Origin of the sequence: Erythrobacter oryzae (genome assembly GCF_030271515.1) — a bacterium.
Lineage (GTDB): Bacteria > Pseudomonadota > Alphaproteobacteria > Sphingomonadales > Sphingomonadaceae > Erythrobacter > Erythrobacter oryzae.
In genome coordinates, this window is record NZ_JASCXI010000003.1 from 436,694 (window position 1) to 493,083 (window position 56,390).

Here is a 56,390-nt window from a genome sequence, read left to right on the forward strand (position 1 = left end):
GGGCCGTGCGGCCATGCTGACGGTGACCGAGGATTCGCCCTTCACTCGGAGAACTGGTAGCCCCGCTTGGACGGACTTTCCGCGCTATGGGGTGCCCAATGCGGACGTGGTGGAGATTGCGGCCCCGGTCGAAGCTGGCGCAGCGACACGGCTGACCCTGCAGACGCTGGGCAGCGCCTTCATCGGCTCGGCCCGGTGCCGGGCGTGGGTCTATGAGCCCATCGACTTCGCGGCGCTTCCCGGTCTTGCCGAAGGCGTTGACGCTTATGTCGCGCGGGTGCGCCGATGAACGAGCTTGTGCGCTTCTTCGCGGTGACGGTGCTGGGGGTGATCCTCGACCTCGCCATCGCCTTTGCTCTGCATCAGTGGGCAGGCGTGCCGCTGTGGCTCGCGGCGGCGACGGGTTTCGCCATCGCGGCGGGGACGAATTATGTCATCCACCAGACCTGGAGTTTTCGCTCCGGGCCACTCTCGCTCAGGCGCGCGGGGCTCTATGCCGGGGTTGCGCTGGTGACGCTGGCGGTGCGCGTCGGGATCGTCGCGCTGCTTGACCGGGCGCTGCCCGGTGCGTGGCCGCTGGCGATCCTTGTCGCGGGCGCAGGGGGATCGTTCTGCGTCAACTTCGTCCTCTCCAAATGGATCGTCTTCGCGCCCGAGGGGGAGCGGGCATGACCGTGCAGCCGCCCCCGATCCTCGACGATGCCGCATGGGAGGTGCCCGCGCACGAAGTGGCGCTCCACGCCCCGCGCCAGCACCGCCATGCGCTCGTCATCCCCGTCATCAACGAGGGCGAGCGGATTCGCGGCCAGCTCCGCCGCATCGCCGCCGCGGGCCTGCCGGTCGACGTCGTGATCGCCGACGGGGGATCGACCGACGGCTCGCTCGATGCAGGCTTCATGGGCGAGGTCGGGGTGAGGGCGGTGCTGACCAAGACCGGCCCCGGCAAGCTCTCGGCCCAGCTGCGCATGGCCTATGCGTGGTGCCTGCGGCAGGGATACGCGGGCATCGTCACCATCGACGGCAACGGCAAGGACGGGGTCGAGGCGGTGGCAGCGATGGTCGCCAAGCTGGAGGACGGCTGCGACTATGTCCAGGGCTCGCGCTACCTCCCCGGCGGGGCGGCGGAGAACACGCCGCTGGAGCGCACCATCGCCAACCGGGCGATCCACGCGCCGATGCTGAGCGTGGCGGGGCGGCACTGGTTCACCGACACCACCAACGGCTTTCGCGCCTATTCCGCGCGCTATCTGCTGCACCCCGATGTGCAGCCGTTCCGCGAGGTGTTCTCGGTCTACAACCTGCTGTTCTACCTCACGGTGCGCGCTGGCCAGCTGGGCCTCAAGGTCGCCCATGTGCCGGTCGAGCGGCGTTATCCGGACGATGGCAAGGTGCCGACCAAGATCGGCGGTTTTGCGTCGAAGCTGGCGCTGCTCAAGGAGACTTTCGTCGCGGCGACGGGCGGCTATACCCCCGATGCCGCCGTGGCGCGGGCAGGGTGGCTGTGGCCGGTGGCAGTGCTCGGCGCGCTGCTGGCGGCGCTGCTGTTGCAGGTGGTCGCCACGCCGCCCTACTCGCCGGATTCCTGGGCGCTGTGGGAGCTCTCGCAGACCGTCGGCGGCGACTTCTACCGCTTCACCCACTGGCGCTCCTATACGAGCGACCTGCCCTATTCCGCCAGCTTCCCGCCGCTAACACCGGTGCTGATCGCGGGGCTGGACGCCGTGTTCGGCACCGGTCCGCGCTCCGGGCTTCTCCTCGCTTTCGCGGCTTTCGCGGGCTTCGCGCTGGTCTCGGAGAGTATCGGGCGGCGGGTCACGGGGGCGGGGTGGCTGGGGCTGGGGGCGGCGCTGGTGCTGCTGCTGGGCCCCAACATGCTGCTGATCGAGATGCAGGCTGGCCGCACGATCCCGCTGCAATTGCTGCTCTATGCGCTGGTGCTGCGCGGGCTGGTGCGGGGCCGGGAGATTACCCTCGCGCAAGGAGCGCTGATCGGGTTCGTCGCGGGGCTGGCGGTGCTGAACCGCTTCGACGCCGTGCTGCTGCCGCTGCCAGTGGCGCTCGCCATCGGCTGGCTGACCCGCTCGCCCGCCAAGGCCCTTGCGGCGCTGGCTGCGGCATTGGTCGCGGTCTCGCCCTGGGTTGCCTATTCGCTCACCCATTTCGGCACGCTGTTCGCGACCGACAATGCCGGGACTGCCTTCGCGCTCGACCCCCGCGCCTATGTGACCGACTGGTGGCCGACCCCGCAGCCGACCCTTGCCGACAAGCCGGCGGCGTGGGCGGGCAAGGTGGCCGCGAACCTCGGGCGGCTGGCCTATGTGGCGGCAGGGCTGGCCCTGAGCCCGCTAGGACTCGTGGCGGCGGCGTTCCTCGCCTTCCCTGCGGCACTGGCGTGGCTTTGCCGCGAGGAGCCTCGCCCGAGCGCCCCGTTCGGCGTGCTGGCGGGGTTTGCGGTGCTGATGGCGCTGATGCTCGCACCGCAGCTGCTCACCGGTTACATCGAGCAGCGCTACCTCAGCGCCGCGATCTGGGCCGCGCTGCTGGCGGCGGGGTGCTGGGGAATCGCCCGCAGCGGCGCGCTCGCCCAGCGGGCGGTCTTCGCCAGAGGCTCCGCTGCTGTGGCCGTGCTGGCGGTCGCGATGCTCGCCCTCGTCAGCCCCAAAGCCACAGATGCCGCCGCCTTCGACAACCCCGAAGATGTGCGCGTGCTGAAAGCCTGCCTCGCCGATGCGCCCGCCGCGCGGGTGCTGGTGATCGGCGACGACAGGCTCGCCGCCCGCGCCGGAGCGCTCGGGGGGATCGTCACCATGATGGCCCCGCGCAACATGGCCGAGGGGCGGCTCGATCCGCAAGCGACCCGCGCGTTTGCCGCGCGCTTCGGCGTCACCCATACGCTGGCCGCTGCGCGCGAGCGTGAGGGCTGGGCGCGCGAGACCTTCCCCTCCGCCCCCGTCCCGGGCTGCCCGCTCGCACTCCGCCGTCTGGCGCGCTGAACGAAAGAGGGGCCGGCAAGCTCGCGCCCACCGGCCCCCAGTCGGGGAGGGGATGTAAGGCCCCCGTCAGAAATCCTTGCGCAGCGTCACGAAGAACTGCTGCGGCGCGCCCGCCAGCAGGGTCTGGTTGTCCCCCGCAAAGCCGAAGCCGTTCGAGCCGATCGTGCCGACATATTCCTCGTCGAACAGGTTGGTCACCGTGCCCTCGATGGCGAGGCCGTCGAGGAAGCGGTTGTCGCTGTTAAGACGCACCCCGATCAGCGCGTCGACCAGCACGCGCCCCTCGACCGAGCGGTCGTTCGAGTAGGTGAAGAACCGCTCCGAGGTGTAGTTGGCATTGGCGCGGGCGTAGAACATGCCGTCGTCATAGGCGAGTTCGAGGTTGGCGATGCTCTCGGGGCTGTCGACAACGGTCTTGCCCCGGATCGCCTGCACCACCGTGCCCGACTGGTTGATGACGTCGTCGCGGTAGGTGTTCTCGTTGTAGGCGTAGGAGCCGGTGACGGTGAAGCTTTCGACCGGCTGCCACTGGAGGCCGATCTCCGCACCGATAGAGCGCACGTCGCCCACGTTCGAGAGCAGCGCGGCGTTGCCGACGATGCCCGGGCCCTGCGGGATGGCGAGCAGGCGGTTCTTGAAGTTGACGAGATAGGCCGCGATCACGCCCGACAGCTGGCCTTCGCCGAAGCGGAAGCCGACTTCGTAGGTGTCGGTCTTTTCCGGCTCGATCCGGTCACGCAGCGCGGCAAAACCGGCGGCCGAGGTCGCGAAGGGGCCGGTGGTCGCCGCCGCGGTGAAGGCGCGCTGGTTCTGGGTGAAGCTGGCGAAGACCTCGTTGCCGCCGCCGAAGGTATAGAGCACGCCGACCTGCGGCAGGAAGAAGTCCTCCGACTTGATCTCGCCCAGCGCCAGCGGGCCCGGGACGGGGTTGATCGCGGAGGCCTCGAGCTTCACCGACTGGCCCTTGAACCCGGCGGTGACGGTGAAGGCCTCGGTCACGTCCCAGGTGTCCTGCACCGCATACTGGAAGGTCTTGGTGTTGTAGTCGTTGTTCCACTGGGTGAAGAACGGGTTCGACTGGTAGTCGAGCGCGCTGGCGCCCGGCACGGTCTGGCTGGTGCCCATGGTGTAGAAGCGGCGGGCCTGTTCGAAGTCGTTGTTCTCGTACCACAGGTTCACCTTGACGGTGTGCGCGCCGAGCTCCGCCGCGAGGTCACCGAGGACGCCGATGCGCTCGATCTCGTATTCGGTGGTGCGGAAGCTCAGCGGCAGGCCACCGCTCGGGCTGGCGCGGTAGGGCGTGATCCACGAACCCTGGCCCTTGTTGGTGTGGTAGTAGGCCTGCAGGCCGCCGCTCGCCGCATCGCCGAACTGCTGCTCGATCCGCCCGCTGGCAAGCCAGTCGCGGCGCAGACCGGCGGCATCGTAATAGGCGTCGTCGATGGTGCGGATCGGGGCGGGGTAGGTGGTGCCGAAGGTGTTCGGGCCGACCACCACGCCGGTATCGCCGCGGTTGGCGCCGATGAAGGCGAGGCGCACCGCGAGCGGCCAGTCGTTCGAGATGTTGTCCCAGTCATAGCCGAGACGATTGATCATCTCGAGGCTGAGATCCTGATAGTCGTTTTCCTTGCGGTCCGAGTAGTTCACGAAAGCCGTGAAGGTGGTGCTCGGCGACAGGTCGGCGACCAGCTTGGCGTTGATCTGGGTCGAACGCTGGGTGCCGAAGCCCTTCCACTTGTCGGCATCGATATAGGCGCCGCTGACATAGGCCTTGAAGCCCCCGAGGTCGCCGGTGTCGAGCGTGGCGTAGCCGCGGAAGGTGTTGCTGTCGCCATAGGTGAGGTTGCCGGCGATGTTCAGCTCGTCCTGCGGATCGCGGCTGAAGAATTCGATCGTGCCGCCCAGGTTCGAGGTCGAGGCGGTGCCGAGCGCGCCCGCGCCCTGGCTGACGCGGGTCTGGCCGATATTGTCGGCGATGATCGCGCGGCTGATGTGCAGGCCGTTGGTGTTGCCGTAGCTCATGTCGCCCAGCGGCACGCCGTCGAGGGTGAAGCCGAGCTGGTTCTGGTTGAAGCCGCGCAGGGTGATGCGGGTCGACCATTCATAGGTGCCGAAGGGATCGGCCGACTGGAAGTTGACGCCCGGCAGCTTGCGCAGCGCGATGAAGGGACTGGAGCCGGCGGTGGTGAGCTGGATGTCGGCGGCACCGATCTCGGTCACCTGCCGCACTTCGCCCTTGCCGTAGACGACGATCTCGTCGCCTTCTGTGGCGGCAGCGGTGTCTTCGGCGGTCTCGGCAGCGAGCGTTTCGGCCTCGCCCCCGGCGGCGAAGGCCTGCGTCGGGAGAGCGAGGACGAGCAGCGCGGTGCCCGAAAGGAACGCGTAGCGCAGTGCGGAGGATGTCATGGCGTGTGCCCCTTTTCTTGTGGTTGCGGGGCCGCGCCTAGGCGCGCGATGTTGCGGATCGCGGGCGGATCAATGGCAAGATAACGAAAGTTGGGTGACGGTTCGGGGACGTTGCCCGCCGGTCACACTGCGCGCCTGCTTCAGGACTCGATCGCTGCGGTCGGCTCCGGCCTGTCCTTGCGCTCGCAGCTCGGCACTTCCTTGGGAATGTCGGCTTCGAGGTTCGATTGCCAGCACTGGTCGAACACCGAGCAGTAGCAGGCTCGCACCGGGGTCTTGAACCGCTCGCGGTCGATCGTCGCCCACCGCTCGCGCCCCGCCGCGTCTTCGGGGCGCTTCCAGGTGACCATCCTGCGCTCGACGCCCGGCGCGAGCACCATCCTGTTGATCGAGGCCGAGGTGAAGGCGATAGAGCTGTCACCGGTAGCGATGATCCAGCTGCCGACATTGCTGTAGCGCTCGCCTCCGGGCGCGATCTCGAACCACACGATTCGCGCCGGACCGGTGCCGACATTGGTGATCGAGAATTCGAGCTGCGGGACCCCCTCGTCGCTAATGTTGCCGTGGTCGTATTGCAGCACCGGCGTCGATTGCGCGCGCACCAGCCGCTCGTTGGCGTGGACCAGCGCTTCCATCGTGTGCCCGGTGTGAAGCGCGACATAGAGCGACCCGGCCGAAACCAGCAGCACCGCCACCGCCATCGCGATGTCGAACCACCGGCCGGAACCGCTCCCCCCGTGCCCGTGGCTGTGGTGGGTGTGCGGGGTTTCGGGCGCTTCGATCATGGCGGATTGGGGCTCTTCGCTTTGATTCGTCATGCGCTGGCTTTACACCATAATTGTCCAATCTGGATGACAGTTTGACCGTCCAGCCGCTGCGTCTTGGCGCTCTGCGCATAATGGCGTATTCTCGCGGGCGGGGACGCGGCCATAGAGCCTTCGGAATCGAACAGGGAACGATCCGGTGAAACAGTCGCTCATCAACCTTCTGCCGCCCGCGACGCTCGCGGCGGTGATTGCCTTCTGGGGCCTCGCGCCGGCCGCGTGGGTCGAGGCGCCGTGGTCGCTGCTGGCGATCGGGCTCGGCACGGTGTTTTTCGTGCAGGCCCTCGAGCTGGTGTTCGAGCGCCACGAGGGCTGGCGCATCAATGGCCGCGAGCTGGCGACCGACTATTTCTACGTGGCCTTGAGCTATACCGCGATCGGCTATGCCACCGATGCGCTGATCCACTCGCCGCTGAGCGCGCTGAAGGAGAGCTGGGGCATCGCCACCCCGTGGCTCGCCGAGCTGCCCTTCCTGGTGCAGGCGATGATCGTCCTGTTCCTGTTCGAGTTCGGCCAGTACTGGATGCACCGGGCGATGCACAACTGGTACCCCCTGTGGCTGACCCACGCGCCGCATCATCACATCACCCAGCTCAACGCCGCCAAGGGCTTCGTCGGCAATCCGGTGGAGCTGTTCCTCATCAGCATCGGCATCACAGCGCTGCTCGATGTAGACCAGAACGCCCTCTTCGCCAGCATCACCGCGGGCGGGGTAATCGCGACCTATGCCCACGCCAATGTCAGCGCCAATCCGCCGATCTGGTACGGTTTTTTCTTCACCACGATCCGGAACCACTCATTGCACCACACCGCGACCAGCTACGAGGACACGCGCTGCAACTATGGCAACAGCGTGATCTTCTGGGACCGCGTGTTCGGCACCTACAAGGACGGCGAGAGCGCCATCGTCGGGCAGGACGACCGCAAGCGCCTGTCGATCAAGGAGCAATGGCTCTTCCCGCTGCGCCCGTTTCTGGAAAAGAAGCAGGCGACGGAGGGCTAGGGTCGCGCGGTCAGACCCTGCCGCGCCAAGCCGTTGGTAAGGTCCGCGCCGCAAGTGGCGCAAAGCGGCACGCCCTCGCAAAAGGACGCCGCCCCCGCAGGATCATGACGTTCCCGCGCCCGGCAGGGGTGCTATGGTTTGCTCCGTCGAAACAGCGCCATGCGCGCCTCGGGGTAAACACGCGATGATGTCTCGCCGATTGATGATGGCCGGTGGCGCGGCGGCCCTGATCGCGCCGGGCCCCGCCTCCACCCTGCTGCGCGCGCAGGTGAGCGCCCGGGGGAGCGCCATCGCGCGCGACCCTGCCATGGCGGCGGCCGCGCCGCCCGTGCGGCTTGGCGACACGGTCTTTACCCCTGCCGACCCCGATGCCGTGTGGTACAAGGCGGGGCACCACACCGTGCGGGTGTTCCTGCGCAAGGGGCCCTGGGCGCTGATCTGGTATCTGCAACCCGCCTCCCCGGTCGACGGCAAGCCCTTCGACGTGGTGGTGGTGGAGCGGCAGCGCTGGACCAATCTGGCGGCGGAGACCCCGGCGGTCAGCTACAGGGCGAGCGTCTTCGGCCGCAATTTCGCGCTCTATGGCCATGGCGATTTCCAGCGCTGGGTGGCCACATCGCGCACCTGGCCGGTGTCCGATCGCGAGCTCAATCGCTGGCAGTCCTACGGGATGCTGCTGCCCTGGGGTATCGGGCCCAAGCTTCAGGCGCCATCCGAATGGTCCTACATGGACCCCGTCCCCGACTACACGCCATTGGACAAGGGCGGGTTCACGCCGGGGATGGGCACCACGGGCCTGCGCGACGAGGTGGGGCCGATCGTCCACCGGCAGGCGCGCTACATCATCGAACGCAGCGCCGAGATGCGCAGCGTCACGATGAATTACGGGCTGACCGCGGCCTCGATCCCTTGGCATGTGCGCGGGGCCGACGGCGCGCCGCTGTTGCTCGATACGCCCGGCGTCCCGCTGAAAGTGCAGCAATATTACCAGAACTATCCCGAGGAGCGGATCATCTCGGTCAGTCCGGGGATGCAGTTCGATTGGGACATCGACAATGCGCACCGCCCGTGCCCCTCGCTGATCCCGGCGCTGCTCTCCGAACTGCATCCGTTCTTCGTCGAGGAGCAGGTCTTCTCCGCCTGCACCGTGCTCAACACCGTCACCCCCGACTATCGCGGGGCGAGCGGCAAGCTGGTCGATCAGGGGCAGGGCCGCGACTGGGCGTGGTCGATGCGCGATCTGCTGCTCGCCTATGCGCTGCTGCGCTCGATGCCGCCGGTGGACTGGCTGCCGGAGGCGGACCGGTTCGATGCGATCCTCTCCGCCAACCTTGATCGCGCGGTGAAGGCGCTGGCGGTGCCGGGGATGGGGCAATTGGGGATGTTCTGGGAGGAAGATGCCTATGACAGCCAGCCCAATCCGACCTTCTGGCCCTCGATCCGCACCGGCCAGCGGCCCGGCGTCTATACCGGCATGATCGTCAACTACATTGCCTTTACGCTCGATTGGGGGCGGCGCCTGCATGGCGATCCGCGCTGGTCGCAATTGCAGACCGCCTTTGCCGAGCGGTTCCAGGCGCGGCGCTTCCTTGCGAGCGGGCCGTTCTGCTTCCTCAATCTGCCCGCGCGGCTGGAGGGGCGCTGGTTCAGCGACTGGCGGCAGATGGCGCAGGCGGTGGGCCTGCCGGCCGATATCGCCCGCCAGCCGTGGCACGCTTTCGACAAGCCGGTGGATGATCCGCGCATCTACGAATACACCACCGAGTACCCCTCGACCTTCTACCACGGGCTGAAGCTGGCGCAGGAAGCCGGCGCGAATAGTGCCGATGTCGACGCGGCGGTCGCGCTGCTCGAAGCGCAGATCCGCCGGGGCGATGTCGAAACCTACCCCGCCTTCGCCATGCGCCACGCGCGCTGAGGGGCGAAGGCGGAGCGGGGCTGATCGCTACTTCAGCTTGCGGCTCGCCGCCGCGGCCTTGATCGCCTTCTCGTCCCACGTGACGCGGGTCTGGGTCTGGGGGTTGAAGCGGTTGTCCTCGTACTTCGCGGCTTCCGCGGCGGCGATTTCGGCCTTGGTGATGAACTCGCTCGGCTTGAGGCTGAAGACGTCGATCCCGCGGGTGATCTCGGTGCCGTAGATGTGGCCCTTGTACCAGTAGACCGACCAGTAGCCGCCCAGCACCATCTGCTTGGCGTCGATCGGCCCGCGGTCGAAATAGGCGATCTCCTTGGGGTTGGCGCTGTCGGTGAAGTCCATCACGGAAAGGCCGCCCTGATACCACGCCTGCGCGAACAGATCGCGGCCCGGGACCGGGATGATCGAGCCGTTGTGGGCGACGCAGTTTTCCGTGTCGGACTGGGGAGCGGGCATCTTGTAGTGCGCGCGGAAGACCAGCTTGCCGTTCACGATGTCGTAGATCGCGTTGGCGCCCCAGGTCTTGGGGTCGGACGCCTTGCAGCGCGGCCGCCCGCCGCCGCCCCATTCGTCGGTGAAGATCACCTTGGTGCCGTCATTGTTGAAGGTCGCCGAGTGCCAGTAGGCAAAGCCGGTGTCGGTGACGACATCGAGGCGCTTGGGGTTCAGGGGATCGGCGATGTCGAAGATGATGCCGTTGCCCGAGCACGCGCCTGCCGCGATCTTCAGCGCGGGGAAGACGGTGATGTCGTGGCATTGGTCGGTGCGCTCGGTGTCCTGCGTGCCCTCGCCATGGTCGCCGCCCTTCCACAGGCCGGCGATTTCGCCGGTGGTCTCGTCGGCGAAGACGCGGGGGGATCTGACGATGCGCGCCTTGGAGGGGTCGGCGAGCGGCACCTCGATCACGTCGATCGAGAACAGCGCGGTGCGCGTGTCGCCCGGGGTGCCGCCGATGCAGCCCGCCAGCTCCTTCTCGTCGCGGATGCCCGCCGTGCCCGAGTTGTAGATGATGAGGCGCTTGTCGTCGGCGCTGACGATCGAGTGCGTATGGCTCCCCCGGCAGGTCTGCACCGCGCCGACCTGACGCGGGGCGGCAAGGTCGGAGATGTCGAAGATGCGCAGGCCGCGGAAGCGCTCGTCATTGATCTTGCCCGGCGCGCCCTCGAGCCCGCAGTCGATCCGGCCGCGGGTCTGCTCGACGCTCATCACGAGGAGGTTGCCGGCCACCGAGACGTCGCCCTGCCCGCCGGGGCAGACGACCGAGCTCTTGAGCACGGGCACGCCGTCGGCGCCCAGCTTGTAGATGTTGAACCCGTGATAGCTCCCCGCCACCATCACGTCGCCGAAGAAGGCCATGTCGGTATTGGCGAAATCGAGCAGCGGGGTGCGTTCGGCGAATTCGGTGAGGTCTTCCTCTTCCTCGCGCGCGGGCGGCGTGGCGGCGGCGGTGGTCGTGGCAGCAGGCGCGGGCTCGGCGGGCTTGGCCTCTTCCTTCTTCTCCTCGCCCTTCTTGGGCGGCACGGGCGGGCGCAGGTCGGCGGGGTTCTCGGGGTTGAAGAAGCCCGCGGGCTTGGTGAGCGTCGCGACCTTGATGAGGCCCTTGATCGCCTCGCCCGCATTGTCGAAGCCCGCGGCAAGCCCCGTGCGCGGGTCGCCCGAGAGGCCCGCGAGCAGCTTGTCCATCTTGCCGATCTCGGCCTTCTGCTCGCTCTCGATGTCGCCGACGAATTGGAACAGCACCGGATCGGCGGCGGTGCCGTCCTCGTCGAGCAGCTTCTCGACCATGTCGAGCGCACCTTCGTGATGCGCGATCATCAGGGTCAGGAAGCGCTTGTCGAAATCGGTGCCCTTGGCCGCGGCCAGCGCCTTCAAGTCTTCGGGGCTCGCCATGCCCTTCATCATGTGGTGCATGTGCTCGGCGTGACCCTTCATCGCGGGGTCTTCCACCGGCTCGCCGCGCTCCTTGAGCCAGGTCTGCATGAAGGCGATCTCGTCGGCCTGGCTCGATTCGATCCGGCCCGCGATGGTCTGGAGCTCCGCGGTGTTGGTCCGCTCCTTGACCAGCTTGGCCATGTCGACCGCCTGCTGGTGGTGGACGATCATGGCCTGCATGAAGGCCACGTCCTCGGCGGTGTAGCTCGCCTGCGCGAGCTTGGTCGCCTCGGCGGCCGAGAGCGTTTTCGAGGCTTGCCCGGGCGCGCCGGGTTTCACGATCGGCACGGCTTGGGCAAAGGCGAGGCCCGAGGCGGAAAGCAGCAGGGCGGCAAGGCCCGCGCGCGCGGCGCAGGCAGTGGCGGTGTCGGTCATCGCGAAAAAGTCCCCTTGGATCAGATTGACCGCCAGACTGCCGCGCCCGCGCGTCCAGTCAAGTGCGCCAAATGCCCCGCAAGATGGCAATCGACGAACCACCGATGCGCACCGAGCAGCGGCGCGGGGCCCCCATCGCGGCCTGCATCGCTTGAGGCGCACGGTTCGCCGCACGCGGCAGAACGGGGCCTTGCCGCGCCGAATCGCACATGGTTCAGTGCATCGTTAAGCCCGTCTAAACCCTGTCGGAGTCATCTTGCCCACATGGCACGCCCCCGTTTTCTCGCCGCTCTGACCGGCCTTCTGGCCTCCTTCGCGGCGCTCGCCAGCCCGGTTGCGGCGAACACGCAGGACGAGCTGCAGGCCACTTTCGACAGCACCTTCGGCACCCAGGCCCGCAATCCCCAGAGCTTCGATGCGGTCTACGCCTCGACCTTCGAGCAGCGCATCGCCGAGCTCGCCAACCCGGCGCTGGGCCGCATCGGCGTCGCGGCGGTCGACCTTGCCACGGGCGAGGAAGTGATGGTGCTGGGCGACCAGCTGTTCCCGATGGCCTCGACCAGCAAGGTCGCGATCGCGGCGACCTATCTCGAGATGGTCGAGCAGGGGCGCTATACCCTCACCAGCGAATTCCCGCTGATGCTGCCGGTGCGCTCGGCCAAGTTCTCCTCGGCCAAGGCGCCGGTGCGCGCAGGCCAGTACATGCCCGCGATCGACCTGATCGAGATCATGATCACCCGCTCGTCCAACCCGGCGACCGACGCGCTGCTTGCGGCTGTCGGGGGCCCGCAGGCGGTCAACGCCTTCATGGCGAGGAAGGGCATCGCCCCCTTCTCGATCAACCGCGACATCGCCACACTGGTGCGCGACGACGGCGAGTACAATCCCGCCAACTATATCGACAGCCGCGATGCCGCCACGCCGCGCGCGATGGTGCGCCTGCTCGCCGGGCTCTATCGGGGCGAATATCTCTCCGACCAGAGCCGCCAGGTGATCCTCGGCGCGATGAGCCGCACCGTCACCGGCAAGCGCCGCATCCCCGCCGCCATGCCATTGGAAGCGCGGGTGAGCCACAAGACCGGTTCGCTCAGCAACACCTCAAGCGATATCGGCCTGATCGAATGCCCCGATGGCCGCGTGATCGCGGTCGCCATCTACGTCACCGGTCAGGGCACCAAGCTCGCCCGCGAGGAGCGCATCGCCGCGATCGCCCGCGCTCTTTATGACGGCTTCGCGGTGAAGGCGCAGGCCAACCCCACCCGCAACTGGGCAAGCGCGCCTTACGCGACCGGCGGCTGAGGCCCCTCCCGAGACCCGGACAGCAAAAAGGGCGGCGCCTTGCGGCAGCCGCCCTTCCTGTTTCTGCCCCCCGAGAGGGGAAGCGCTTACTCGGCGCCGGCTTCCTCGGCCTGGTCGACCACGCTCAGCGCGTCATCGCCCACTTCGTCGGTGGTCTTTTCGGCCTGGTCGGCAGCCTCGGCGGCGGCTTCCTTGACCTCCTGGGTGGTTTCGACCGCCGCGCCCTCGATCGCCTGACCGGCATCGTCGGCGGCGGCATCGGCGTCGGCCGCCATCGAATCGACCGCTTCTTCGGTCTCGGTCTCGGTCTTGTTGCTGCACGCCGAAAGGCCGAGCGCGGCGGTGGCGACGGCGGCGGCGAGGATGATCTTGCGCATGGCGAGTGGTCCTTTGTCCTGCAAATGGCACGCGCCCCCTCCCGGGACGCGCCGACCGGTTATCCGGTTCGCGGAAGAATCTAGGCCGCGCGCCGCCGCTGCACAAGTCGCTTTCGCCGCAATCCTGCCACATTCTCGCCCGCGTTTCACCGCAAGCCCGCCGGCGCGAGCCCCCTACCTTCGCGCGGCGGGGCCTGCTAGCAAGCTGGCATGGCCGAAAAGCAGCATCTCTATCTCGTCGACGGGTCGTCCTACATCTTCCGGGCCTATCACCGCCTGCCCCCGCTGACGAACCCCGAGGGCACGCCCGTGGGCGCGGTCTATGGCTACACCACGATGCTGTGGAAGCTCGCCGCCGATCTCGACGCGGCCGACGGGCCGACGCATCTTGCGGTGATCCTCGATGCCAGCGGGGAGAGCTTCCGCAACGACATCTACGAGCATTACAAGGCCAACCGCCCCGAACCGCCCGAGGACTTGAAGCCCCAGTTCCCGCTGATCCGCGACGCCACCCGCGCCTTCAGCCTGCCCTGCATCGAGGTCGAGGGGCTGGAGGCCGACGACCTCATCGCCACCTATGCCCGCCGCGCGCAGGAGCGCGGGTGGGACGTCACAATCGTCTCGTCCGACAAGGACCTGATGCAGCTGATCGGCGAGGCGAATGGCGCCCGCATCGACATGCTCGACACGATGAAGAACCATCGCATCTGGCTTGGCGAGGTCGAGGAGAAATTCGGCGTCGGCCCCGAACTGGTGGGCGATGTGCTCGCGCTGATGGGCGACTCGGTCGACAACGTGCCGGGGATTTTCGGCATCGGCCCCAAGACCGCGAGCAAGCTGATCGCCGAGCACGGCTCGCTGACCGCGGCGCTCGATGCGGCCGAGGGGATGAAGCCCTCCAAGCTGCGCGACCGGCTGATCGAGGGGCGCGGCGATGCCGAACTGTCGAAGATCCTCGTGACGCTGAAGGAGGATTGCGACCTTCCCCAGCCGCTCGAGGAGATGGTGCTCGGCCCGATCCCGCCCGCGCCGCTGGCGCTGTTCCTCGAGACCCACGGCTTCACCTCGCTGCTGCGGCGATTGGATGCGGGGTCGGGGAGCCCCTCGCGCCCGACCGACCTCAACCCGCCCAAGCCCAGCACCGCGAGCGCCGCCGCCCCCGCGCCGGGCGAGGGCAACCGCCAGCCGCTCCCCGATTTTCCCGCCGTCGATCACACCGCTTACGAGACGGTGCAGACAGCGGAGCGCCTCGCCGCATGGGTCGAGCGCGCCCGCGCCGCGCAGGCCGTGGCGGTGGACACCGAGACGACCTCGCTCGACGCGATCCGCGCCGATCTGGTCGGGGTCAGCCTCGCGCTCGGCCCGAACGACGCCTGCTACATCCCGCTGGGCCACGGCGGCACCGATATGTTCGCGCAGAAGCCCGAGCAAGTCCCGCTCGCCGAGGCCATCGCCCTCTTGAAGCCCCTGCTGGAGGACGAGGCCGTCCTGAAAATCTTCCAGAACGGCAAGTATGACCTCAACGTGCTGGCGCGGCAGGGGATCATGGTTGCGCCCATCGACGACACCATGGTGATCAGCTTCGATCTCGACGCCGGCCGCGGCGAGGATGGGATGGGGGGCGGCCACGGGATGGACGAGCTCTCGCAGCGCCACCTCGGCCACACCCCGATCCCGTTCAAGGAGCTGTGCGGCACCGGCAAGAAGGCGATCAGCTTTGCCGAAGTGCCGCTCGACCGCGCCACCGCCTACGCCGCCGAGGATGCCGACATCACCTGGCGGCTCCACGCGCACCTCAAGCCGCGCCTCGCCATCGAGGGCGGGAGCAAGGTCTACGAACGCGTCGACCGCCCGCTGATCGCGGTGGTCGCGGGGATGGAGCGCGAGGGGATCAGGGTCGACCGTGCGCGGCTCGCCAAGCTGTCGGAGGAATTCTCGCACGAAATCGCCCGGCTGGAGGGCGAGATCCACGCCGTTGCCGGGCAGGAATTCACCGTCGGCAGCCCCAAGCAGCTGGGCGAAATCCTGTTCGACAAATTGGGCTACAAGGGCGGGAAGAAGGGCAAGACCGGGCAATATTCGACCGACGTCTCGGTGCTGGAGAAGCTCGCCGCCGAGGGCGCGCCGATTGCGCGGCTGGTGCTGGAGTGGCGGCAGCTCGCCAAATTGAAGTCGACCTATACCGACGCGCTTCAGGCGGCGATCAACCCGGATACGGGGCGGGTGCACACGTCCTATTCACTGGTCGGCGCGCAGACTGGGCGACTGTCCTCCACCGACCCGAACTTGCAGAACATCCCGATCCGCACGGCAATAGGCAGGCAAATCCGCGAGGCTTTCGTGCCCGAGCCCGGCAATGTGCTACTCGCGGCGGACTATTCGCAGATCGAACTCCGGCTTGCGGCCCACATGGCCGATGTCGCCAGCCTCAAGGAGGCTTTCGCCAACGGCGAGGACATCCACGCCCGCACCGCGCAGGAAATGTTCGGCGAGGTCACCCGCGACAGCCGCGGCAGGGCAAAAACCATCAATTTCGCAATACTTTACGGAATTTCACGCTGGGGCTTGGCGGCGCGTCTGGAGGTGCCGCCCGAGGAGGCCCAGGCGATGATCGACACCTATTTCCAGCGCTTCCCCGGCATCAAGCGCTATATCTACGAAACGCTCGAGAGCGTCCGCGCGCGCGGCTATTCGGAGACGCTGTTCGGCCGCAAGACGTGGTTCCCGCGGATCAATTCCAAGAACCAGGCCGAGCGGCAGGGCAGCGAGCGCGCGGCAATCAACGCCCCGATCCAGGGCACCAGCGCGGACATCATCAAGCGCGCGATGGCGCGGATGCTCCCCGCGCTGGCCGAGGCGGGGCTGCACGATGTGCGGATGCTGCTGCAGGTGCACGACGAGTTGGTGTTCGAACTGCCCGAGGAGCGGGTGGAGGCCGCCACCCCGATCATCCGGCAGGTGATGGCCGAAGCGGCGCTGCCTGCGGTGGAGCTGACGGTGCCGCTCGGAGTCGAAATCGGCACCGGGCTCAGCTGGGACGCGGCGCACTGACGCAGGAGGGGGCGCCGCAAATGTTTCACGTGGAAGCGAAGCTGTGCCGCAGGCACAAACATTTGCGGAACATCGGGCGTCAGTCGTGCTTCTTCTCCCGCGTGGGCTTGAGCATCTCGGGCGAGAAGAAGCCGATCGGTTGCACCGCCGCCGCGCGCTTCTTCAATTCGCCGCGCATCTTGAGGTATTCGTCCTCCATCTCGGGCGTCACCGTCGCGCGCGAATCCTTGAGCGCAGCGGCGAAGTCCTGCGCGCCCACCGCGCTGACTTCGCCGCCGACGCGGCGCAGCGCGGCAAGGCCGGCGCGGCGCACTAGGTCTTCGAGGTCGGCCCCGGTAAAGCGCTCGGTCTCGGCCGCGAGGCTCGCCAGATCGACGTCGTCGGCGAGGGGCATCTTCCCCGTGTGGATGCCGAGGATGTGTTCACGCCCCGCCTTGTCGGGGGTGCCGACATAGACCAGCTCGTCGAACCTGCCGGGCCGCAGCAGCGCGGGGTCGACCAGCGTCGGGCGGTTGGTGGCGCCGATCACGACCACCGATTGCAGCTCCTCCAGCCCGTCCATCTCGGCGAGGATGGTGTTGACCACCCGGCCCGTCACCTGCGGCTCACCCTGGCCGGTGCCGCGCGCGGGGACCAGCGAATCGATCTCGTCGATGAAGACCACGCAAGGAGCCACCGCGCGGGCGCGGGCGAAGAGCTTGGCGATCTGCTGCTCGCTCTCGCCGTACCACTTGGAGAGCAAGTCGCTGGATTTCATCGAGATGAAGTTGGCCTCGGCCTCCTTGGCGACGGCCTTGGCGAGCAGGGTCTTGCCCGTGCCCGGCGGGCCGTAGAGCAGAAAACCCTTGGCCGGACGGATCCCCAAGCGGCGGAAAGCATCAGGGTTTTTGAGGGGAAGCTCGATGCCTTCCTTCAGCTTGTCGACCGATTCCCCGGCGCCGCCAATGTCGTCCCAGCCGACATTCGGCACCTGCACCATCACCTCGCGCATCGCCGAGGGCTGGACGCGCTTGAGCGCCGCGAGGAAATCGTCGCGGCAGACATAGAGGTCGTCGAGCACGTCCTGCGGGATCGTGCGTTCATCAAGGTCGAGGCGCGGCATGATCCGGCGCACCGCCTCGATCGCGGCCTCGCGGGCGAGCGCGGCGATATCCGCGCCGACGAAGCCGTGGGTGACGCGCGCGAGCTCGTCGAGGTCGAGCCCCTCGCCCATCGGCATGCCGCGGGTGTGGATGCCGAGAATCTCGCGCCGCCCGCGCTGGTCGGGAACGCCGATCACGATCTCGCGGTCGAAACGGCCCGGGCGGCGCAGCGCCTCGTCGATGGCGTCGGGCCGGTTGGTGGCGGCGATCACCACGAGATTGGCGCGCTTCTCCAGCCCGTCCATCAGGGTGAGCAGCTGGGCGACGAGGCGCTTTTCCGCCTCGCCCGGCACCTGCGTGCGCTTGGGCGCGATCGAATCGATCTCGTCGATGAAGATGATCGCAGGGGAGGCGCGGGTCGCCTCCTCGAACACTTCGCGCAGGCGCTTTTCGGATTCGCCGTAGCCCGAGCCCATGATTTCCGGGCCGTTGATGATGAAGAATTCGGCGTCGGATTCGTTGGCGACCGCCTGCGCAAGGCGGGTCTTGCCGGTGCCCGGCGGGCCGTGGAGCAGCACGCCCTTGGGCGGCTCGACCCCGAGGCGGATGAACAGCTCTGGGTAGCGCAGCGGGAGTTCCACCATTTCGCGCAGCGCGCGGATGGTCTCCTCCATCCCGCCGACATCGTCGTAGTTGACCACCGCGCGGCCATCGCGCGGGTCTTCGAATTCGGCGCGCAGTTCGACCTCGGTGTTCTCGTCGATATGGACGATCCCCTTGGGGCTGGTCGAGGCAACGGTGAGGCGGATTTGCGTCAGCGCATAGGCGGGCGCGCGCAGCAGCTGGCGCACGTCGGCGGGCATGTTCTGGACGGGCTGCTGACCGGTGGTGGCGACGAGGTCTCCGGCTACCAGCGGACGGCGGAAGAAGTTGCGCTTCAGCGCTTGCGTGGGCCCCTGAAGCCGCATCTCGCGCTGGGCGGGGGCGAAGACGACGCGGGTGGCGGGGCGCGATTCGCCGTGGGCGATCTCGACATGCTCGCCCGATCCGCCTTGCGCATTGGCGCGCTGGAGGCCGTCGAGGCGGACCACATCGAGCGCGTCATCCTCGGGATAGGCGGCCATGGCGATGGCGGCGGTGACGCGCTTGCCGCGGACTTCGACCACGTCGCCCTCGGTGATCCCGAGCTTCTGGAAGGCCGAGCGCGGCATGCGGGCGATGCCCGCCCCCGATTCCTCCTGGCGGGCAGGCGCGACCTGGAGCCGGACGGTGCGGGCGGGGGTGGCGGTTTCGGCGTCGGCCATGGGCATTCCTGTTCAAGCGGGTTGACCGCCAAGCTAGGAACGGGTGCCAGCGAATGCAATCGGCGAGGGCCGTGCCGGGCTGCGCGGTCGGTAGCGCTAACCCGGACAAGAAAAAAGCCCGGCTACAAGAGCCGGGCTTGGAAAGTTTGGGAGAGGATGCCTGAAAGGCACCTTCCAAATGCCGCAGATGGCCCGGTTGTGCAAGTGCGAAAGATGCGTAGCAGATTGCAAAGAACGCAACTTATCGCCACTTTGGTGCAGATTTGTGCGCAAACTTGCAAATTTCTGCCCAAAATCGCGGCAGCCGCTCAAAACGTGGGCAGAAAATCGCTTCATGACCATATTGCGACGCAACATGAAAGGTGATTCGACTTCGACTCGCGCAAGGCGTGACAGCGCCCGCCGAAGGCTCTAATCACTGCCCCGATTCCGCCCGCGGCGATCATCCTTGCGCAAGACCACGAGAGGCAGCCTGTCCCGATGACCAAGCTCTACCCCGACGCCGCCAGCGCGCTCGCCGGCGTGCTGCGCGATGACATGCTGATCGCCGCCGGGGGCTTCGGCCTGTGCGGCCTGCCCGAGCGGCTGCTGGACGCGATTCGTGACAGCGGTGTGAAAGGCCTCACCTTTGCCAGCAACAATGCCGGGATCGACAACGAGGGCATCGGCAAGCTGCTGCGCACGCGGCAGGTGAAGAAGATGATCAGCTCCTACGTGGGCGAGAACAAGGAGTTCGAACGGCAATATCTCGCCGGCGAGCTCGAGGTCGAGTTCTGCCCGCAAGGCACGCTCGCCGAGCGGATGCGGGCGGGCGGCGCGGGCATCCCCGGCTTCTACACCCGCACCGGCGTCGGCACCGAAGTCGCCAAGGGCAAGGAGCACAAGGACTTCCCCGACCGCGACGGGGTGATGCAGACCTATATCCTCGAACACGGGATCTTCGCCGACCTCGCGATCGTCAAGGCGTGGAAGGCCGACGAGACCGGCAACCTCGTGTTCCGCAAGACCGCGCGCAATTTCAACCTGCCCGCCGCGACCTGCGGCAAGGTCTGCGTCGCCGAGGTCGAGGAAGTGGTGCCCGCAGGCAGCCTCGATCCCGACCAGATCCATCTCGCGGGCGTGTTCGTTAACCGCATCGTGCTCGGCGCGCCCTATGACAAGAAGATCGAGTTCCGGACCGTGCGGGAGAGGGAGACGGCGTAATGGACAAGCGGGTTGCAGCGCTGCTGGCGCTGGCGGCGGGGACGAGCCTTTCGGGCTGCGTGGCGGCGGTGATCCCGGCGATCGCGGGCTCGACGATGATCGGCTCGCGGGTGGCGAAAGAGGGTGAGACGCCCGATCCGGCTGCGACGCCGACGCCTGCGCCGACACCGGTTGCGGCCGCGGAGCCTGCCCCCGCCCCGGAACCGGCGCCGCGCGTGACGGTCGTCAAGATCACCCCCGAGCCGACGCCCTCGCCTGCACCGGTGCCAGCGCCCACTCCTGCGCCGACCCCGGCCCCGACGCCCACGCCCACGCCCGCTCCGGTGGTGGCCGTCGCACCCGCGCCTGTTCCGGCGCCTGCGCCCGCGCCCGCTCCGGCGACCCCGGCCGCGCAGACATCGGCGCTCGAGCCGCTCGCCACCTATCCCGATCCCGCGCGCCCGATCCCCGAGGGGCAAGCCAATTTCGCGCGCTTCGTGCGCTACGGCCAGGCCTCGGCCCGCCAGGCCGCGCAGGGGGCCGAGCTGCCCTCGGCGATCCTCAGCGACCCCGTGGCGCTCGACGGCAAGCGCCGCCGCTGTTCGGCCGGCGAGCAGCTGGTGGCGGTGATCGATCTCGATCCGGTGGGCGGCACCTTCGCGCCCCCGGCCAGTCCGCCCAAGCTCCCCGGCCTCGCGCTGGGCCTCGCGGTGCTGCGCGATGCGGGGGTGGAGATCGCCTGGCTCTCGGACCTCTCGACCACCCAGTCGGGCGCGCTTCGCACCGCGCTCGAGCAGTCGGGGCTCGACCCGCGCGGGCAGGACATCATCTCGCTGCGCCGCGACGAGGGCGACGCCAAGGACCAGCGCCGGGCCAATCTCGCCGGGATCGCCTGCATCGTCGCCATCGCCGGCGACGAGCGCACCGATTTCGACACCCGCTTCAAATACCTGCGCAACGCCGAGGCGGGCGCAGGGATCGAACCGCTGATCGGCGACGGCTGGTTCCTGATCGAACCGCTGCTGGGCCAGTAAGGACACCTCTTTTCATGACGACGCTTCCCACCGGCTGGACCCGCGACCAGATGGCCGCCCGCGCCGCGCGCGAATTGCAGGACGGCTATTACGTCAACCTCGGCATCGGCATCCCGACGCTGGTGGCGAACCATATCCCCGAAGGCATGCTGGTGACGCTCCAGAGCGAGAACGGGATGCTCGGCATCGGGCCGTTTCCCTATGACGACGATGTCGATCCAGATCTCATCAACGCGGGCAAGCAGACGATCTCGGAGCTGCCGCACTCGGCCTATTTCGATTCCGCGACCAGCTTCGCCATGATCCGCGGCGGTCATATCGACCTCACCGTGCTGGGCGCGATGGAGGTCTCCGAGAAGGGCGACATCGCCAACTGGATGATCCCGGGCAAGATGATCAAGGGCATGGGCGGGGCGATGGACCTTGTCGCAGGCGTCAAGAAGATCATCGTGGTGATGGACCACACCGCGAAGGACGGGACGCCCAAGTTCATCCCCGAATGCACCCTGCCGCTGACGGGCGCGGGCGTGGTCGACATGATCATCACCAACCTCGCCGTGTTCCAGCGCCCCTCCAAGGCCGAGCCCTTCCGCCTCATCGAGATGGCGCCGGGCGTGACCGAGGCCGACATCGCGGCGAGCACCACCGCGCACTACGTCCGCTGATGAAGCGCAAGCTGGCGATCGGCGGACTCGCGCTGGCGGCTGCGGTCGGCGGCGTGCTCGCCTTCACCTCGCCCCCGCGGCTGCTGTCGTATTACGACCGCGTCACCGGAGGCGCGGGCGGCGCGGCGCTGGTGGCCGAGGGCGTCGCTTTCGGCTCGCACGACCAGACCCTCGACATCTGGAAGCCCGAAGGCGCAGGTGCTGCGGCTTCTGGGGGCCCCCTCCCGGTCGTCATCTTCTGGTACGGCGGCGGCTGGGCCAAGGGCGACCGCACCTCCTATGCCTTTGCGGGTCGGGCGCTGGCGCGGGAGGGCTTCCTCGTCGTCATCCCCGACTACCGCAAGGTGCCCGCCGTCCACTTCCCCGCCTTCCTCGACGACGGGGCCGAGGCGGTCGCATGGACCCAGGCCAACATCGCCAAGCACGGCGGCGACCCCGCGCGGATCGCCTTCATGGGCCACTCGGCGGGGGCCTATCAGGCGGTGATGCTGGCGCTCGATGCCAAGCGGCTGACCGCAGCGGGGGCGGACCCGGCGGGGGTCAAGGCCGCGGTCGGCCTGTCGGGGCCCTACGACTTCCACCCCTTCACCTCCGACCGCGCCATCGCTGCCTTCTCCCAGTGGCCGGACCCTGCGGAGACCCAGCCGATCACCTTCGCCCGCGCCGACGCCCCGCCGCTGCTGCTCGTCACCTCGGATGGCGACGAGACCGTGCGGCCCAAGAACGCCATCAACCTCGCCGCCAGACTGCGCGAGGCGGGGGCCTATGCCGACCTCGTCAACTACGGCCCGCTCGACCACGAGGAGATTGTGATGGCGCTCTCGGTCCCGTTCCGCGACAAGGGCCCGGTGCTGGCCGACAGCGCGCGCTTCCTCCACCGCCAGCTGGGCCGCTAGGCCATGTGGCTCGCCGAACCCCGCAACCCCGCCGCCCCGCTTGCGGGCCTCAAGGTGGTCGAGCTCGCCCGCGTGCTCGCCGGGCCCTTCTGCGGCCAGATCCTCGCGGACCTCGGTGCCGACGTCATCAAGGTCGAGAGCCCCGAGGGTGACGGCACTCGCCTCTGGGGCCCGCCCTGGGTCGAGCGCACCGACGCCACCGGCACCGTCCACCGCGAGGCGGCCTATTACCACGCCTGCAACCGCGGGAAGCGCTCGATCATCGCCGACTTCGCCAACCCTGATGACCTCGCCCGCGTGAAGGCCCTCGCCGCCGAGGCCGATGTCCTGATCGAGAACTTCAAGACCGGCGCACTCGCCAGGTTCGGCCTCGACTACACCTCGCTTTCCGCCGCCAACCCGGCACTTGTGTATTGCTCGATCACCGGCTTCGGCCAGACCGGCCCGCGCGCCCACGAGGCGGGATACGACTTCGTCGCGCAGGGGATGAGCGGGCTGATGTCACTGACCGGCGAGCCTGCCGGGCACCCGGTCAAGATGGGCATCTCGATCAGCGACCTTGCCACCGGCGTCTGGGCCGCGAACGGCGTGCAGGCGGCGCTGCTGATGCGCGCGCGGACGGGGCGCGGCCAGCAGGTCGACATGAGCCTGCTCGATTGCTCGGTGGGCCTGCTCGCCAACCAGGCGACATACCTCTTCACCACCGGCCACAACCCGCCGCGGATGGGCAATGCCCACGCGCAGGTCGCGCCATACGGGGTGTTTGCGGTGAACGACGGCCACGTCATCCTCGCGCCCGCCAATGACGGGCTGTTCCACAAGCTGATGGCGGTGCTGGGGCTCGAGCATCTCGCGACCGACCCGCGCTTTGCCGCCAACGGCGACCGCACCGCCAACGCCGCCGCCCTCGACGCCGAGATCGCCGCCGCCACCGCCGGGTGGAGCAAGCAGGGCCTGCTCGACGCCTGCCATGCGGCGGGCGTCCCCGCTGGCCCGATCAACCGCTTGGACGAGGTCTTCGCCGATCCGCAGGTGGTTGCCCGCGGCATGCGCATCGAGCTGGGCGGGATGGCAGGGGTGAGGAGCCCCTTCACCTTCTCCGATGCCGAACTGGCCCTCGACCGCCCCTCGCCGATCCACGGGGAGCACGGCTGAGCGCCCCCGGCTGTTGGAGACACATGAGACACTGTCCTGGGGCGAAAAAGTGGCCCCCTGCGCGGCCCCCGAAAGACTGACATGAAAGGGGCGCAAAGCAGGTCATCCCCGCAAAGCTGTCACTTTTCAGGCGTGTAGGAAAGCCCCCGCGAGAGCCGCCGCCACAGCCGCTCGAACGGCCCCTGTCCTACTTTCGCGACCCACAAGGGCGACCACGCCAGCATCGCCGCGACCGGCACCAGCCCCAGCACGATAGCCTGCCAGCGCGTCACCTCGCCGAACAGGCCGAGGCCCCAAGACGCGAAGATCGCCGACAGGATCACGCTCGTCATCAGGTAGTTGGTCAGCGACAGGCGCCCGGCGCTCGCCAGCCGCGCCGTTGCCGCGCCGCTCCCGCCGAGGAAGGCCATCGCCAGCGCGGCGTAACTCACCGCCAGCGTCATGTCGAAGGGGGCCGAGAGCAGCAGCGCCACCGGGCCGACGAGGGCGGCGGGAAAGCCCGTGCTCACCAGCACGCCCGCCAGCGCCAGCAGCCCCGGCAGCGCCACCAGCGCCGCGAGCCCCGCGATGCGCTGCAGGCGGAAGGTGCGCCACTCGCCCTTCAGCATCCCGCCGCGCCACAGCCCCATGCCCAGCGCGATCGCCGAGAGGTTGAGCGGCAGCGCGGCGACAAGCGTCGTCATCTGCGCCGGGATGCCGAGCGTGCGGCGCAGCACCCGCTCGGAGAAGGCCTCGCGCCCCTGTTCAAGCAGCGCGGCCATCACCGCCGGATCGCGCCCGAACTGGCGCTCGGCCCAGAGCAGCATCTCCGATCCGTGGCGCTCCTGCGCCCAGGCGGCGACGGCTGGCCCGAACATCGCCATGCCGAGGAAGACGTGCACGCCCAGCAGCCCCAGCGACACGGTCACCAGCGCGCGCGCCGAAAGCCCCGCGAGCAGCGGCAGGAACAGCCCCGCCAGCGCATAGGCGCGCAGCACGTCGTTGCTGGCGAGGAGGGTCGCATGGACGAGGCCGATCGCGAAAAGCCCGATCATGCGGGCATAATGCGCGCGCCACGGGGCGGCGCCCGCCCGCTCGATCAGGATTAGGCACCCCGCGCCGAACAGCATCGCGAAGAGCGTGCGGAACTTGTCCTCGACGAAGACGAAACTCGCCAGCCACACCCAGTAATCGGGCGGACTGGTGCTGCCGAAGCTCAGGGGGTTGTAGTAGGCCGGCCCCGGCATGGCGAAGGCCATGGCGTTCATGCCGACGATGCCGATGACGGCAATGCCCCTGAGCGCGTCGAGCGCGAGGATGCGGTCGGGGGCGGGGGGCGCGGTCACGGGGCGATAGGTAGCCTATCTGCCGCTTTATCGTAGAGGATTTCTTGAGGTTGGCGCGGGCCCACCCCTAACCCCTCCCGCAAGCGGGAGGGGGACTGGTTGGCGCTGTTTCTCCCCTCCCGCTTGCGGGAGGGGCAGGGGGTGGGCACGAGCCGGGCGCTTAGCCCAGCGCAGCCTTCAGATCATCGACCAGGTCGAGGCGCTCCCACGGGAAGAAGTCGCCTTCCGCGGTGCGGCCGAAGTGGCCGTAGGCGGCGGTCGGCTGGTAGATCGGCTTGTTGAGGCCAAGGTGCGTGCGGATCGCGCGCGGGGTCAGGCCGCCGAGCTTGGCGATGCCGAGGATCGCCTGTTCGATCTTGTCGTCGCCGACGGTGCCGGTCTCATGCGTGTCGACGTAGAGCGACAGCGGCTTCGACACGCCGATCGCATAGGCGATCTGGATCGTGCAGCGCGTGGCGAGGCCTGCGGCGACCACGTTCTTGGCGAGGTAGCGGGTGATGTAGGCGGCCGAGCGGTCGACCTTGGTCGGGTCCTTGCCGCTGAACGCGCCGCCGCCATGCGGGGCCGCGCCGCCATAGGTGTCGACGATGATCTTGCGCCCCGTAAGGCCCGCGTCGCCATCCGGGCCGCCGATTTCGAAGCTGCCGGTGGGGTTGATGAAGTACTCGGTCTCGCGGAGGAGAACCGGCGGGATCACGTCGGCGATCACGCCCTTCACATAGGCTTCGAGCTCGGCCTGCTTGGCCGGATCGTTCTCGTCATAGCCCGGCGCGTGCTGGGTCGAGACCACCACCGCGGTCGCGGCCACCGGGAGCGAGCCTTCGTAGCGCAGGGTCACCTGGCTCTTGGCATCGGGCTCGAGGAAGGGGGCGACGCCCGAGTGACGGTCGGCGGCCATGCGCTCGAGGATCTTGTGGCTGTAGTAGAGCGTCGCGGGCATCAGGCCCGGGGTCTCGTCGGTCGCGTAGCCGAACATGATGCCCTGGTCGCCCGCGCCTTCATCCTTGTTCTCGCCCGCGTCCACGCCTTGCGCGATGTGCGCCGACTGGCCGTGCAGACGGTTGATGAATTCGAGCTTCTCCCAGTGGAAGCCGTCCTGTTCGTAGCCGATGCGCTTCACGGTCGCGCGGACAGTCTTTTCGATCTCTTCCTGCGCGCCCGGGGCCCATTCGCCGTTTTCGAAAACGCCCTTGCAGCGGATTTCCCCCGCCAGCACGACCAGCTGGGTGGTGGTCAGGGTTTCGCAGGCGATGCGCGCTTCGGGGTCCTTCGAGAGGAAAAGGTCGACGATCGCGTCCGAAATCTGGTCGGCGACCTTGTCGGGGTGGCCTTCGGAAACGCTTTCGGAGGTGAACAGGTAGTTGGTGCGCATGGGTTCCCCCGGGGGCTGGAATGGGCGTGTCGGGAGCGGGAGTAGGGCACCTTATAGAGATATAAGGAAACCTTTATGTCTCGCCTTGTTGCAGACCGCCCTAGCCGCGCGCGCGGACTTGCGCAAGCACTCTCGGAAGCGCGAGGCCGAGCGCGAGGAAGACCGCCGCCCATGCCAGCGTCAGGGCATGGCCCCACTGCGCAAACAGCGTCGGCGGCTTGGCCTTGGGGACGAAGCCGTCGAGCTTGTCGGCCTTGCCCATGCCGATGTGCTCGCGCACCACGCCGTTCGCGTCGATCACCGCGCTGATCCCCGTGGTGGTGGAGCGCAGCACCGGCAGCCCCTCCTCGATCGCCCGCATCCGCGCCTGCGCGAGGTGCTGCGGCGGGCCCCAGGTGCCGAACCAGCCGTCGTTCGAGGGGTTGAAGATGTAGTCGGGGCGATTCGCGCGGGACGCGACGTGGCCGGAGAAGACGATCTCGTAGCAGATCATCACCCCCGCCTTGCCGTATGGGCCGAGGTCCAATGTGCGCGGGCCGGGGCCGGGGAGGTAGTCGATGCTCCCCGCCACCAGCCGCGACAGGCCGAGCGGTTCGAGGATCGGGCGCATCGGCAGATATTCGCCATAGGGCACCAGATGCGCCTTGTCGTAGCCGCCGCGGATCCGCCCCGAGCCGTCGAGCGCCATCACCGAATTGCGTGCGCTCACCGCGCCGGGGCGGCCCTTGTTGGGGCCGTCGGGAAGCGTGCCGATGTTGAGGTTGACCACCCCCGTCAGCAGCATCGCCTGCGGCCCGATCACCCGCCCGATGCGGCGGCGGGCGTAGTCGGGATCGCCATTGGCGGTCATCGCGTAGTAGTAGCGTTCCGGGTAGCCGTCCTCGAGATAGTCAGGCACGCCGCTCTCGGGCCAGAGGACGATGCGCGGTTCGGCGGTGCCTTTGCCGGTGAGGCGAGCGAGACGCTCGAACTGCTCCTCGAACTTGGAGGCATCGTTGATCTCGGACTGCGGAATATAGGGCTGGACGAGGGTGTAGCGGAGTGTGGAAACCGTCTTAGAGGGGAAGGGCACGTGCATCAGCGCCACGAAGATCAGGCCCGTTGCGACATTCTTGAGCCAGCCCCGCTGCCGGATTGTTCTGACCAACCCTGAGCCCAGGATGATGGTGAGACCCGAGAACGCGTATGTCCCCATCAACGGGAGTACCGCCGTTGCGCCCAGCGCGTTCCACTCGCCCACCAGCATCAGCCCGAGCGGCGGCCACGGGTAGCCCGTGAACACCCAGCCGCGCAGCCACTCGGTGACGATCCACGCTCCGGCCAGCACCAACTCGAAGGTCCAAACCGGCCGCTTCCTCGCCAGCAAATGCGCCGCCAGCGCCGCCAGCATCGGGTAGACCGCGAGGTAGAGGCACAAGAGCGGCACCGCCGCCCAGCCCAGCACCTCGGGCATCTTGGCCTGATGGGTGAAGGCGGTCGCGATCCAGTTATTGGCGAGCGTCAGGTGCGCCCAGCCGAACAGCCAGCCGCGCGCCGCGACCTGCTTCCAGTTTTCGGCGGAGTAAATCAGCCACACGAACCCCGCCAGCGCGGCGAGGCCCAGCGGCCAGAGGTGGAGCGGCGGGTAGGCGCAGGCCGTGATCAGCCCCAGCGCGATCGCCGTCAGCGCCGGAAAGCGCTGCACCAGCGCGGGCACCTTGGCCGCAGCGGCCGCCAGCCGCTCAAGCATGGCGCTTACTCGACGGTCTCGAGCGTGCCGCTATCGCCGCCCGCATCGTCCCCACGGATCGAGGGCGGGAGGATCGAGCTGTCGATGCCGCGCTGCTCGCCGTCATCGGCGCTCTTGCGGGGCTTGCGGGTGCGTGCGGGCTTGTCGGCACGCTCGGGCGCGCGTTCGCCGCGCTCGGGGCGATCACCCCGCTCGGCGCGCTGCTCCCCGCGCTCCGGACGACCGCCGTCGCGATTGCCGTCGCGATTGCCGTCCTTCTGCTTGCGCTGCTGCTGCTGGCGACGCTGGCCGCGCGGGCGGTCATCGCCGCGATCATCCGAGCGGTCGTCCTGACGGTCATCGGCAAGGAAGCTCTCGCCCTCCTGCCCGGGCTCGCCTTCGCTGACATCGGCATCGCCGCTCGGCTGCGCCTGCTCGTAGACCGAGCGCGTCGGCATGTCGTTGCGACGGCCGAAGTCGAAATCGTCCTCGAAATCGTCACCGGAATCGCGCTCGTCCTGACGGCGCTGGCCGCCGCCGTTCCCGCCGCGCTGTTCGTCCTGACGCGCCTTGTTGTCGGCGATCACGCGGAAATAGTGGTCCGCGAACTGGAGGTAGTACTCCATCTGCACGCGGTCGCCATTGTGCTGGGCGTCCTGCGCGAGCTTCTTGTACTTGTCGAGCATCTGCGGGGCATTGCCGCGCGCCCGGCTGTCGATGCGGTTGAGCTGCGCGCCGCCTCCGCCCTGGTTGCGGTTGCCGCGTCCGCGACGCCGGTTATTGCGATTGTTATTCAAGGAAAACGTTCCTTAACAGCGACCTGGCGCGAGATTTAAAACTGTTCGCGCGGTCAACAGACCCCTTGCCCTTGCGCCACGCCGGAACATGCCGAAGCGTGCCGCGTGCTCCGCGCTGGATGCTGCCGGGGGCGAGCCCACACGGCGGTATCAGCTGAGTTCAGGAGCTTGGCCCAGCGGTTTGCGCCCTTCGCAATCCATCCGGCCTGCCTGTGACGTAGCGATGCGAAACCGGTTTGCCAAGCCCTGCTCGCGCAATTCTGTTACGAGAGCAGCAAGGCCCGCGCACGTCCCGCAAGGTCGCGGCGGAGCGCTGTGGCGAATCCCGAAGCGGCAGCGAGGGCCCCCACGGCCTCGGCCTGATTCGCCCCGATTTCCAGCACCGCGAGCGCTTGGGGGTTCATCAGCGCGCGCAATTGCGGGATCAGCACGCGGTAATCGTCGAGCCCCTCGGGCCCGGCGAAGAGGGCGGTGGCGGGTTCGAAATCGCGCACCTGCGGGTCGAGCGCGGCATCGCTCTCCACATAGGGCGGGTTGCACAGGATCAGGTCGAAGGTGCCGAGATCGTCGGCCCAGCCGGGCGCGAGCCAGTCGCCCTCGCGGAACATCGCTTGCGGGCGCAGGCCCAGTTGCTCGGCATTCCGCACCGCCACCGCGACGGCTTCCGGCGAGCGGTCGATGCCCACCCCATGCGCCTGCCGCAGATAGGCCAGCACCGCGAGCAGCAGCGCCCCCGATCCGGTGCCGAGATCGAGCACGCGGCCCGCATCTGGCTTCGCCTCGAGCGCGGCCGCGACCAGCGTCTCGCTGTCGCCGCGCGGGATCAGGGTGGCCGGGGTGACGATAAAGGGCAGGCCGTAGAACTCCTGCCGCCCGGTGATGTAGGCGACCGGCTCGTGGCCCGCACGGCGCTCGACCAGCGCGGCGAAACCCGGCGGGGAGGGGTCGCGCATGTGGCGCAGCAGCAGCTCGGAACGGGTCACGCCGAAGAGGTGCGCCATCAGCAGCTCGGCATCGAGCCGCGCGGTATCGCTCTCGGGCGCGAGGGCCTCGGCAGCGGCGCGGATGGCCTCGCCGACGGTCACTCGCTGAGCGCCGCCAGCCGCTTGCCCTCGTCCTCGGCGATCAGCGCGTCGACCAGCTCGGCCAGCCCCGGCCCGGCGAGCACTTCCTCGAGCTTGTGCAGCGTCAGCCCGATGCGGTGATCGGTGACGCGGCCCTGGGGGAAGTTATAGGTGCGGATGCGCTCGGAGCGGTCGCCGCTGCCGACCATCGCCTTGCGCGCCTCGGCCTCGGCCCCCTGGGTGGCTTCGCGCTGGGCGTCGTAGAGCCGCGTGCGCAGCACCTGCATCGCCTTTTCCTTGTTCTTGTGCTGGCTGCGCCCATCCTGGCAGGTCACCACGGTGCCGGTGGGCAAGTGGGTGATGCGCACCGCCGAATCGGTGGTGTTGACGTGCTGGCCGCCTGCGCCGGACGCGCGGTAGACGTCGATCTTGAGGTCCTTGTCCTCGATCTGGATGTCGACCTCGTCGGGCTCCGCCAGCACCGCGACGGTCGCCGCCGAGGTGTGGATACGCCCGCCGCTCTCGGTCACGGGCACGCGCTGGACGCGGTGGACGCCGCTCTCGAACTTGAGCTTGGCGAAGACGCCCGTGCCGGTGACATTGGCGATCACTTCCTTGTAGCCGCCGATGTCGGAGGCGGCGATGCTGACGGGCTCGACGCGCCAGCCCTGCTCGGCGGCGTATTTCTCGTACATCCGGTAGAGATCGGCGGCGAAGAGCGCGGCTTCATCGCCCCCGGTGCCGGCGCGGATTTCGAGCATGGCGGGCTTGGAGTCGGCGGAGTCGCGCGGCAGCAGCGCGATGGCGAGGCGGCGCTCGAGATCGGGGAGGGTAGATTTGAGGTGGGCCAGCTCCTCCTCGGCCATCGCCTTCATCTCGGGGTCGGCGAGCATCTCGGTCAGCCCCGCCATCTCCTCGCGCGCGGACTTCACCTCGGCGGCGATCTTCGCCACGGGTTCGAGTTCCGCATAGTCGCGCGAGGCGCGCACGAAAGCCTCGCCCTCGAGCGTGCCGGACGCCATGCGCGCTTCCAGCTCCGCAAAGCGGTGCGCGATCTGGTCGAGGCGTTCGGGGGGGATTTGCATGGGGTTCTTCTCTTACTCGTCATGCTGAACTCGTTTCAGCATCCATTTCGCAGCTTCGGGCCGCGGTGTGAGCGGCGCGATGGACCCTGGAAGCGCAGCTGTCCGAAGGACAACCGAGTTCAGGTTGACGAGGGGGGCTAACGGTAGGCGCCGAGCACGCCCAGAACGTCGGCTTCGGGATTGTCGGTGGTGATGCCGCGACCCATTTCCGCTCGGAGCGACAGGATAACATCGGCCCCGCGCTTTACTGCCTTGTCGTAACGCTTGCGCGGCGATCCCGAGGCGACCAGCTCAGCCGTAAAGCCTGCCCTGCGAACATCGCCAATCAGGCCGATCGCCTCGCCAACGCGCGCATCGTCTTCGACCACGATGATAAGGTCGGCAGGCTCCTCCTCCCGCGCCCCCACCAGCATCGCCAGCCGCTCGATCCCCGCGGCCCAGCCGACCGCAGGCGTCGGCGCGCCGCCGAGGCTTTCCATCAGCCCGTCATAACGCCCGCCGCCGAGCACCGTGCTCTGCGAGCCCAGCGCCGCTGCCGAAGCACTCCCCTCGTCGGGGATGAACTCGAAGGCCGTGTGACGGTAGTAGTCGAGCCCGCGCACGAGGCTCTCGGCGCGCACCCACTTCACGCCTGCCGCATCCAGCCCCGATGTCACCGCCGCGAAGAAGGCCGAAGCCTCCTCCGACAGAAACGCGTCGATCTTGGGCGCGTCAGCCAGAAACGGCTTGTCCCGCGGGTCCTTCGAATCGAGGATCCGCAGCGGGTTCTTCTCCAGCCGCTCCTGCGATTCCTCGGAGAGCTCGCCCTTCACCGCGCGGAAATAGTCGATCAGCGCCGCCCGCCACGCTTCGCGGCTCGCGCCGTCGCCGAGCGTGTTGAGGTGCAGGGTGACGTCGTGGATGCCCAGTTCCTTCAACAGCTGGTCCGCTATCGCCAGAAGCTCGACATCGGCCTGCGGTTCGCCCGCGCCGATTACCTCGGCGTCGATCTGGTGGAACTGGCGGTAGCGGCCCTTCTGCGGGCGCTCGTAGCGGAACAAGGGCCCGTGCGTCGCAACCTTCAGCGGCGCATGTTGCTGCCAGCCGTTGGTGAGGAAGGCGCGCGCGATCCCGGCGGTGAACTCGGGGCGCAGGGTCAGGCTCTCGCCGCCGCGGTCGTCGAAGGAATACATCTCCTTGGATACCACGTCGGTGGTCTCGCCCAAGGAGCGCGCGAAGACCTCGGTCTTCTCGAACACCGGCATTTCCACCCGGCGGAAGCGATACAAGCGGCGCACGCGCTCGAAGGTCTCGACCACGAAGGCGAAGGCCTCGGCGTCCGCGCCGAAGATGTCCTGGGTGCCGCGGATGGCTTGCGGGGTCTTCTTGCTCATGGGGGCGCGGATTAGGCCCACGCGGCCCCTTTCGCAATCCTGCGGCACGCATTAAGGGGGCGCGTCGCAGTTCCCACCTCTCTGCCGCAAGCGAAGACGCGCGGCATCCAGCCAGAAGAGAAAATCCATGCGCATCGACAAGATCCCCACCGGCGTGAACCCCCCCGACGATCTCAACGTGATCATCGAGGTGCCTACCGGGGGCGAGCCGGTGAAGTACGAGTTCGACAAGGAAAGCGGCGCGCTGTTCGTCGACCGCATCCTGCACACCCCGATGCGCTATCCGGCGAACTACGGCTTCGTGCCGCACACCCTGTCGCCCGACGGCGACCCGCTCGACGCGCTGGTGATCTCGCGCTCGCCCTTCATCCCGGGCTGCGTGGTGCGCGCGCGGCCGATCGGCGTGCTGAATCTCGAAGACGAGCAGGGCGGCGACGAGAAGCTGATCTGCGTGCCGGTGAACGAGACCTTTCCCTATTACGCCGACGTGATCGAGACGAGCGATCTGCCGAGCATCATCTTCCAGCAGATCGAGCACTTCTTCACCCACTACAAGGATCTCGAGGCCGAGAAGTGGGTGCGTGTGGGCAAGTGGGGCAACGCCGCCGAAGCGCGCCAGATCACCATCGAGGCGATCGAACGTTACGGCGCGGGGAAGTAAGGTTTCCGACAAGTCCCTCCCCGTCCTGAAAGGATGGGGAGGTGGCAGCGGCTTCAGCCGCTGACGGAGGGGTCAAGCGGCGGGGCTATTACCCCTCCGTCACCGCTACGCGGCGACACCTCCCCATTCCTTTGGAACGGGGAGGGACTGATACCCACCAATCCTGCCTGATAAGCGCTGATCTCGGTCGCTTCAGCGACCGCAAGCCCGAACGGGCGCCCGCAGCGGAAGCGAAGCTGAACCGCCGTAGGCGGGACAACCGGCCTTCAGGCCGCGTGAGCGAGGATTTCGCAGCCCGGAGGGGCTGCGGAACACAAAAACGCCCGCGGAGGCGGGTTCGCAACGCAAAGACACATCAAAACACTTCCAACAGCATCTTGAAAATCAGCGTCAGCCCGAAGGGCAGCCCGATCGCCATCAGCCACAGCGCGGTGATGTCGCGGCGGAATTCGCCGGCGAGTGCGGGGTCGGCCGCCTCGGCGTCGGAGAGCACCGCCCAGCGCTTCTCGTACCAGCGGCACACCGGGATGATCCCGGCGACCAGCACCACCAGCGCCAGATAGGGAAGCGCGGTCGAGGAGCCCTCGGACAGGGCCTTGACGGTCACGAAGATCTGGAGCGCGGTGTAGACCAGCAGGCCGTAGGCGACATGGTCGCTCATCGCCTTGCGCCAGTCGCGCGACCGGCTTGCGGACAGCGCCTTGCCCTCGATGCGCTCTTCGGATTTCACCATGCGTGCCGCTCCCCAGTGGCCGTCTGTTATGGTCGCAGTATCGCAAAGGAGTCCCGGAGTTGCAATAAGCCGCGCGCAAACGCAGGATTGTTGCGCGGGCCGCAAGAGGCGCGCAGCAAGCCGCTCTAATCGTGCGCGGTTCTGCTGCCTGACACCCGATTGCCGCGCGGCTAAGCAAAAATCCTGCCAAACGCACTCCAACACTTTCCTCGCCCCGCCACGGTGCTAAAGACTCAGGGCATATGAGCACGACCACCCTTGCAGGCGCCCCGTCCGACGCCACGATCCAGCCCGTGGGCAGCGGGCTCGAGGTGATCTCGATCGCCAAGAGCTACGACAAGCGCTCGGTGCTGACCGACATCTCGCTGAGCGTCGCCAAGGGCGAGGTGCTCGGGCTGCTCGGGCCCAACGGGGCGGGCAAGACCACCTGCTTCTATTCGATCATGGGGCTGGTGAAGCCGGATTCGGGCCGCATCCTGATGGACGGCGAGGACGTGACCAAGCTGCCGATGTATCGCCGCGCGATCCTCGGCCTTGGCTATCTGCCGCAGGAAACCAGCATCTTCCGCGGCATGACGGTGGAGCAGAACATCGCCTGCGTGCTCGAACTGGTCGAGCCCGACAAGGCGACGCGCGCTTCCGAGCTGGAGCGGCTGCTCGACGAATTCGGCCTCACCCGCCTGCGCGAAAGCCCGGCGATGGCGCTGTCGGGGGGCGAACGCCGCCGCTGCGAGATCGCCCGCGCGCTCGCCGCCAAGCCCTCGATCATGCTGCTCGACGAGCCATTCGCAGGCATCGACCCGCTCTCGATCAGCGACATCCGCGACCTTGTGAAGGACCTGAAGCAGCGCGGCATCGGGGTGCTGATCACCGACCACAACGTGCGCGAAACGCTCGACATCGTCGACCGCGCCTGCATCATCTATGGCGGGCAGGTGCTGTTCGCCGGGAGCCCGCAGGAACTGGTCGCCGACGAGAACGTGCGGCGGCTGTATCTCGGCGAGAGCTTCACGCTCTAGCGGCGACAGGCATGGCATTAGGCCCCCGCCTCGATATCCGGCAGACGCAATCGCTGGTGATGACGCCGCAATTGCAGCAGGCGATCAAGCTGCTGGCGGCCTCCAACCTCGAGATCGAGACCTTCATTTCCGAGGCATTGGAGGCCAATCCGCTGCTCGACACCGGCGGGCCGTCCGACCCCGGCGAGCCCGAGCGGATCGAGATTGCCGCGCCTGCGGGGGAGGACGCGACCGCCGACCAGCTGATGCTCGCGGGCGGGGGTGAGGGGGATGCGCCACTCGATCTCGGCGCGGTCGACCGCGATTTCGACACCGGCGACGGCGCGGGGCCGAGCATGCGCGATGCCGAATGGGGCGCCGCAGCCTCGGGCTCGGGCGGCGATATGGGCGACACGCCCGACTGGGAGCAGCTGCGCGCGGCCGAAGTCACGCTGGTCGAGCACCTCGAAGGCCAGATCGGTGCGCTCGCCAGCGATCCGCAGACCGCCTTCATCGCGCGCCACATCATCGGGTTGCTCGACGAGGCGGGCTATCTGACCGTGCCGCTGGAGGAAGTCGCCGACGATCTCGGGGTCGATTTCTTCGACGCCAAGGCGGGGCTTCGGCTGGTGCAATCGCTCGACCCGTCGGGCGTGGGCGCGCGCAATTTGGCGGAGTGCATCGCGATCCAGGCGCGCGAGGCGGATCGCTACGACCCCTGCATGAAGGCGCTGATCGACAATCTCGATCTGGTCGCGCGCGGCGAGGTCGAGCGCCTCAAGCGCCTGTGCCGCGTCGATGACGAGGATTTCGCCGACATGCTGCGCGAGCTGCGCAGCTACAACCCGCGCCCCGGCCTGGCCTTCGCGCCCGCCGAAACCGGCACGGTCGTCCCCGACATTCTCCTCAGCGCCAATGCGGCCGGGGGCTGGGACATCGCGATCAACGAGGAGACCCTGCCCAAGCTGATCGTCAACCGCGGCTATTATCTGGAATTGAACCGGGGCGCGACCAACAAGGAATCGCAAGGCTGGCTGAAGGAGAAGCTGGCCGATGCGCACTGGCTGATCCGTGCGCTCGACCAGCGCCAGAAGACCATCCTCAAGACCGCCGCCGAGATCGTGAAGCAGCAGGACGGCTTCTTCCGCCGCGGTGTCGCCGAACTGCGCCCGCTGACTTTGCGCGAGGTGGCCGAGCAGATCGGGATGCATGAGAGCACCGTCAGCCGCGTCACCAGCAACAAGTATCTTTGGTGCGAGCGCGGCACCTTCGAGCTGAAATACTTCTTCACCAGCGGCGTCGCCTCGGCCGACGGCGAGGGCGCGTCCTCCGCCGCGATCAAGGCGCGGATCAAGGCGCTGATCGATGCCGAGACGGCGAAGAACATCCTGTCCGACCAGCAATTGGCCGAGATGCTCCAGAAGGAAGGCTTCGACCTCGCGCGGCGCACGGTTGCCAAATATCGCGAGGCGATCGGGCTCGGTTCGAGCGCCGAACGGCGGCGGGCGAAGAAGCTGGCGGGGGCATCTTAGGACTTTCCCTAGGGCGACGCGGCGATCTTAAGCCCTTAGCCTGCCTCCGAATTCGTCCCGCACGGGGTGTGACTCGAAAGACTCACTTCAAAAAGTTAACGACCTAAACTTCTTATTAACCTTTTTTGGTGAGAAGTAGCGTGGTTAACAGGCGACAACCTCTCCTAAGCGGGGGTTACCAGGGGTAAGACAGGGGACTGCAATGCGTGTTCTGCTCATCGAAGACGAACCGACCACCGCCAAGGCGATCGAGCTGATGCTCACGACCGAAGGCTTCAACGTCTATTCGACCGATCTCGGCGAAGAGGGTTTGGACCTCGGCAAGCTGTATGATTACGACATCATCCTGCTCGATCTCAACCTGCCTGACATGCATGGCTACGACGTGCTCAAGAAGCTGCGCGTCGCCAAGGTGCAGACCCCGGTGCTGATCCTTTCGGGCATCTCGGAAATGGACTCGAAGATCCGCTCCTTCGGCTTCGGCGCTGACGATTACGTCACCAAGCCCTTCCACCGCGAAGAGCTGGTCGCCCGCATCTATGCCGTGGTGCGCCGTTCGAAGGGCCACTCGCAGTCGGTCATCCGCACTGGCAAGCTCGCCGTGAACCTCGACGCCAAGACGGTCGAGGTCGATGGTGCCCGCGTGCACCTCACCGGCAAGGAATATGCGATGCTGGAGCTGCTCTCGCTCCGCAAGGGCACGACGCTCACCAAGGAAATGTTCCTCAACCACCTCTATGGCGGGATGGACGAGCCCGAGCTCAAGATCATCGACGTCTTCATCTGCAAGCTGCGCAAGAAGCTCTCGCTGGCCTGCGGCGGCGAGAACTACATCGAGACCGTCTGGGGCCGCGGCTACGTGCTGCGCGATTCGGAAACGGAAGTCGAAGCCGCGTAACTTGTTGCGAGGGCGCCTCCGCGCCCTCGTCCTCGGCGCTGTTCCTCCGCTTCGCTCCGGGCGCCTGCGGGCGGCCGGTCGGCCTTGCGGCCCTATGGGCCGAAACAGCGCTTTCCTCTTCTGGTTGTGTGGACGCCCGGAGCCCCTGCTCCGGGCGTTCGCATTTCAGCCGACCCGCTTGAACACCAGCGCCTTGGGCTCGGGCATTTCGCCGTTCGCCCAGACGATCGTCTCGGTCATGCTCCGGCCGTCCTTCGCGACCGTGTAAACCCGGGTCGAGAACCGCTCGCCGCCCTTCGCCAGCGTCATCACCAGCGTATCCGGTGCGGGTTGGCGCAGGGCGACCGAATCCACCTCGGCGAAGTTGCCGCCCACCGGCACGGGGACGCCGTCCGTCGCCGCGGTCGATTCGGCCTTGATCGTCCCGCCGTCGCGGTTGGCGATCCACACCAGCGTGTGCATCCGCCCGTCCGCGAGCGGCTCGAAGGTGATCGTCACCGACACCGGGCGCTCGTTCTCGGGCAGCCGCGCGACATCGAGCGACCATTTCCCGGCGAGCGGCGAGGCGGCCGCTGCCTGGGCAGTTTCGGCAGCTTCAGGCAGCGTGGCGGTGCCGGCGGCAAGCGCCAGCCCGAGGGCGGCGGCGGGGAGCAGGAAAGCCATGGCAATTCGTCCTTTCGTCCATGCGAACGCCCCCTTGTTGCGGGGCACGGACGAAGCCTCGGACAAAGGCGGCCCTTGCGGAAGATCGATTTTCCTGTCCCAGACTTTCTGTTCCGCGAGCAGCCGCGCCAGCTCCCTGCTGCTACCCACGCCGGTCTTACGCCGCGCCTCGCGCAGCCGCTCGTTGATCGAGGCTTCCGAGCGGCCCAGCCCGGCCGCGATCGACTTCACCGTGTGCCCGCCCGCCAGCAGGCGCAGGATCTCGAGCTCCTTGTCGGAAAGCGCATCGGGGGAGATGCAGGGCGGGTTCGTCATCCCCCGACCTCACCACGCCCCGTGCCCCGGCGTCCAGCACGATTTTCTTGTGACAAGCCCGCCTCCTGCCCGGCAGCGGGGGCGGGCCCCTTCGCCGCAAAGTGTGGCGGCCAGCGCTCGATCGGGTCGGAGTTGAAAATTTTGCACCCTCGAAGGAATAAACCGCGGACCCGTCCCGTTGTGGTGCAGTCCGGAGCCGCTGTGGCCTTCCGGGCAACAGCAACAGGAAACACCACCATGAAATCCATCAAGAACGCCGTGCTCGCCGCCACCATCCTGGCCTTCGGTGCTGCCGCCCTTCCGGCCCCCGTGCTCGCCGGGGAAGGCCATTGGTCGGTCGGCAAGGGCGTTCAGTGCCGCGTGATCGCGGGCAAGGTGGTGTGCACCAAGAACCGTCCGTGATGCGCTGAGCCCCACCGCTCGGTGCAGGGCAAGGCTGGCGGTCCGAACGACCCCCCGATCGCCAGCCTTGCCCTCACAACCTCGGGCGATGTCAGAACCGCGCGCCCAGATCGGCCTCGATCCGCTTGAGAAAACTCTGCGTCGACCAGTCAAAATCGGTCATCGCGATGTCGGGCGTGTAAAACTCGCCGTTCCCGCGCGGGCGATCCACATACATCTTCATCGGGATGATCGCGCGCGCCATCCCTGAGGGCAGCGGCGGGTTGCGCACCTCCATATAGGTCGAATCCGCCGAGGAAGGCGCGCCGATCAGCCTAGTGTTCGGGAACAGCTTGAAGACGTCGATCGCATCGAGGCACGCGCTCGCGCATTGGCCCGGCACGATCACATAGACCGGAGCGGTCAGCAGCGGGGCGGGGTCGGGCGTATCGGCGCCCGTCGCGGCGGGCTCGTCCGCCTCGACATACCACGTCTCGCCCTTGGCCGCCGCGGCCTCGAAGGCGGTGACGAGCTTGGCCACCCACGCGGCGGTCTCGGCGTCGCCCTGCTCGGTCATCAGCCTGGCAAAGCCCCGCACCTCCTCGAGATTGCCGGCGGTGGGCCGCCACCACACCGTAGTCTTGGCCGAGCGGCGATCGGCACGTGCCTCGACCGCCTCGTTGCCCCACAGGCTTTCCGCAACCCGCAGGCTCCACAGCGAAGAGCCGCCCTGATTGTAGCGCAGATCGAGCACCACCGCCCGCGCGCCGCGGATCGCGTCGGCCTTGGCGGCGAGATCGGCGTAGAGCCTCTGGTATGCGGCATTGCCCGCCTCGTCGGGCTGGAAATCGGGCAGCGCGATCCACTGGATGCCCGGCGCGCGCTCTTCGAGGCCGATGGGGAGCAGGTCGCCGTTGATCGAGCCGTTGCGCCATTCCTGATAGTAGTCGGGGACGGGGCTCCAGCTCAGCGCGCGGTCCTCGGCCTTGCCGTAGGTCACGAACCGACACGAATTGGGCAGGCGCACGAAGGGGTTGCCGTCATCCACCAGCGCAATGCGCGCCATCGACCACCACGCGCCCGCGATCTCGGCGCCGGTGCGCCAGCCGAACACCTTGGTCTTCACCCAATCGGCAATCGGCGTGCCGTCGCAGCTTTCGATCCGGCTGCCGGCCAGAGGGCCGCCCTCGGCCGCCTTGTAGACATACATCGCGTCCCCGCGCCACGCCGCGACAAAGCCCGGCCAGCGGATCGTCGGGGCGAGCTCCTGCGGCAAGGTCGCATAGGCGCCTGCGTGCCCGTCGTTGAGCACCGCGGTGAAGCGGTCGAGGCTGGCATCGAACCCGCCCGCGGTGGTGGCCTTCCGCGCAAGCGCAAGCGCCTCGGCCCGCGCGCGTTCGAGCAGCGCGGGGAAGCCGGGGTTGGCCGGATCGTGCATGCCGGGATGGTTGGCCCTGGTCTCGGCATAGACCGCCTCGACATCGGCGACGGCGAGCGCGGACCAGTCGGGCGGGGCGGCGGGCGGGGTCTCAGGGGATGGCTGGGCCATCGCAGGCGCGACGGCGACGAGCGCGAGGCAAAGGGCGAGGTGTTTCATGGCGTGCTCCCCGAGTTGCTCCCTCATCGCCGCTCCCCGGCGGGCGAGCGAGCGCCTGTCGGCCAATGCGCGGCGTGGCTCGACCGGCGGCAGCACGCGCGAAGGGGGTGGAGTGGCACGCGTCTTTTGCTAAGGGCCGTCCCCATGACGGCATTCAAGGAAGGCGATCCGACCACCATCGCGCGGCTCTACGGGCGCTCGGTCGGCAAGAAGCTGCGCACCTATCAGCAGGGGTTGGTCGACAACCTCCTGCCGCAGATCGCCGTGCCGGCCGAGGGCGCGGTGACTTCCGAGGTGCTGTTCGGCGACACGCGCCCGCTCCATTTCGAGATCGGCTTCGGCGGCGGCGAGCATCTCGCCTACCGCGCCGACCTCCTCCCCGACCACGGCTTCATCGGCGCCGAGCCCTTCGTCAACGGCGTCGCGCAGGCGCTGACCCACGTGGCCGACCAGCGGCTCGCCAATATTCGCCTGCATCATGGCGACGCGCTCGAGGTGCTCCAGCGCGTGCCCGACGGCGCGCTGACGATGCTCTACCTGCTCCACCCCGACCCCTGGCCCAAGGCCCGCCACGCCAAGCGGCGGATGATGAACGACGGCCCGGTGCGGCTGTTCGCGCAGAAGCTCAAGCCCGGCGGCGAATTCCGCTTCGGCACCGACCACGCGGTCTACCTGCGCCACGCGCTGATGGTGATGCAGCGCCACACCGACCTGTTCGAGTGGGTGGTCGAGAAGCCCGCCAACTGGCAGGTGCGCCCCTCCGGCTGGCCCGAGACCCGCTACGAACACAAGGCGCGCACGGTCTACGGGCACGAGGTGTGGTACTTCCGGTTCCGGCGGAAATAGGCTGCCGGTCGCAGGGGGCGCGGACTTGGCGAGGAAGACGCTCGGCGACCGGCTGGTCCATGCTCTCTGGTATCTCGCCAGCGGCGTGCTGTGGGTGACGGCCGCGCAGTATGAGGCCCTCGACCACAACTGGCTTGTCGCCTTCGTGGTGATCTCGGTGGTGCAATTCGTCGTCATCGTGATCCACGAGCTCGGCCATGCCTGGGCGGCGTGGCGCTGCGGGGCGCGGGTCCATGCAATCTGCGCGGTGCCCTTCATCTGGAGCGCGCGCACGCGGCGGGTGCGGTTCGAGCCCCGGATGCCCGCGCGCGATATCGGCGGCTATGTCAGCTATGCCTTCGCGGAGGGGCGGGGATCGACCCGCGCGGATATGGCGATCTCCGCCGCCGGGCCGCTCGCCAACTTTGCCTCGGCGGCGGCGGTGGCCGCGATTTCGGGCCTGCTGGCGATGATGCCGCTCGCGGCAGGTCCGGCGGCCCGGCCGGGCCCGCCGCCGATGGTTGCCGTCGAGGCTGGCACTCCGCCTGCCAGCGCCAAGCCCGCCCGCGTGCCGTCGGAGGAGGAGCTCGGAGCCTTCCTCGCCAGGCATCAGGCCCGTCAGCAGGCCAAGGCATGGGCGCAATGGGGCGAGGCGCTGAGCGGGCTGTTCGTTACGCTTTCGGTGATCCTCGGGCTGCTCAACCTCGTCCCCCACCGCGGCAGCGACGGGGCGGAGATCCTTGCCGGGTGGCGCCGCTTGCGGAGGCGCTGAGGCTGCCGGTCGCAGGTTGCTTGTCTGCGGGAATAAATCATATAAATGAGGGCTGACAGCGCCACTCTGCGCGCGGAGGCCCTCGATGATCCGGTTCGCGCTCGCCCTTCCCCCCCTGCTGCTGGCGGGCTGTGCCACGGCCGAACCCCGCATCGCCATCGACGCCGACTTCCCCGATCCCGCCGTGCTCCGCGCCGATGACGGCACCTTCTACGCCTACGCGACGCAAGCCCTTGTCGAGGGACGGCAGGTCAACATCCAGATCGCCCGCTCGCCCGACCTGGCGGCGTGGCAGCACCGCGGCGATGCGCTCCCGGTGAAGCCGCAATGGGCGAGCCGCACGCAGGACTTCTGGGCGCCGCATGTCGCCAAGGTCGAGGGGCGCTACCTGCTCTACTACTCGGCCAAGCCCGACGCGGCGCTCGCCGATCCGGCGCAGGGCCTTTGCCTCGCCGTCGCCACCGCCGAGCGGCCCGAGGGCCCCTTCACCGACATGGGCAAGCCGCTCCTGTGCGGCCCCGGCTTCGTCAACATCGACCCGATGCTGTTCGACGACCCGCAGACCGGCAAGCGCCTGCTCTACTGGGGCTCGGGCTTCGGCCCCATCAAGGTGCAGGAGCTGACGCGCGACGGCCTCGCCTTCGCCCCCGGCAGCACGGCCATCGACCTCGTCGCCCCCGTGCCGACCGACGACCCGGCGAACTACCGGCGGCTGGTCGAAGGCGCTTGGGTCACTTGGCGCGAGGGCTGGTATTACCTGTTCTTCTCGGGCGACAATTGCTGCGGGCCGAACGCGCATTACGCAGTGATGGTGGCCCGCTCGCGCTCGGCGACGGGGCCGTTCGAGGTTAAGCCGGAGAACGGCGGCGTGATCCTCGCAGCCTCGCCCGGATGGATCGCGCCGGGGCACAATGCGCTCGCCGAGAAGGACGGCGAGACCCTGATCCTCTACCACGCGGTCGACGCCTCCCGCCCGCGCGCGCGGCCCGAGGACGAGGTCAACACCCGCCGCATCATGTTCACCGCGCGATTGGCGTGGGAGGGCGGCTGGCCGGTGCTCGCCGACTAGCCGCGCGCCCGCCACAACGGCATCAGCGCGAACACCACCTGCCCCGCCAGCCCGAGCGCCGCGTGCGGCGCGGCGAGGCCGGTGAGCCATTCGCCCGGCGTCTCGCCCGCCAGCACGCCCGCCAGCGCGCACTCCGCCGCCATCAGAAGCGCGAAGGCGAGCGCGCCCGCTGCCATCGCCTCGCCGCCTCGTGCCAGAGCGAAGCGCCGCACCAGCCACCCACTCGCGATCCAGCTCGCGCCGAGTATCACCGGCAGCTCCAGCGCGGTTGCGGCAAGGAGGCCCAGCGCGGGCGCGATCCACAGCACCCGCACCGTCCCCAGCACGAAGCCGAGCGCGAAGACCACCGCCCAATAGCTCCCCGCCGCCCGGATCACCCTTCCTGCCGCCTGCATCCTCTCGCTCCGCCGCAAAGCCCTCGCACCTCGTCGGGTCTGCGCGAGGATAGCACACCCATGTGGGGGCGGTGCACGGCCCGTTCCGCCAATCTCCCGGCAGAGTGAGGCGCCAGCCTTCCATCGGAGAAAAAAGCCATGACCATCAGCACCCTGAAAGACCTCTACGTCGACCAGCTGCAGGACCTCTACAGCGCCAACCGTCAGGCGGCGAAGGCGACCCGCGAGTTGCAGGAGGCGGCGCACTCGGCCGAATTGCGCAAGGCGCTCTCGGCCGGAGCCGAGGGCATCGAGGAGGGGATGGCTGCGCTCAAGTCCCTGATCGAGACCCACGACGCCAACCCGCGCGGCGAGCACTGCCGGGGGATGGAAGGCCTCGTCGCCGAAGCCCGCGCGCACGGCGTGGAGGCGGACTTCTCGGACGAGGACGTGCGCGACGCCTCGATCATCGCGCAGTACCAGCGTATGACCCATTACGGCATCTCGGGCTACGGCACCGCAGCGGCCTTCGCGCGGCGGCTGGGGCTGGAGGAGGACGCGGGCGTGCTCGCGCAATGCCTCGAGGACACCCGCGGCGGCGACCGCAAGATGACCGCGATCGCCTCGGGCGAAGTCAACCCGGCGGCGGCCGAGGCATAGAGCGGCTGCCGCCGAGGCCTGAAGCTGAAGCGCGCCCGGACGCCGCGCGTCCGGGCGCGCTTCAGCCTCCTCATCGCTTCAGCTTCAGGCCCCGACGGCAGGCGTTCTGCAGCTCAACCCAAAGCAGCGATCAGCGCGTCGGCGTCGGCTGCGTCGTTGTAGAGGTGCGGGGTGACGCGCAGCGATTGGCCGCGCAGCGAGACGTGGACGCCGCGCTCGGCGAGCCGCTCGGTCAGGCCCTCGGGCACGCCCCCGCCGAAGCCGAGAGACAGGAAATGGGGCGCGCGTACCCCGACCGGCGCGGTCTCCATGCCGAGCCCCGCCGCCTTGGCTGCGATGGCCCCTGTCTGCTCGGCGAGGCTCTCGGCGATCACCTCCACCCCGAACTCCAGCAGAAAATCGAGCCCCGCGCTCGCGCCCAGCAGCAGCGGTGGGTTCGCCTTCTCGCCCATGTCGAAGCGCCGCGCGCCCGGCTGGAAATCCGCGCGGTAGCGGGTCAGCCGCGCGAAATCCTCCGAGCCCGCGCGGTTGATCCAGTTGTGCTCGATCGGCCGCCCTTCGTGGTGGCGCGGGGCGACATAAAGCATCCCCGTGCCATAGGGCCCCATCAGCCACTTGTAGTTCGCCGCGACCGCGAAGTCGGGATCGACCGCGGCGAAATCGAGCGGCATCGCGCCCAACGACTGGGTGAGGTCGAGCACCAGCGCCGCACCCACCTCGCGGCACCGCGCGCCGACCGCAACCAGATCGACCACCCGTCCATCCGCCCAGTGGCAGTGCGGCACGGCGACGATTCCGGTGTCGGGCCCGATGGCGTCGAGCACCGCGGCGGTCCAGCAATCCTGCGAGGGCCGCTCCACCGCCCGCATCCGCCCGCCCACACGTGCGGCGAGGTCCTGCCAGACATAGACGTTGGAGGGGAACTGGTCCGCCAGCGTCACCACCTCCTGCCCGCGCGCGAGCGGCACATTGGCGGCGGCGACCGCGAGGCCGTAGCTCGCCGAGGGCACGATCGCGATGCAATCGGCGGGCACCCCTGCCAGCCGCGCCGCCCGCTCGCGGAAGTGCTCCGAGACGGTGAAGAAATCCGCGGGCTTGTAGCGCCACGGGCTCGCCTTGGCGCGCGCGCCCTCGTCCATGGCCGCGATCACGGCGTGCGACAGCGGCGCCATGTAGGCGCAGTTGAGGTAGTGCACCTCCGCCGGAATGGCGAAGCGGTGGCGCTGGGAAGGGATCACGGCCTCAGCCCACGACCCCCGCACCCGCCAGCACCGCCAGCGTCAGCACATCGGGCACCGCCGCGGTCATCGGCACGATCTGCACCGGCTTTTCCATGCCGATCATCATCGGGCCGATGGTGGCGTTGCTCCCCAGCTCGCGCAGCAGCTTGGCCGACAGGTTCGCCGATTGCAGCCCCGGCATGATCAGCACATTGGCCGGGCCCGACAACCGGCTGAAGGGATAGAGCGCCATCACCTTGGGGTTGAGGGCCGCATCGGGCGCCATTTCGCCTTCATATTCGAAGCCCGGGTCCTCACTGTCGAGGATCGCCACCGCCTCGCGGATCGAGTTCAGCCACTGGCCGGAGGGATTGCCGAAGGTCGAATAGCTGAGGAACGCCACCCGCGGCTCGTGCCCCATGCGCCGGGCGACCGCGGCGGTCTCCTTGGCGATATGGGCGAGCATCGCGGCGTCGGGGCGTTCGTTGATGGTGGTGTCGGCGAGGAAGGTCGTGTGGTTCTTGCCGATCATCATATGGATGCCGAAAGGCACCGCGCCTTCCTTGGGATCGAGCACCAGGTTCACCTCGCGCACGGTCTGCGCAAAGGTGCGGGTCATGCCGGTGATCATCCCGTCGCCATGCCCCAGCGCGACCAGCAGCGAGGCGAAGACGTTGCGGTCCTGGTTGACCATGCGCCGCACGTCACGCTCGGTATAGCCGCGCCGCTGGAGCCGCTTGTAGAGATAGGCGACCATCGCCGGCACATGCTCGCTGTCGGCCGAGTTCTGGATCTCGAAGCTGCCCGGATCGCCAACCGACAATTGGTGGAGCTTGTCGAGCACCGCCTTGGTGCGGCCCACCAGAATGGGCGTGCCGTAGCCGAAATCGCGGAACTGGATCGCGGCGCGCAGCACCACTTCCTCTTCCGCCTCGGCGAAAACCATGCGCTTGGGGTTGGCGCGCGCGACCTCGTAGACGCCGCTCAGCACCGAGGTTGTCGGGTTGAGGCGGCTGCGCAGCTGCATCCGGTAGGCCTCGAAGTCCTCGATCCGCGCCCGCGCGACACCCGAATCCATCGCCGCCTTGGCCACCGCGGAGGAGACGACCTCGATCAGGCGCGGGTCGAAGGGGGCGGGGATGATGTAGTCGGTGCCGAACTTGTGGTTTTTGCCATAGGCGCTCGCCACTTCCTCGGGCACCTGCTGGCGCGCGAGCTCGGCGATGGCCTGCGCGGCGGCGACCTTCATCTCCTCGTTGATGGTGGTCGCCTGCACATCGAGCGCGCCGCGGAAGATGAAAGGGAAGCCGAGGACGTTGTTGACCTGGTTGGGGAAGTCCGAACGGCCCGTGGCGATGATCGCGTCGGGGCGCACGGCCTTGGCCTCGTCGGGCATGATTTCGGGCGTCGGGTTGGCCATCGCGAAGATGATCGGCTTGTCGGCCATCTTCTTGACCCAGTCGGGCTTCAGCGCTCCCGCCGCCGAGAGGCCGAGGAAGATGTCGGCGCCCGCCAGCGCTTCCTCGAGGCTGGTCGCGGTGGTGGCGACCGCATGGGCACTCTTCCACTGGTCCATGCCCTCGCGGCCCGGCGTGATCGGGCCCGAGCGGTCGCACATGATCACGTTCTCGTGCCGCACGCCCATCGCCTTGATGAGCGCGGTGCACGCGATCGCCGCCGCGCCCGCGCCATTGACCACGACCTTCACGTCCTTGAAGTCGCGTCCGGTGATGTGGCACGCATTAAGCAGCCCCGCCGCGGTGATGATCGCGGTGCCGTGCTGGTCGTCGTGCATCACCGGGATCTTCATCTTCTCGCGCAGGGCGGCTTCGATGATGAAGCATTCGGGGGCCTTGATGTCCTCAAGGTTGATGCCGCCGAAGGTCGGCTCCATCAGCGCGACGGCGTTGATGAAGGCTTCGGGGTCTTCGGTCGCAAGCTCGATGTCGATCGAATCGACGTCGGCGAAGCGCTTGAACAGCACCGCCTTGCCTTCCATCACCGGCTTCGAGGCGAGCGCGCCCAGATTCCCGAGCCCGAGGATCGCGGTGCCGTTGGAGATCACCGCGACGAGGTTCGCCTTGGCGGTGTAGCGCGCGGCCAGCGCAGGGTCGGCGGCGATGGCTTCCACCGGCACGGCCACGCCGGGCGAATAGGCGAGGCTCAGGTCACGCTGCGAGGTCATCGGCTTGGTCGCGACGATCTCGAGCTTACCCGGGCGGATGGTCTCGTGATAGAACAGCGCCTCGCGCGCGGTGAAACCCCCCTTGTTCTGGGTGTTGTTCTCTTCGGCCATGATGGCTGGTCCCCTATCCGTCCGTAACGTCAACCGAGCCCCGCTTAGCCCGAGCGCGGCCGATGCGATAGGCCGTTTATCGCAAGCACGTTGGGGGAAAGTTGCAACAGCCGACATTCCCGAATCGGGTCGGCTGGGGGTAGGCGGGGAGGATGGCCGCGCTCGATGATCCCAAACCTACCCCGATGATGGCGCAATATCTGCGCCTGCGGGAAGAGGCGGGCGATGCGCTGCTGTTCTACCGCATGGGCGATTTCTTCGAGCTGTTCTTCGAGGATGCCAAGCGCGCGGCGGCGATCCTCGATATCGCGCTGACCACGCGGGGCGAGCACGGCGGGCAGGCGATCCCGATGTGCGGGGTGCCGGTGCATTCGGCGGAGAGCTATCTCGCGCGCCTCATAAAGGCCGGCTGCCGCGTGGCGATTGCCGAACAGGTCGAGACGCCCGAGGAGGCCAAGGCGCGCGCCAAGCGCGAGGGCACGCCGTCCTCCAAGGTGCTGGTCGGGCGGGCGATTGTGCGGCTGGTCACCGCAGGCACGCTGACCGAGGAGGCGCTGCTCGAACCGCGCCGCGCCAATGTGCTGGTCGCTCTGGCCGAGCTACGCGGCACGGTGGGGATCGCGGCGGTCGATGTGTCTACGGGTGCGATGGTGCTCGAGGAATGCGCCGCCGACCAGTTGGGCGCGGCGCTGGCGCGGCTCTCGCCCAGCGAAGTCGTGGTGCCCGAGGACTGGGAGCACAGCCCCGAGGAGGCGATCTACCGCCCGCGCACCACCTTCGCCAGCGATGCCGGGGCCGAGCGGCTGAAGGCCGTTCACGGCGTGGCGACGCTCGATGCCTTCGGTGCCTTCTCCCGTGCGATGCTCAGCGCAGCGGGAGGGCTGGTCGCCTATCTCGACCATGTCGGGCGCGGGAGCCTGCCGCTGCTTCTGCCCCCCGTGGTGCGCGAGACCGCCAGCACCATGGCGATGGACGCGGCGACACGCGGGAGCCTCGAGATTCTGGAGTCTGCCCAAGGGGGCCGCGCAGGCAGCCTGATCGGTGCAGTCGATCGCTGTGTGACGGGTACGGGGTCGCGGCTGCTGGCGGAGGACCTGTCCGCGCCGCTGCTCGATGCCGCCGCCATCGAGGCGCGGCTCGCGCTGGTGCAATTCTGGCGCGACCGCCCCATCGAGCGCGCGCAGCTGCGCGACGCCTTGCGCGCCATCCCTGATCTCGGGCGCGCGCTGGGCCGGGTGGTGGCGGGGCGGGGGAGCCCGCGCGATCTCGGCCAGCTGCGCGATGGGCTTTCGGAAGCCGCCCGGCTCCACCACTGGCTGGCGGGCGCGCCCGACCGTCCGGCGCTGCTCGCCGAGGTGACCGCGGGGCTGACCGGCCACGGCGCGCTCACCGACCTGCTGAGCCGCGCGCTCGTCACCTCTCCCCCGACCGAGCGTTCCTCCGGCGGGTTCATCGCCGACGGTTACGACGCCGCGCTCGACGAATTGCGTGCCACCTCGGGCGATGCCCGCCGCGCGATTGCCGCGATGGAGGCGCGCTACCGCGAGGAGACGGGGATCGCCTCGCTGAAGATCCGCCACAACGGGGTGCTGGGCTATTTCATCGAGGTCTCCGCGCGCCATGCCGATGCGCTGATGGCCCCCGACAGCGGCTTCACCCACCGCCAGACCATGGCGGGCGCGGTGCGGTTCAACTCCTTGACCCTGCACGAGGAAGCCGCGCGCATTGCCGAGGCGGGGGGCCATGCGCTCGCCGCCGAGGAAGCGCATTTCGAGGCGCTGGTGGCCGAAGTCATCGCCGCCCGCGAGGCCATCGCCGCCACCGCCGCCGCGCTCGCGCGATTGGATGTCGGCGCAGGCAATGCCGAGCGTGCGGCAGAAGGCGACTGGTGCCGCCCGGCAATTGCCGAGGACGCGGGCCTCGCCATCACTGCGGGCCGCCATCCGGTGGTCGAGGCGGCGCTGGCCAAGACCGGCGAGCGTTTCGTGGCGAACGACTGCCGGCTCGCCGCCGACAACCGCCTGTGGCTGATCGGCGGCCCCAACATGGGCGGCAAATCGACCTTCCTCAGGCAGAACGCGCTCATCGTGCTGCTCGCGCAGGCCGGCTGCTTCGTGCCCGCGAGCGCCGCGCGCATCGGCCTTGTCGACCGCCTGTTCAGTCGCGTCGGCGCCGCCGACAACCTCGCGCGGGGCCGCTCCACCTTCATGGTCGAGATGGTCGAGACCGCCGCCATTCTGGCGCAGGCGACCAGCCGCAGCTTCGTCATCCTCGACGAGGTCGGCCGCGGGACATCGACCTATGACGGCCTCGCGCTCGCCTGGGCGGTGGCCGAGGCGGTGCATTCGCAGATCGCCTGCCGCTGCCTCTTCGCCACCCACTACCACGAACTCGCGCGGCTGGCGGAGACCTGCGAGGCGCTGAGCCTCCACCACGTCCGCGCGCGCGAGTGGCAGGGCGATCTGGTGCTGCTGCATGAATTGGCGGACGGCCCTGCGGACCGCTCCTATGGCCTCGCCGTCGCGCGGCTGGCGGGGTTGCCCGCCAATGTCGTCGCCCGCGCCAAGGCGGTGCTCGCCAAGCTTGAGGCAACCCGCGAAGCGACCGGCGGGATCGCCGCGGGGCTGGGCGACCTCCCGCTCTTCGCCAACCTCAAGCCCGCGGAGCCCGAACCGGCCACCCCCGAACAGCAGCTCGCCGAAGCGCTCCGGGCCGCCGATCTCGACGCGCTGACCCCGCGCGAGGCGCTCGATCTGCTCTACGAATGGAAGCGCGGCCTGCCCCGTTAGAGCACTTTCCGACCAATCTGGGTCACCCTGATCGTGTCAGGAGGCGCGCTGGACAGGAGCGGCGCGCAGCCGGGGCTGGTTGCCCCGGCAAGTGCCGCGACGCAGCCAGCGCGCCTCCTGACACGACCCCGAAGTGGCGGGCCGATCTGAGCGCAGGGCTACGTTGATCGTCGCGCACGATGCGCTGCATCGCTTGCTCCTCTCGCCTTCCCCCGCGCTCAGATCGGCTCCGTCAGGGTGATCCAGGTTGGTCGGAAAGTGCTCTAAGCCGCGATTTCAACCAAGGCTTAACCATGCCCCTGTTATGCGCGAGGGCATGATGAGGCTCCTGTTCCAGAACAGTCGTTTGGCGCTTGCCTTCGTGGTGCTGACCGTGCTCGCGGCGGTGGCGATGATCGGTCCGCAGGGCAATGGCGGGCTGGTGACCAAGGCGGTGAGCCTGTCCGAATCGCAGCGCGGGCTGCTGGCGGGCGGCCAGCAAGGCGCAGCCGCGGCACAGGGCCAGCCGGCGCAACCGCCCTCGGTTTTCGGCGACTACGACCCAAATGCCCCCGCGCCAGCCGAGCCTCCGGTGAACAGCGGCAATCCCATGACCGCGCCGCTGGCCTCCACCGCGGTGGTCGTTCCCCAGGGCGCGACGCCGACCGATCCGATCATCCCCGAAAGCGAAGCTCCGCAATAAGCGCGGGCGCTCCGGCGGGCCGTCACTCCTCCTCGTCGGCGCCGTCCTTCGCATCCGAATCGAGCGCGCGCTCGAGTTCCTCGTAGCTTTCCGCGTCGAGCAGTGTTTCGGCGTCATCCTCGCTCAGCGTCTCGCCGTCGGCGGTGAGCCAGTCGCCGTCCGCGTCGTCGGTGGTCTCGCCGCCATAGGTGCCGGGCTCGTCGTCATGGTTGGGCTCGCCCGCGAAGGCGGACATGTCGATCCGGCCCTCGCCTTCCATGCGGCGCATCTCGTCGATCAGGTCGCCGGTGCTGTCGGGGGCGGGGTCGACGTCGTTTGCGGCAGGCTTGGTGCTTTCGAGCGGGCTCGCGGTGCGGCTGTCCTCGCGGCGCGCATCCTCGGCGACGTCCTGGGCCTGCGTGCCGGCGGCGTCCTGCTCGTCGTTGTGCGCCTCGGGGGGCGGGCCAGCGGGGTGGCCGGGGATTGCGCGGTCGTCGGCATCGGGCATGGGGTTTCTCCTTCACCGGGCCTTACCCGGCAGGAGTGCCGATTGTTGCCATGCCCTGCGGCGGGCCGAAGCCTCAACGCGTCGGGACGGGGACCTCGCCCGAATAGTCGTAGAACCCGCGCCCGGTCTTGCGGCCGAGCCAGCCAGCCTCGACATATTTCACCAGCAGCGGCGCAGGGCGATACTTGCTGTCGCGGGTGGTGGTGTAGAGCACGTTGATGATGTCGAGGCAGGTGTCGAGCCCGACGAAATCGGCCAGTTGCAGCGGCCCCATCGGGTGGTTGAGGCCGAGGCGGCAGCCCTTGTCGATATCCTCGATCCCCGCGGTCGACTGCCCGAGCACGAAGACGGCCTCGTTGATCATCGGCAGGAGGATGCGGTTGACGACGAAGCCGGGTTCGTCCTGCGAGAGCACCACTTCCTTGCCGAGCCCCCGGGCGAAGGCGGTGACCGCGTCGGTGGTCTCCTTGGCGGTGGCAAGGCCGGGGATCACCTCGATGAGGCCCATCACGGGGACGGGATTGAAGAAGTGCAGCCCGATGAAGCGCGCCGGATCGGGCGAGTGGTTGGCCATGCGGGTGATCGGGATCGACGAGGTGTTCGACGCCATGATCGCGCCTGTGGCCAGCACCTGGCCCGCCTTCTCGAAGATCGCGTTCTTGATCTCCTCGCGCTCGGTCGCGGCTTCGATGATGAGGTCGGCCTCGGCGAAGGGGGCGTAATCGGCGACCGGCGTGATGCGGGCAAGCAGCTTCTCGGCCTCGTCCGCCTCGATCTTGCCGCGGCCCATGAGTTTGGCGAGCGCCTTCCCGATCGCGGCCTTGCCCGCCTCGGCGCGGGGGAGGTCGACGTCGGTGAGCATGACGGTCATGCCCTGGGCGGCGCAGGTCTGGGCGATGCCGGTGCCCATCTGACCGGCGCCGATGACGGCGATGTTGCGCATGGGGCTGGTCATGGGGAGTCGGTTCCTTCGCAGGTGCAGCAAGGCTGCCGCCCTAGCGGGGAACGCAGGCCTTGCCTAGCGGTTTGCCCCGGGAACCCACTTCACGTCTTTCCGTCCGTCATCATTCGCGACGCGGGCGAGGACGAAGAGCAGGTCGGAGAGGCGGTTGATATAGGCGAGGGCCGCCGGATTGACCGCGTCTTCGGCCGCCAGCGCCACCATCGCGCGCTCGGCGGCGCGGGTGGTGGCACGGGCGATGTGGACGCGCGCCGCCGCCTCGCTCCCGCCGGGCAGGACGAAGCTGGTGAGCGGTTCGAGCCGCTCGTTGAGCGCGTCGATCTGCGCCTCGATCCACAGCGGCTGGCTCGGGACGATGCGCAGCACCATCTCGGACGGGGTAAAGTCGCCGTCGGCACTGGGGGTCGCAAGGTCGGCCCCGAGGTCGAACAGATCGTTCTGGACGCGAGTCAGGAGCGCCTTCTCGGCCTCGCCTTCGAGCGCGCAGATGGCGAGGCCGATGGCGCTGTTCGCCTCGTCGACCAGGCCCATGGCGGCGATGCGCGCGGAGTGCTTGGGGCAGCGCGAGCCGTCGACGAGGCCCGTCGTGCCGTCGTCACCCGTGCGGGTGTAGATGCGGTTCAGCTTGACCATCGAAGGGGCGTTTAGCGCGACACCGCCAGCAGGATCGCGACCACCACGATCGCCAGCCCCTGATACTTGATGCGCGCGAACATCGCCTTGTTCTGGGCGAGCTGCATGTCGGTCGCGGTGCTGCCTTCCCCGGTCTCGAGGTCGATCTTGGTCGTCTGGAGAAAGGCGATGATGCCCTTGACCAGCGAGAAGGCGGTGAGGCCCATGAGGATCAGGAGCGCGGGGATGAGGACATAGGTCATGGGTGTCTAAATGGACGCTTGGGGCTCAGGTTCCAAGTGACAAAAGTTGCACACGCAGTTGTTCGGCGAGCATCCGCCCGTCCTCGCCCGCTTCGCGCCGCTCGGTCAGTGCGGGGGAGCCGCGGCGTTTGGCGAGCTTCTCGCCATCCTCGCCGAGCAGCAGCGGGTGGTGATGCCAGCGTGGCACCGGCAGGCCGAGCAGGGCTTGCAGCGTGCGGTGGACATGGCTCGCGGCGAACAGGTCCGCGCCGCGCGTCACCAGCGTCACGCCGTCCGCCGCATCGTCGAGCGTGACAGCGAGGTGGTAGGAGGCGGGCAGGTCCTTGCGCACGAGCACCACATCGCCGAGGAGGGAGAGGTCCACGGCTTGCGGTCCGGCCAGGGCATCCTCCCACACCAGCGGTCCGGTTGCCGCCAGTGCCTTCGCGCTGTCCAGCCGCCAAGCCGCGGGGCGTAACGGGTCGGGCGGGCGGTGCTTGCAGGTGCCGGGGTAGATCAGGCCATCGGAGCCCTCGACCGCGCCTGCCTCCTCGATTTCCTTGCGGGTGCAGGTGCAGGGGTAAAGCAGCCCCTTCGCCTTCAGCGCCTCGGCCGCCGCGGCATAGCTGGTGAGGCGGGTGGATTGGGCCCGGACCTCCTCCCACTCCAGCCCCAGCCATTCCAGATCGCGGCGGAAATCGTCGGCGAGTTCGGGGCGTGACCTCGGCCCGTCGATGTCCTCGATCCGCAGCAGGAACCGCCCGCCGCCGGCGCGCGCCAGATCATGTGCCACGATCGCCGAGAGCGCATGGCCGAGGTGCAACCGCCCGTTGGGGCTCGGCGCGAAACGGGTCACGGGTGGGGCGGGGCGGTCCATCGCGCCGCCCATGCCACACGACAGAATGTTTCGCTATCCACAGGTCATGCACAGGCTATCCCTGTGGATATGCGCCCTGTCACGGGTTTGACTCTTTGCCCTGCCACGTCAGGATGGAGGTCAATCAGGGAGGAACGCGCGTCGTGTTCAATGCCGAACTGATCGAGAGAGTGGCGAAGTTCCGCGGGATCGACGAGGATCCGACGCGCAATCTTTCGGCCTGCCCGGCGCTGGTGCTCAACGCCGATTACACCCCGCTGTCCTACTACCCGCTCTCGCTCTGGCCGTGGCAGACCGCGATCAAGGCGGTGTTTCTCGACCGGGTGGACATCGTCGCGAGCTACGACCGCGAGGTGCACTCGCCCAGCTTCGACATGAAGATCCCGAGCGTCATCGCGCTCAGGCAATATGTGAAGCACTCCGAGTTTCCCGCCTTCACCCGCTTCAACGTGTTCCTGCGCGACCGCTTCCAGTGCCAATATTGCGGCAGCCACGATCACCTGACCTTCGACCACGTCACCCCGCGCCGCCTCGGGGGCCGGACGACGTGGGAGAACATCATCACCGCCTGCGCGCCGTGCAACATGAAGAAGGGCGGAAGGACGCCGAAGCAGGCGGGCATGGGCCTCCACCAGCCCCCGATCCGCCCGACCTCATGGCAATTGCAACAGGCGGGCAAGCTGTTCCCGCCGAACTACCTCCACGAAACCTGGCGCGACTGGCTCTATTGGGATGTCGAACTGGAGGCGTAAGGCGGGCACCGTCTGCTTTGCGGCTTCCATGGAAAAATGCTGCCGTTCGGGAATCGACCCCGGAGCGGTCATTGAATTCCATCGCTTTCCCCACTGTACCTCGTCGTCAGACAATCTCCTTCGCCTGATAAATCTTTGGCATGCTTAGGCCAGCATTTTGAACGCAGTCGACAAATTCGTTGGAGAACATGATTATAAATTCGTTGAACAACCGTTCGCGCCATACATGCGCACCGTCAAAAGCAACCTTCTGAAAATGTGATTGGACAGCATCGCCCTTCGTCACCTTGCTGAAGTTGTAACGCTCGCCAGGAGCCAGTTTCGGCATCACTCCGTTTATATCGATATAGCTGTTGCGGTAGTTCGTGACCACGAAGGTGAAGAATGTTTTCGGATAGATGGACCGGGGCATCACGATATCGATTGGGAAAAATTGATGCGCCCCGCCGTCAAGGGCCTCAATTATAGCCCTCATATCTTCGCTGACAGCGAGAATTCGGTCGTTGAGCATAATCAAATCGCCCAACTGCTTGTACGACTTTGAGGCATTGAACGACCTAGGAGCCTCTTGATCCATGACCGGAGTGATCGGAGGCAAATCTGGGGCGACGGTTGTGCCAACCTCCCGTATGTACTTCAGAGAGACAAAATACCCATACCTCGTTACGTCGCCGACAGGCATCAATTCTTTCTGACGATCTACTGGCAAGGCTGTTATGTAATCTTTCAATCTACCGTCCCAACCAATCACTTGTGGTTTGTCGCCATCCTCGAACTCACCATCAGGCCAGAATTCACCAAACCCGCTGGGCAAACTCATAATCCAAACCATTAATCAATCTCCGAAATAGAGCGCGGCCACCATATTGACAGAGGGCTCGCAATCCAAAGGTAAGTTGTTAGCTGCGATCACTTAACGATAGCCAAATCCGGGCTCGACTTGCGTGTTCGGTAAAGGCCGCCATTCCGCATTCCACCCACAACCGGCCATTCGCGACCGCGCTGCAAATGCCCGAAAGCGGTCGTGCTGGGACTGCGGCACCCTTGCCTGACGAGAACCCGCCCTCTGCGCGTTGCAATTCCATGACGCATCGCTAGGCGGGTCGCATCACGCGCCAACGGGGATTCGCGACCGATGAAGATCATGTCCGGCAATTCGAACCTGCCGCTCGCCCGGGCGATTGCCGCCTATCTCGAAATCCCGCTGACCGACGCCAGCGTGCGGCGCTTCTCCGATGAAGAGGTCTTCGTCGAGATCCACGAGAACGTGCGCGGGGAGGACGTGTTCGTCGTCCAGCCGACCAACTTCCCGGCGAACGACAACCTGATGGAACTGCTGATCTGCATCGACGCGCTACGCCGCGCCTCGGCCAAGCGGATCACCGCGGTGGTGCCCTATTTCGGCTATGCCCGGCAGGACCGGAAGCCCGGCCCGCGCACGCCGATCTCGGCCAAGCTGGTGGCGAACCTCATCACCGAGGCAGGCGCCGACCGGATGCTGGCGGTCGACCTCCACGCGGGCCAGATCCAGGGCTTCTTCGATATCCCGACCGACAACCTCTATGCCGCCCCCGTCATGGCCGCCGACATCCAGGCGCGTTATGGCGACCAGCAGCTGATGGTGGTCTCGCCCGACGTTGGCGGCGTGGTGCGCGCCCGCGCGCTGGCCAAGCGGCTCGACAACGCCCCGCTGGCGATCGTCGACAAGCGGCGTGATCGTCCGGGCGAGAGCGAGGTGATGAATATCATCGGCGACGTCTCCGGCCGGCACTGCATC

49 protein-coding genes (2 of these 49 running past the window's edge) are annotated in these 56,390 nt (G+C 68.0%); 25 read left to right on the forward strand and 24 right to left on the reverse strand.

What is annotated here, in order from left to right; genetic code table 11:
* The 3 genes in view from PFX90_RS11020 to PFX90_RS11030 are tightly spaced (each overlapping or abutting the next) and all read left to right on the forward strand, a layout consistent with a single transcriptional unit that may run on beyond the window.
* On the forward strand, positions 1-289 hold the final stretch of the coding sequence (locus PFX90_RS11020; protein WP_285712494.1) for a hypothetical protein. Its footprint begins 1,787 nt before the window's first position; only the last 289 of its 2,076 coding nucleotides appear in the window; the start codon falls outside the window, past its left edge; its stop codon occupies positions 287-289.
* On the forward strand, positions 286-672 hold the full coding sequence (locus PFX90_RS11025; protein ID WP_285712495.1) for a GtrA family protein: 387 nt from the start codon (positions 286-288) through the stop codon (positions 670-672). The genes PFX90_RS11020 and PFX90_RS11025 overlap by 4 nt, the downstream gene beginning before the upstream one ends.
* Positions 669-2,993, forward strand: a complete 2,325-nt coding sequence (locus PFX90_RS11030; protein ID WP_285712496.1) for a glycosyltransferase family 2 protein — start codon at positions 669-671, stop codon at positions 2,991-2,993. The genes PFX90_RS11025 and PFX90_RS11030 overlap by 4 nt, the downstream gene beginning before the upstream one ends.
* 66 nt (positions 2,994-3,059) lie before the next feature.
* Here the strand turns inward: PFX90_RS11030 and PFX90_RS11035 are convergent, their stop codons facing one another.
* Both PFX90_RS11035 and PFX90_RS11040 read right to left on the reverse strand, forming a co-directional pair.
* Positions 3,060-5,399, reverse strand: a complete 2,340-nt coding sequence (locus PFX90_RS11035) for a TonB-dependent receptor (protein WP_285712497.1) — start codon at positions 5,397-5,399, stop codon at positions 3,060-3,062.
* 140 nt (positions 5,400-5,539) lie between these two features.
* Complete coding sequence (locus PFX90_RS11040; RefSeq protein WP_285712498.1) at positions 5,540-6,217, reverse strand: hypothetical protein; 678 nt, start codon at positions 6,215-6,217, stop codon at positions 5,540-5,542.
* Positions 6,218-6,362: 145 nt separating this feature from the next.
* Between PFX90_RS11040 and PFX90_RS11045 the strand changes: the two genes are divergently transcribed.
* Together PFX90_RS11045 and PFX90_RS11050 are read left to right on the forward strand one after the other, a co-directional pair.
* Complete coding sequence (locus tag PFX90_RS11045; RefSeq protein ID WP_285712499.1) at positions 6,363-7,226, forward strand: sterol desaturase family protein; 864 nt, start codon at positions 6,363-6,365, stop codon at positions 7,224-7,226.
* 187 nt (positions 7,227-7,413) lie between these two features.
* Positions 7,414-9,144, forward strand: coding sequence for a hypothetical protein (locus tag PFX90_RS11050; RefSeq protein ID WP_285712500.1), 1,731 nt, complete (start codon positions 7,414-7,416; stop codon positions 9,142-9,144).
* Between the two features lie 27 nt (positions 9,145-9,171).
* On the opposite strand, the gene PFX90_RS11055 is transcribed toward PFX90_RS11050, so the two are convergent.
* Complete coding sequence (locus PFX90_RS11055; protein ID WP_285712501.1) at positions 9,172-11,448, reverse strand: DUF305 domain-containing protein; 2,277 nt, start codon at positions 11,446-11,448, stop codon at positions 9,172-9,174.
* A 264-nt stretch (positions 11,449-11,712) separates the two neighbouring features.
* On the opposite strand from PFX90_RS11055, the gene PFX90_RS11060 reads away from it, so the two are divergent.
* Complete coding sequence (locus tag PFX90_RS11060) at positions 11,713-12,747, forward strand: serine hydrolase (RefSeq protein WP_285712502.1); 1,035 nt, start codon at positions 11,713-11,715, stop codon at positions 12,745-12,747.
* A gap of 86 nt (positions 12,748-12,833) precedes the next feature.
* Here PFX90_RS11060 and PFX90_RS11065 read toward each other — a convergent pair whose 3' ends face one another.
* Positions 12,834-13,124: a hypothetical protein gene (locus tag PFX90_RS11065; protein WP_285712504.1), complete on the reverse strand. Its 291-nt coding sequence runs from the start codon at positions 13,122-13,124 to the stop codon at positions 12,834-12,836.
* A 210-nt stretch (positions 13,125-13,334) separates the two neighbouring features.
* Here PFX90_RS11065 and polA point away from each other — a divergent pair, with 210 nt between their 5' ends.
* Entirely contained in the window at positions 13,335-16,175 is a 2,841-nt protein-coding gene (polA, locus tag PFX90_RS11070; protein ID WP_285712505.1) for a DNA polymerase I, read from the forward strand.
* Positions 16,176-16,254: 79 nt separating this feature from the next.
* Here the strand turns inward: polA and PFX90_RS11075 are convergent, their stop codons facing one another.
* Positions 16,255-18,561 (reverse strand): CDC48 family AAA ATPase, encoded by a 2,307-nt coding sequence (locus tag PFX90_RS11075; RefSeq protein ID WP_285712506.1) that lies wholly within the window; start codon positions 18,559-18,561, stop codon positions 16,255-16,257.
* A gap of 480 nt (positions 18,562-19,041) precedes the next feature.
* Here PFX90_RS11075 and PFX90_RS11080 point away from each other — a divergent pair, with 480 nt between their 5' ends.
* From PFX90_RS11080 to PFX90_RS11100, 5 genes are read left to right on the forward strand one after another with little or no spacing between them, the layout of a single operon-like run.
* Positions 19,042-19,764: a CoA transferase subunit A gene (locus PFX90_RS11080; protein ID WP_285712507.1), complete on the forward strand. Its 723-nt coding sequence runs from the start codon at positions 19,042-19,044 to the stop codon at positions 19,762-19,764.
* Positions 19,764-20,777, forward strand: coding sequence for a hypothetical protein (locus tag PFX90_RS11085; RefSeq protein ID WP_285712508.1), 1,014 nt, complete (start codon positions 19,764-19,766; stop codon positions 20,775-20,777). The genes PFX90_RS11080 and PFX90_RS11085 overlap by 1 nt, the downstream gene beginning before the upstream one ends.
* A 14-nt stretch (positions 20,778-20,791) precedes the next feature.
* Positions 20,792-21,442, forward strand: a complete 651-nt coding sequence (locus PFX90_RS11090) for a CoA transferase subunit B (RefSeq protein WP_285712509.1) — start codon at positions 20,792-20,794, stop codon at positions 21,440-21,442.
* Positions 21,442-22,338, forward strand: coding sequence for an alpha/beta hydrolase (locus PFX90_RS11095; protein WP_285712510.1), 897 nt, complete (start codon positions 21,442-21,444; stop codon positions 22,336-22,338). Before PFX90_RS11090 ends, PFX90_RS11095 begins: the two co-directional genes overlap by 1 nt.
* A 3-nt stretch (positions 22,339-22,341) precedes the next feature.
* A complete protein-coding gene (locus tag PFX90_RS11100; protein ID WP_285712511.1) occupies positions 22,342-23,493 on the forward strand; it encodes a CaiB/BaiF CoA transferase family protein in 1,152 nt (383 codons plus the stop codon).
* A gap of 119 nt (positions 23,494-23,612) precedes the next feature.
* Here PFX90_RS11100 and PFX90_RS11105 read toward each other — a convergent pair whose 3' ends face one another.
* From PFX90_RS11105 to hisS, 7 genes are all read right to left on the reverse strand, one after another.
* Positions 23,613-24,818: a DUF418 domain-containing protein gene (locus PFX90_RS11105; protein WP_285712512.1), complete on the reverse strand. Its 1,206-nt coding sequence runs from the start codon at positions 24,816-24,818 to the stop codon at positions 23,613-23,615.
* A gap of 160 nt (positions 24,819-24,978) precedes the next feature.
* Positions 24,979-26,190, reverse strand: coding sequence for a methionine adenosyltransferase (gene metK, locus PFX90_RS11110; protein WP_285712513.1), 1,212 nt, complete (start codon positions 26,188-26,190; stop codon positions 24,979-24,981).
* A gap of 100 nt (positions 26,191-26,290) precedes the next feature.
* Positions 26,291-27,919, reverse strand: coding sequence for an apolipoprotein N-acyltransferase (gene lnt / locus PFX90_RS11115; protein WP_285712514.1), 1,629 nt, complete (start codon positions 27,917-27,919; stop codon positions 26,291-26,293).
* A gap of 5 nt (positions 27,920-27,924) precedes the next feature.
* Positions 27,925-28,695, reverse strand: a complete 771-nt coding sequence (locus PFX90_RS11120; protein ID WP_285712515.1) for a DUF4167 domain-containing protein — start codon at positions 28,693-28,695, stop codon at positions 27,925-27,927.
* A 263-nt stretch (positions 28,696-28,958) separates the two neighbouring features.
* Positions 28,959-29,780 (reverse strand): peptide chain release factor N(5)-glutamine methyltransferase, encoded by an 822-nt coding sequence (gene prmC, locus PFX90_RS11125; RefSeq protein WP_285712516.1) that lies wholly within the window; start codon positions 29,778-29,780, stop codon positions 28,959-28,961.
* Positions 29,777-30,844, reverse strand: coding sequence for a peptide chain release factor 1 (gene prfA, locus PFX90_RS11130; RefSeq protein WP_285712517.1), 1,068 nt, complete (start codon positions 30,842-30,844; stop codon positions 29,777-29,779). The genes prmC and prfA overlap by 4 nt, the downstream gene beginning before the upstream one ends.
* A 137-nt stretch (positions 30,845-30,981) precedes the next feature.
* Entirely contained in the window at positions 30,982-32,217 is a 1,236-nt protein-coding gene (gene hisS / locus PFX90_RS11135; protein WP_285712518.1) for a histidine--tRNA ligase, read from the reverse strand.
* Between the two features lie 127 nt (positions 32,218-32,344).
* Between hisS and ppa the strand changes: the two genes are divergently transcribed.
* Complete coding sequence (ppa, locus tag PFX90_RS11140) at positions 32,345-32,878, forward strand: inorganic diphosphatase (RefSeq protein ID WP_285712519.1); 534 nt, start codon at positions 32,345-32,347, stop codon at positions 32,876-32,878.
* Between the two features lie 355 nt (positions 32,879-33,233).
* Here ppa and PFX90_RS11145 read toward each other — a convergent pair whose 3' ends face one another.
* Positions 33,234-33,611 carry a hypothetical protein gene (locus PFX90_RS11145; protein ID WP_285712520.1) on the reverse strand — a complete coding sequence of 126 codons (378 nt, stop codon included), beginning with the start codon at positions 33,609-33,611 and terminating at the stop codon, positions 33,234-33,236.
* Between the two features lie 242 nt (positions 33,612-33,853).
* Between PFX90_RS11145 and lptB the strand changes: the two genes are divergently transcribed.
* The 3 genes from lptB (at position 33,854) to ctrA (ending at position 37,039) form a co-directional block, all read left to right on the forward strand.
* Complete coding sequence (lptB, locus tag PFX90_RS11150; protein WP_285712521.1) at positions 33,854-34,630, forward strand: LPS export ABC transporter ATP-binding protein; 777 nt, start codon at positions 33,854-33,856, stop codon at positions 34,628-34,630.
* A gap of 11 nt (positions 34,631-34,641) precedes the next feature.
* Positions 34,642-36,141, forward strand: coding sequence for an RNA polymerase factor sigma-54 (gene rpoN / locus PFX90_RS11155; protein ID WP_285712522.1), 1,500 nt, complete (start codon positions 34,642-34,644; stop codon positions 36,139-36,141).
* Between the two features lie 202 nt (positions 36,142-36,343).
* On the forward strand, positions 36,344-37,039 hold the full coding sequence (ctrA, locus tag PFX90_RS11160; protein ID WP_086737421.1) for a response regulator transcription factor CtrA: 696 nt from the start codon (positions 36,344-36,346) through the stop codon (positions 37,037-37,039).
* Between the two features lie 165 nt (positions 37,040-37,204).
* On the opposite strand, the gene PFX90_RS11165 is transcribed toward ctrA, so the two are convergent.
* Positions 37,205-38,017 (reverse strand): helix-turn-helix domain-containing protein, encoded by an 813-nt coding sequence (locus PFX90_RS11165; RefSeq protein WP_285712523.1) that lies wholly within the window; start codon positions 38,015-38,017, stop codon positions 37,205-37,207.
* A gap of 237 nt (positions 38,018-38,254) precedes the next feature.
* On the opposite strand from PFX90_RS11165, the gene PFX90_RS11170 reads away from it, so the two are divergent.
* Positions 38,255-38,419: a hypothetical protein gene (locus PFX90_RS11170; RefSeq protein ID WP_285712524.1), complete on the forward strand. Its 165-nt coding sequence runs from the start codon at positions 38,255-38,257 to the stop codon at positions 38,417-38,419.
* Positions 38,420-38,510: 91 nt separating this feature from the next.
* On the opposite strand, the gene PFX90_RS11175 is transcribed toward PFX90_RS11170, so the two are convergent.
* Positions 38,511-39,995: a S41 family peptidase gene (locus PFX90_RS11175; RefSeq protein ID WP_285712525.1), complete on the reverse strand. Its 1,485-nt coding sequence runs from the start codon at positions 39,993-39,995 to the stop codon at positions 38,511-38,513.
* Positions 39,996-40,139: 144 nt separating this feature from the next.
* Here PFX90_RS11175 and trmB point away from each other — a divergent pair, with 144 nt between their 5' ends.
* From trmB to PFX90_RS11190, 3 genes are all read left to right on the forward strand, one after another.
* Positions 40,140-40,841 (forward strand): tRNA (guanine(46)-N(7))-methyltransferase TrmB, encoded by a 702-nt coding sequence (trmB, locus tag PFX90_RS11180; RefSeq protein WP_285712527.1) that lies wholly within the window; start codon positions 40,140-40,142, stop codon positions 40,839-40,841.
* Between the two features lie 25 nt (positions 40,842-40,866).
* Positions 40,867-41,592: a site-2 protease family protein gene (locus tag PFX90_RS11185; RefSeq protein ID WP_285712528.1), complete on the forward strand. Its 726-nt coding sequence runs from the start codon at positions 40,867-40,869 to the stop codon at positions 41,590-41,592.
* Positions 41,593-41,677: 85 nt separating this feature from the next.
* Positions 41,678-42,661: a glycoside hydrolase family 43 protein gene (locus tag PFX90_RS11190; protein WP_285712529.1), complete on the forward strand. Its 984-nt coding sequence runs from the start codon at positions 41,678-41,680 to the stop codon at positions 42,659-42,661.
* Here the strand turns inward: PFX90_RS11190 and PFX90_RS11195 are convergent.
* Complete coding sequence (locus PFX90_RS11195; protein WP_285712530.1) at positions 42,658-43,056, reverse strand: hypothetical protein; 399 nt, start codon at positions 43,054-43,056, stop codon at positions 42,658-42,660. The genes PFX90_RS11190 and PFX90_RS11195 overlap by 4 nt on opposite strands.
* Before the next feature lie 138 nt (positions 43,057-43,194).
* Between PFX90_RS11195 and PFX90_RS11200 the strand changes: the two genes are divergently transcribed.
* The gene (locus tag PFX90_RS11200) at positions 43,195-43,695 is read left to right on the forward strand and encodes a YciE/YciF ferroxidase family protein (protein ID WP_285712531.1); all 501 of its coding nucleotides are present in this window, start codon (positions 43,195-43,197) and stop codon (positions 43,693-43,695) included.
* A gap of 113 nt (positions 43,696-43,808) precedes the next feature.
* Here PFX90_RS11200 and PFX90_RS11205 read toward each other — a convergent pair whose 3' ends face one another.
* Together PFX90_RS11205 and PFX90_RS11210 are read right to left on the reverse strand one after the other, a co-directional pair.
* Entirely contained in the window at positions 43,809-44,933 is a 1,125-nt protein-coding gene (locus tag PFX90_RS11205) for an aminotransferase class V-fold PLP-dependent enzyme (RefSeq protein WP_285712532.1), read from the reverse strand.
* A 4-nt stretch (positions 44,934-44,937) separates the two neighbouring features.
* Positions 44,938-47,211 (reverse strand): NADP-dependent malic enzyme, encoded by a 2,274-nt coding sequence (locus PFX90_RS11210; RefSeq protein WP_285712533.1) that lies wholly within the window; start codon positions 47,209-47,211, stop codon positions 44,938-44,940.
* 152 nt (positions 47,212-47,363) lie between these two features.
* Here PFX90_RS11210 and mutS point away from each other — a divergent pair, with 152 nt between their 5' ends.
* Both mutS and PFX90_RS11220 read left to right on the forward strand, forming a co-directional pair.
* A complete protein-coding gene (mutS, locus tag PFX90_RS11215) occupies positions 47,364-50,000 on the forward strand; it encodes a DNA mismatch repair protein MutS (RefSeq protein ID WP_285712534.1) in 2,637 nt (878 codons plus the stop codon).
* A 316-nt stretch (positions 50,001-50,316) separates the two neighbouring features.
* Positions 50,317-50,682, forward strand: a complete 366-nt coding sequence (locus PFX90_RS11220; protein WP_285712535.1) for a hypothetical protein — start codon at positions 50,317-50,319, stop codon at positions 50,680-50,682.
* Between the two features lie 22 nt (positions 50,683-50,704).
* On the opposite strand, the gene PFX90_RS11225 is transcribed toward PFX90_RS11220, so the two are convergent.
* From PFX90_RS11225 to gluQRS, 5 genes are all read right to left on the reverse strand, one after another.
* Entirely contained in the window at positions 50,705-51,169 is a 465-nt protein-coding gene (locus tag PFX90_RS11225) for a hypothetical protein (protein ID WP_285712536.1), read from the reverse strand.
* Between the two features lie 73 nt (positions 51,170-51,242).
* Positions 51,243-52,112 (reverse strand): 3-hydroxyacyl-CoA dehydrogenase NAD-binding domain-containing protein, encoded by an 870-nt coding sequence (locus tag PFX90_RS11230; protein WP_285712852.1) that lies wholly within the window; start codon positions 52,110-52,112, stop codon positions 51,243-51,245.
* Between the two features lie 75 nt (positions 52,113-52,187).
* A complete protein-coding gene (locus PFX90_RS11235; RefSeq protein ID WP_285712537.1) occupies positions 52,188-52,763 on the reverse strand; it encodes a cob(I)yrinic acid a,c-diamide adenosyltransferase in 576 nt (191 codons plus the stop codon).
* Between the two features lie 11 nt (positions 52,764-52,774).
* Positions 52,775-53,005, reverse strand: a complete 231-nt coding sequence (locus PFX90_RS11240) for an HIG1 domain-containing protein (protein WP_017665016.1) — start codon at positions 53,003-53,005, stop codon at positions 52,775-52,777.
* 25 nt (positions 53,006-53,030) lie between these two features.
* Positions 53,031-53,861 carry a tRNA glutamyl-Q(34) synthetase GluQRS gene (gene gluQRS, locus PFX90_RS11245; RefSeq protein ID WP_285712538.1) on the reverse strand — a complete coding sequence of 277 codons (831 nt, stop codon included), beginning with the start codon at positions 53,859-53,861 and terminating at the stop codon, positions 53,031-53,033.
* Positions 53,862-54,004: 143 nt separating this feature from the next.
* Between gluQRS and PFX90_RS11250 the strand changes: the two genes are divergently transcribed.
* Positions 54,005-54,613 (forward strand): HNH endonuclease, encoded by a 609-nt coding sequence (locus tag PFX90_RS11250; RefSeq protein WP_285712539.1) that lies wholly within the window; start codon positions 54,005-54,007, stop codon positions 54,611-54,613.
* 106 nt (positions 54,614-54,719) lie between these two features.
* Here the strand turns inward: PFX90_RS11250 and PFX90_RS11255 are convergent, their stop codons facing one another.
* Positions 54,720-55,445 (reverse strand): imm11 family protein, encoded by a 726-nt coding sequence (locus PFX90_RS11255; protein WP_285712540.1) that lies wholly within the window; start codon positions 55,443-55,445, stop codon positions 54,720-54,722.
* Between the two features lie 303 nt (positions 55,446-55,748).
* Between PFX90_RS11255 and PFX90_RS11260 the strand changes: the two genes are divergently transcribed.
* Positions 55,749-56,390, forward strand: partial view of a ribose-phosphate pyrophosphokinase gene (locus PFX90_RS11260; RefSeq protein WP_068349956.1) — the 5' portion only. It continues 294 nt past the right edge of the window; only the first 642 of its 936 coding nucleotides appear in the window; its start codon is at positions 55,749-55,751; its stop codon lies beyond the right edge, outside the window.

Excerpts from the sequence above, each read along its gene's own strand:
- gluQRS (WP_285712538.1), bottom strand. The coding sequence starts at position 53,861 with ATGGACCGCCCCGCCCCACCCGTGACCCGTTTCGCGCCGAGCCCCAAC.
- PFX90_RS11085 (WP_285712508.1), top strand. The coding sequence starts at position 19,764 with ATGGACAAGCGGGTTGCAGCGCTGCTGGCGCTGGCGGCGGGGACGAGC.
- PFX90_RS11165 (WP_285712523.1), bottom strand. The coding sequence starts at position 38,017 with ATGACGAACCCGCCCTGCATCTCCCCCGATGCGCTTTCCGACAAGGAG.
- PFX90_RS11210 (WP_285712533.1), bottom strand. The coding sequence starts at position 47,211 with ATGGCCGAAGAGAACAACACCCAGAACAAGGGGGGTTTCACCGCGCGC.
- hisS (WP_285712518.1), bottom strand. The coding sequence starts at position 32,217 with ATGAGCAAGAAGACCCCGCAAGCCATCCGCGGCACCCAGGACATCTTC.
- lnt (WP_285712514.1), bottom strand. The coding sequence starts at position 27,919 with ATGCTTGAGCGGCTGGCGGCCGCTGCGGCCAAGGTGCCCGCGCTGGTG.
- PFX90_RS11195 (WP_285712530.1), bottom strand. The coding sequence starts at position 43,056 with ATGCAGGCGGCAGGAAGGGTGATCCGGGCGGCGGGGAGCTATTGGGCG.
- PFX90_RS11175 (WP_285712525.1), bottom strand. The coding sequence starts at position 39,995 with ATGAAACACCTCGCCCTTTGCCTCGCGCTCGTCGCCGTCGCGCCTGCG.
- PFX90_RS11225 (WP_285712536.1), bottom strand. The coding sequence starts at position 51,169 with ATGCCCGATGCCGACGACCGCGCAATCCCCGGCCACCCCGCTGGCCCG.
- polA (WP_285712505.1), top strand. The coding sequence starts at position 13,335 with ATGGCCGAAAAGCAGCATCTCTATCTCGTCGACGGGTCGTCCTACATC.
- PFX90_RS11030 (WP_285712496.1), top strand. The coding sequence starts at position 669 with ATGACCGTGCAGCCGCCCCCGATCCTCGACGATGCCGCATGGGAGGTG.
- ppa (WP_285712519.1), top strand. The coding sequence starts at position 32,345 with ATGCGCATCGACAAGATCCCCACCGGCGTGAACCCCCCCGACGATCTC.
- prfA (WP_285712517.1), bottom strand. The coding sequence starts at position 30,844 with ATGCAAATCCCCCCCGAACGCCTCGACCAGATCGCGCACCGCTTTGCG.
- PFX90_RS11220 (WP_285712535.1), top strand. The coding sequence starts at position 50,317 with ATGATGAGGCTCCTGTTCCAGAACAGTCGTTTGGCGCTTGCCTTCGTG.
- PFX90_RS11065 (WP_285712504.1), bottom strand. The coding sequence starts at position 13,124 with ATGCGCAAGATCATCCTCGCCGCCGCCGTCGCCACCGCCGCGCTCGGC.
- PFX90_RS11060 (WP_285712502.1), top strand. The coding sequence starts at position 11,713 with ATGGCACGCCCCCGTTTTCTCGCCGCTCTGACCGGCCTTCTGGCCTCC.
- PFX90_RS11170 (WP_285712524.1), top strand. The coding sequence starts at position 38,255 with ATGAAATCCATCAAGAACGCCGTGCTCGCCGCCACCATCCTGGCCTTC.
- PFX90_RS11240 (WP_017665016.1), bottom strand. The coding sequence starts at position 53,005 with ATGACCTATGTCCTCATCCCCGCGCTCCTGATCCTCATGGGCCTCACC.
- mutS (WP_285712534.1), top strand. The coding sequence starts at position 47,364 with ATGGCCGCGCTCGATGATCCCAAACCTACCCCGATGATGGCGCAATAT.
- ctrA (WP_086737421.1), top strand. The coding sequence starts at position 36,344 with ATGCGTGTTCTGCTCATCGAAGACGAACCGACCACCGCCAAGGCGATC.
- lptB (WP_285712521.1), top strand. The coding sequence starts at position 33,854 with ATGAGCACGACCACCCTTGCAGGCGCCCCGTCCGACGCCACGATCCAG.
- trmB (WP_285712527.1), top strand. The coding sequence starts at position 40,140 with ATGACGGCATTCAAGGAAGGCGATCCGACCACCATCGCGCGGCTCTAC.
- PFX90_RS11075 (WP_285712506.1), bottom strand. The coding sequence starts at position 18,561 with ATGGCCGACGCCGAAACCGCCACCCCCGCCCGCACCGTCCGGCTCCAG.
- PFX90_RS11145 (WP_285712520.1), bottom strand. The coding sequence starts at position 33,611 with ATGGTGAAATCCGAAGAGCGCATCGAGGGCAAGGCGCTGTCCGCAAGC.
- metK (WP_285712513.1), bottom strand. The coding sequence starts at position 26,190 with ATGCGCACCAACTACCTGTTCACCTCCGAAAGCGTTTCCGAAGGCCAC.
- PFX90_RS11230 (WP_285712852.1), bottom strand. The coding sequence starts at position 52,112 with ATGCGCAACATCGCCGTCATCGGCGCCGGTCAGATGGGCACCGGCATC.
- rpoN (WP_285712522.1), top strand. The coding sequence starts at position 34,642 with ATGGCATTAGGCCCCCGCCTCGATATCCGGCAGACGCAATCGCTGGTG.
- PFX90_RS11050 (WP_285712500.1), top strand. The coding sequence starts at position 7,414 with ATGTCTCGCCGATTGATGATGGCCGGTGGCGCGGCGGCCCTGATCGCG.
- PFX90_RS11080 (WP_285712507.1), top strand. The coding sequence starts at position 19,042 with ATGACCAAGCTCTACCCCGACGCCGCCAGCGCGCTCGCCGGCGTGCTG.
- PFX90_RS11235 (WP_285712537.1), bottom strand. The coding sequence starts at position 52,763 with ATGGTCAAGCTGAACCGCATCTACACCCGCACGGGTGACGACGGCACG.
- PFX90_RS11040 (WP_285712498.1), bottom strand. The coding sequence starts at position 6,217 with ATGACGAATCAAAGCGAAGAGCCCCAATCCGCCATGATCGAAGCGCCC.
- PFX90_RS11025 (WP_285712495.1), top strand. The coding sequence starts at position 286 with ATGAACGAGCTTGTGCGCTTCTTCGCGGTGACGGTGCTGGGGGTGATC.
- PFX90_RS11035 (WP_285712497.1), bottom strand. The coding sequence starts at position 5,399 with ATGACATCCTCCGCACTGCGCTACGCGTTCCTTTCGGGCACCGCGCTG.
- PFX90_RS11090 (WP_285712509.1), top strand. The coding sequence starts at position 20,792 with ATGACGACGCTTCCCACCGGCTGGACCCGCGACCAGATGGCCGCCCGC.
- PFX90_RS11055 (WP_285712501.1), bottom strand. The coding sequence starts at position 11,448 with ATGACCGACACCGCCACTGCCTGCGCCGCGCGCGCGGGCCTTGCCGCC.
- PFX90_RS11190 (WP_285712529.1), top strand. The coding sequence starts at position 41,678 with ATGATCCGGTTCGCGCTCGCCCTTCCCCCCCTGCTGCTGGCGGGCTGT.
- PFX90_RS11100 (WP_285712511.1), top strand. The coding sequence starts at position 22,342 with ATGTGGCTCGCCGAACCCCGCAACCCCGCCGCCCCGCTTGCGGGCCTC.
- PFX90_RS11095 (WP_285712510.1), top strand. The coding sequence starts at position 21,442 with ATGAAGCGCAAGCTGGCGATCGGCGGACTCGCGCTGGCGGCTGCGGTC.
- PFX90_RS11200 (WP_285712531.1), top strand. The coding sequence starts at position 43,195 with ATGACCATCAGCACCCTGAAAGACCTCTACGTCGACCAGCTGCAGGAC.
- PFX90_RS11255 (WP_285712540.1), bottom strand. The coding sequence starts at position 55,445 with ATGGTTTGGATTATGAGTTTGCCCAGCGGGTTTGGTGAATTCTGGCCT.